A 55,498-nucleotide genomic window follows, 5' to 3' on the forward strand; every position below is an offset into this window, starting at 1 on the left:
TCAAAACATTGAAACACAAAGTGTTGATGTAGTTGATCTATCTAGAAATAACCCATCTAAAGATAATTTATCAAAAATAATAATAATTTATTATGGTGACTTTTCTTACAAAAATAGCGCAACAGATTTCGCAAACTCTTTAAAAAAGGAGTTAAAAAATATTAATCCAAATATACTTCAGATAAATAAAAAGTTTAGAGTGGAGGCTCTTTCAATTAACAATGTTGATGAATTTGATATTTTTTTTAACAAAATAACAAATACTAAATTTCAAAATTATAATATAAGCGTTAAATGATTTTTAGGGTAATTTTATTTCTTTCAGTAATTTTTATTTTATTTTGTAACAATTCATTTTGTCAAGTTTTCATTCCTGACAAAGTAAAATACGGAATTGTGATAGATCATTTTAGTGGCGCAACATTAGCTCAAAAAAATGCAGATACTAAAATTTCACCAGCTTCTTTGACAAAGATTATGACCGCTGTAATAGTTTTTGATCAACTCAAAAATAAAAAAATTAAATTAAAAGATCAGTTTACGGTTTCAAAAAAAGCATGGAACTCAACTAAGTCTGGCGAATCCACAATGTTTTTAGTACCGGGAGATAAAGTTTCTGTTGAAGATTTATTAAGAGGATTGATTATTGTTTCTGGAGTTGACGCCTCCATAGTTTTAGCGGAAGGAATATCTGGTTCTGAAGATCAGTTTGCATTGTTAATGAACGCTAAAGCTAAAGAAATTAATATGAGTAGTACTAATTTTAGCAATTCATCAGGAACTTTTAGTAAAGAAAACTATTCAACTGTAAGAGATATAGCTTTGCTATCGTCTTATTTAATAAATAATTATCAAGAATATTATAAATATTTTAAAGAAAAAGATTTTGCATGGGTTAGAACAGGTGGCAATCCAGTAAAACAAGAAAATCGTAATGTATTATTATTCATGGATGAAAGTGTAGATGGAATAAAAACAGGACATCTTGCTGACAGTAAATACTCTATTGCCGTTACTAAGAAGAAAGATAACAAAAGAATAATAGTTGTAATAAGTGGTTTATCCACAGTGTCATCCCGAGCTGAATCTGCCAAATTGTTATTAAATAGTGCTTTTAATAAAATTGACCTTATAAAAATTCCCTATGACAAAGATAAATTCAGAATAAAAATATGGAATGGAAGCTCTTCTTATTTGGATGTGAGAGGTAGAAACAAGGATGGTATATTTTTTAATCTACCTAAAAATTTAAAAAATACGAAAATTAAAATGGAACTAGAATACGAATATCCATTATCAATACCTATTAAAAAATATGATAAAGTGGCAGTTCTCAGAGTTTATAATAATAAAGAAGTAGTTTATTCAGAAGATCTGTTTGCACAGAAAGATATTGGGGAAAAAAATAGATTTTTTAAAGGAATTCAAAATATTAATTATTATTTATGGCGATAAAAAAAGGTTTTTTTATCTGCTTTGAAGGTGTTGAGGGCTCAGGAAAGTCAACGCAGGCAAAGTTATTGTATAAGTTTATCAAAAAAAACATAAGCAAAAATGTAATACTAACCAGAGAGCCTGGCGGAACATTGTTCTCAGAAAAAATAAGGGATCTGATGCTGGATAACAAAACTAAAGTTAATCCCTTAACAGAGTTTTTTTTATTAATGGCAGCAAGAAATGAACACATTGTTAACAAAATAAATTTTTATCTTAAAAAAAACTTTATTATAGTTTGTGACAGGTTTTTTTATTCGACTTTAGCTTACCAGCATTATTTGGAGGGTATGGATAAAAAATTTATATTTAATATTCAAAAAAAAATTTTTAATAAAGTTCACCCAAATATTACTTTTTTGATTGATTTAAATAAAAAAGAATCAAAATCTAGAATTAAAAAAAGATCAAAAAGAACAAACAGATTCGATAGATTATCAAATTATCATTTTAACAAAATAAGAAATGGTTTTTTAAAAATATCAAAAATTTATAAAAATAAAATAATTTTAATTAATGGTAGTAAATCGATGAATGAAATTAAGAATGAAATTAATAACAAAACTTTAAAACTATTAAATGCAAAACGTTAATTTTTTAAATATTGAGGAATTAAATAAATCTCAGAGGTTATTATATGGTCATGATGATTTATTTAAAAAACTAACAAGTTTATACAAAATAAAAAAGCTACCTAATAAGATTATATTTAGTGGATTCGATGGAGTAGGGAAGGCTACTTTTGTTTATCATTTAATAAATGTTATTTTATCAAGTCAAGAAGAAAATTCTTATAATCTTTCTGAAAAAAAAATTTTAGAAACCAATAAAAGTTATTTAGATTTGATTAATAATGTTAATTTTAATTTAAAGCATTTAAAAGTAGATGATTTTAAAAAAATAATTTCAATAGAAGAAACTAGAGAAATAATAAATTTTTTTAATAAATCATCAATTAATAATAAGCCAAAAATTTTTTTTCTAGAAGGCGCAGAAAATCTTAATAAAAGCTCCTCAAACTCAATCTTAAAAGTTTTAGAAGAATTACCAGAAAATAATTATTTTTTTATTTCACATATTGAAAATAAAAAAATATTGGAAACAATTAAATCCAGATGTTTTAATTACAGACTTTTTGTTAGTTCCAAGGAAAGTAAAATTATAAAAGAAAAGTTAATAGCTCAATTTGACGCTAGTGACACCATTATTCCCAATTTAACGCCTGGAATAAACCTTAAAATAAGTCTTTTGTTTAAAGAACTAGACCTACAAAAAAAAGATTTTTCGAAACAAATACTAGCTATCCAAAGTTATTATTTAGAAGAAAAATATAACAAAGTATTAGATTTAATGCATGTATATATTGAAAATTACTTCGCTAACAATATAGAAAAAAATAATTTTTTTAAAAATTTTAGAATAAGAAGTAAAATTAATAATATTATTCATAATATTAATTCAATTAATAACGAGATTAAAAGTAGTTTTTATGAAATTAATCTTTTACTAGGCATCAAATAATGAAAAACTTTTACCTCACTACACCTATTTATTACCCTTCAGCAAAACCACATATGGGCCATGCTTATTCGAGCATATCAGCTGATGTCATAGCTAGATTTAAAAGAATTGAAGGCTATAAAGTTAATTTTTTAACAGGAACGGACGAGCACGGTCTTAAAATTCAAAGAGCTGCTGAACAACAAAAAAAAAATCCAAAAGATTTTTGCGATGAAATTTCTAAAAACTTTATTGATCTTGCAAAAAAATTAAATCTTACAAATACTGATTTTATAAGAACTACAGAAGTTAGACACAAAAAAACTGTTACTAAACTGTGGAGCATTCTTGAAGAAAAAAAAGAAATTTATATTTCTAAATATTCTGGTTGGTATTCCGTATCTGATGAAGCGTTTTATACAGAGGATGAAATTGAAACTAAATCTGATCCTAAAATTTCTAAGATCTCAGGATCAAAAGTTGAGTGGATGGAAGAAGAATCTTATTTTTTTAGACTTTCAAAATGGCAAGAACCGTTATTAAAATATTACGAAGATAATCCTGATTTTATTTCTCCAACAAGTAGAAAGAATGAAGTTATTAGCTTTGTTAAAAGTGGACTAAAAGATCTTTCAATTAGCAGAACTTCTTTTAAGTGGGGAATACCAGTTCCGAATAATGATAAACATATAATCTATGTTTGGCTTGACGCTCTCACTAACTACATAAGCGCTTTGGATTATTTTGAAAAAGTTAATAAAAATGAATTTTGGCCTGCAGATGTTCATATTATAGGAAAAGATATTATTAGATTCCATTGTGTTTATTGGCCAGCTTTTTTATTGGCGGCTGGGATTACTCCACCAAAAAAAGTTTTTGCTCATGGATGGATTCTCTCTGGAGAGGAAAAAATGTCTAAATCAAAAGGAAATATTCTAGATCCTTTAGAGATTATTGAAAATTACGGCTTAGATGAAATTAGATATTATTTAATGAAAGAAGTTATTTATGGCGAGGACGGAAAGATAACTCCGGAAAATTTAATTAATTGCATTAATAGCGATTTAGCTAACAATATTGGAAATTTATATCAAAGAGTATGTTCAATTCTTCACAGTAAGTTAAATTCTACAATTCCAAAATGTCAACCAACAGAAAATACTGACTTGAAAATATTAAATTTAGTTGAGGAGAATTTAGATTCATTAATTAAGACTTTTAATAAATTTGAAATTCACAATTATTTGAAAAATATTATCCAATTAAGTTCTGAAGTTAATAAATATGTAAATGATTCTGCTCCCTGGTCTATTAAAGAAGACAATCTAGAAAAAAGAAACGTAATAATATATGTGGTTTTAGATTTTATTAGAAAAATATCTATACTACTTCAACCAATCATACCTGAAAAAACTAAAATAATACTAGATTCATTAGATGTTAATGAAAATGATAGATATATAAAAAATATCAATAAGAATTTTGCTCTTAAGCAAGATAATAAAATTAAAAAAATAAATATTTTATTCAAAAAACAATGATTATAGATTCACATTGTCACCTTGATTATGAACCTTTAATTAACAATATAGATCAAGTTTTATTAAACGCAAAAAAAAATAATATTACAAAATTACTGACTATTGGAACAAGTTTTGAAAGTTCTATTAAAGTTTTAAATATAGTCGAAAAATACGAAAATGTTTATGGGGCGTTAGGAATTCATCCTAATTCCACAACTGGCAATTTAGATAAATTAAATAGTATTCTTGAACTTAAAAAAAAAAGTAAAAAAATAATAGCTTTTGGCGAAACGGGATTGGATTATTTTTATAAACATAGTAAAAAAAAAGATCAGATTGTTTCATTTGAAAAACATGTTGATTTTTCAGCTGTTGAGGGTGTGCCTGTGATTGTTCATACTAGAGAAGCAGATAATGATACTATTTCTGTAATTAAAAAAAACTATGACAAGGCTAATTTTTTAATACACTGTTTTACCGGTACACTAGATTTTGCAAAAAAACTATTAGATTTGAATTGTTTATTATCATTCAGCGGAATAATTACTTTTAAAAAATCTGAAGAATTAAGAAAAGTTGTAAAATATGTTCCTTTGGACAGAATGTTAATAGAGACAGATTCGCCATATTTAAGTCCTGATCCATTCAGAGGTAAGAGTAATGAGCCTGCGAATGTAAAAATTGTGGCTGAAACCGTTGCATTAATTAAACAAACAAATTTTGAATTAATTGCAAATTCTACAACAGATAATTTTCAAAATTTTTTTTTTAATGAAAAAAACTGAAGTTATTTTGTTAGGAAGTGGGAGTTCATTAGGTGTTCCAAGAATAGATGGTTATTGGGGCAAAGTTAATAAAAAAAATAAAAAAAATCATAGAATGAGATGCTCTTTATTTATCAAATACAAAGGTATGAATATAATTATAGACACTTCGCCAGATATAAAAAATCAAGTTCTTAAAAATAAAATTAAAAAAATTGATTTCGTTGTTTATACTCATGATCATGCTGATCAAACCCATGGTATTAATGAGCTTAGACCATTTTTTTGGCTTAATAAAAAAAAAATACCTATTTACGCTGACAAAGAAACATCAAGTTATTTAATGCATTCTTTTAAATACCTGTTTGTGAAGCAAAGCAAATATTATAAACCCATATTAAAAATGAATATTATTAAGAATAGTTTTTATTTAAAAAAAAATAAAAGCGTTATCCAGATAAAAAAAATAGAAGTTAAACATGGAGACATAAATGCTAATGGATATTTATTTAATAATATAGCTTACATAAGTGACTGCAGTTCAATATCAAGCAAATCTTTAAAAAAACTTACTAATTTAAAATTATTAATCATAGATTGTTTAAAATTTAAAGCTCACGCTACTCATTTAAATTTTAAAAAATGTTTATCTTATATAAAAATATTAAAACCTAAAAAAACTATACTTACTAATTTACACAGCGACATAGATTATTTGTCATTTAAGAAAAAATTATCAAAAATATCTAAAACAATAATTCCTGGATACGATGGATTAAAGGTTGTTATATAATGAGCAAAAATACAGAAATCGCAATATTATTGCCTAGCAAAGAGGATTATTCAAAAGACTTTGCTGCTGCAGCTTCAATTTGGATAAAAGATTTTAATAGAGGTGCACTAGTTAAAAAAACAACAATTTACGGAAAGGCTAAATCTTTACCTTATTTATCAGAAAATTTTGTTAATTTAAATAATGAATCTTTAATAGATAATAGTTATTTTTATTTAAATAGTTTTATTAAAAGATTACCAAAAAATACAAAAGTAATTGAAATTCATAACAGGCCAAATTATTTTTTTTCTCTTAAAAAAAAAGTTACTAATATAAAATTTATATTAGTATTTCATAATGATCCTAATTTATTAAAAGGATCAAGATCAATTAATGAAAAAATAGCAATTTTAGAAAATTGTGATGAAATTATTTTTGCAAGTTCTTATATAAAAGAAAGATTTTATTATAATATGAATAATTATTTAAAGCAGAAGGGAAGAGTGATCTATCCTTCAAGCAATTACTATAACCATAATTTTAATAAAAAGATTAAAAAGAAAAAAATTATTATTTTTGTTGGAAAACTTAATATATCTAAGGGGTATAATATATTTGGTGATGCAGTTCTTAAAGTTTTAAACAAGTATAAAGATTGGCAAGCTATAGTTGCCGGAAATGAAAAAAGGGAATCTTATAATTTTAACCATGAGAGACTTAAATTCTATAATTGGATTTCTCATGATAAAATTATTAATTTTTATAAAAAGTCCTCTATTTCTATCGTTCCATCTATTTGGGAAGAGCCGTTCGGTCGAACAGCTATGGAATCCTCAGATTTGGGTAATGCTGTAATAACATCGGGCAGGGGTGGATTAAAAGAAACATCCTTTAAACCAATTATTCTTAAAAAATTAGATGCCATTTCTATTGAAAAAGAAATTATAAAATTAATTAAAAGTCCAAAATTATTAAATAGAATACAAAATTTTAACTATAGAAATAAAAAAATTAATTACTTAGATAATCTTAATGTAATAAATTCCATAAAACAGAATCTTCTCTTAAAAAAAAAAAAAAAACTTACTAATTCTAATAATAGAATATTACATATTGCAAATTTTGATGAAAAAACTCATCATAGATTATATAATATTAATATAGCCGATAAAATTAGCAATGGTTTTGCTAAAAATAACATATCGACAATTAATTTTAGTGATAGATCTTATATTAAAAGTAAATTTTTTTTATATGCTTTAGAAAATGAAGTCAAAAATATTGTTAGAAATTATAATCCTAATCTAATTTTATTAGGTCAAACAAATTTATTGTCCTTGTCTTTTTTGCAGGAAATTAAATTTTCTAATCCAGGTTTAAGGATAGCCTTTTGGTATGAAGACTCAGTTAATAAGAATGGACCTGATTTTAATAAAAATATATCATTTTTAGAGAAGTATAAATCAGTTGTGGATCAGTATTTTGTAACAACTAACAAACATCACGTTCATACCTCTATCCCTAAAAATAAATTAAATTACATGCCTGTACCATGTTCAGTATCAGCGGAAAATCTAGATTTATACAAATTAAAAAATCATGAATTTGATATTTTTTTTGCATCTAGTCACGGGGTAAACAGGGGGGGTCTTAAAAAAAATAAAATAGATGAAAGATATAATTTTTTAAAATTGCTTTTAGAAAAATCTAAAAATATTACTTATAATTTATTTGGTTATAATAATATTTCTCCTATATGGGGAGATAAATTTTTTGATGAAATTTCAAAATGCAGATTTGGGCTAAATTTAAGCAGGGGAAATCCTATAAAACATTACTCTAGTAACAGAATCGCAACATTTATTGCAAATGGAATCCCTACTTTATTAGATCAGAATACTAAATTTAATGACTTTTTTTCTAATAAGGAAGTAATTTTTTATAAAAATATTGATGATTTGATTAATAAAATTCATTTTTATAAAAAAAACGAAAAAGCAAGAGTAAAAATAGGATTAAATGGAAAGAAAAAGTACTTCAAAATATTTAACAATCAAATTGTCGCAGATTATATTCTATGTAAAACTTTGAAATTAAAACCAAATTTTAAATATGTGTGGGAGCAATATTAAAGAATAAACGTTAGAAATTATATTATAAATCTATTTTTGATAAAGCGTTATTTTTAAATAAATTAGACTCTTTTATATACCTTCTTACCATTTGAGTAGTTTTGTGACCCGTCATATTCATAATACTTTTTTCATCAGCCCCTGATCCTGCCGCTACTGTTGCAAAACCAGATCTCAAACTATGTCCAGAGTATTTTTTTGAATCAAATCCAGCTGCGGATAAATATTTTTTAATTAAAATTGCTACCATTTTATCTGAGATATCGAAGACAAAACCTTTTTTTAATTCAGAGATTTCAATCCATTTTTTTAAAAAAATAACGGGGCAAAAATTTTCATCTTTAAAATAGGGTATAGCCTTAATCATTCCTTCTCCTGATTGATCAGTTTTAGATCTTTTGATAAAAATTTTTACACCTTCTTTTGTAAACTCCAAGTCTTCATGATCAATATTAACAAGCTCAGATCTTCTAAAGCCACCTGAAAATCCAATTAATATTAAGGCTTTGTCTCTATTCTTTCTTGATTCATCTTTTTCTGATTTTTCAATAATATTAATAATTTCTTTTAACTCGTTAATTAAAATTGGTTTTTTAGATTTCTGAAATACACCCTTTTTTCTTTGTATTCCCATTAAATTTTCAATAATAAGTGGATGTTTAATATCTATATAGAGCCCTTTAACCTTGTGAATTACACTAATAGAAGCCAATCTACGTTTTAATGTACTTACTTTTGAAGTTGATGACAGTTGAGTTATATAGAACGAAACAACCTTAGGCTGAGCTGGTAATGCATTAAAATTGTTTTTTTTGCAAAAATCAAGAAAGTGGTTAAAGTCAGATTTGTAAGCTCTAATTGTATTGGCTGATTTGGACGATTTAATATTGTCCAAAGTCTCTATTTCAATAGAACTCAAATCTTTAACTAAATTTGACATAAATTTCCGATAACCTTTAATTATCGGAAATATTAATACAACCATAAATTGATGTCAATATCTAACAAAACAGTTATTTATCATTATAATGCTACTTAAATTTGATAACTTTTAAATTAAGCTCAATTTAAATAACTCTGAAACAGCAATTAAATTAGCCAAATTAAGCTCATTTAAGGCTCAAATAAACACTTGGGGCGAAGAGATATGCTTCTAGACCACTAATCTAGGAATTAAACCAGATTAAAAAGCTAGAGATATATTCACTTTTGGCGAAGTTGCTCACTGGTATGAAGGTCATTCAATAGCAATTGGCTTTGGAAAAACGCCAGTTTCTATAGAAAACGAAATAAGACTAGTCTCAAAAGTCAATGTTTTCGCTATTTTATCACATCCATAAAAATACTTAATAATCTCAAAAAGCTTAATAAAAATGATAAATTAAGCATCATAATATAAGTATTTATGTTATTTAAAAAAGTGTTATAAAACATATACTTAATTATATAACTTAAAGTATTACATTAGTATATAGTATACATTATAATATAATAAATAATACGCACTTTCTGTTTTTTTTATCCATACTTGAGACTACCTAATTAGTTAATAAAGCACTATTAAGTTAATAATAATGTCGATTTTAAATAGTATTAGCATCGTAATAATTTTTAGCATTACTTGGTCCAGTGCATTTATTGTAGGAAAAATAGGCTTATTTTACATAAATGAATACGCTTTGCTTTCATCACGTTTCTTTATTGCTTCTTTAATTCTCCTGCCGGTCTGGCTTATTAAGAAAAATATTAAAAATAAAAAAGGGATAATAAAAGATGGAATTATATTGGGGTTGTTAAATAACGTGATTTATTTAGGACTTATTTTTTCTTCTTTAAATTACATTTCTCCAGAATTAGTGACTATCATTGCAAGCTGCTCTCCTTTTATAACATGCATTATTGTATGGATTACAAAAGTTGAAAAATTTAGTTACACAGTTTTACTTGGTATAATATTAGGTTTTCTTGGAGTTTTATTAATAACTACTTATCGTCCAGTTGGAAGTATTGAACCTATTGGGATTTTACAAGCATTTGTAGGAACTGTAGGTTTTTCAATTGCAACTATTTATTATAAAAAAAATTCCATATCTCATAATCCTCAGCTAATTAATTTTTGGCAATCGATTACTGCTGCCGTAGTCTTGCTACCGTTTGCCCTATATTTCACAAAGGAAAACACAGTGATAACAAAAGAATTAATTTTATCAATTTTATATTTAGTCATTGTAGTAACTATTGGAAGTATGTGGTTGTGGTTAATTATTATTAAAAACTTAGGAGCGTCCGTAGCTTCCAGCGCTCATCTTTTAAATCCAGCTATTGGGTTAATATTAGCCTATATTTTCTTTCAAAAAGAATTTTTGCTTACCGATTGGATAGGAATTTTAGTAATTACAACAGGTCTTTTTATAGTAACTCGTTTCAAAAAAAATTAAAAGAAATAGACTATTTAAGCTCCCCTATCGCTCCAACGGAAATAATAAACTTCATAGCATTTTCGAAATTCATATTTAAATAAATAATATCTTTTTTTGGAATTAAAACTAAAAAACCACTAGTTGGATTTGGCGTTGTTGGAATAAAAACATTTACTAACGTGTCGTTAATTTTTGAAGATATCGGCTTACTATTCTCATTTGTAGCAAACCCTACAGCCCAAGAACCTGATCTTGGAAACTCGATAAGAACAACTTTTTTATTGTTAGAGCCATCTTCTGCTGACTTAAAACTTTTAGTAAATTGAGTTGCTCCAGAATAAACTGAGCGTAAAACTGGTATTTTTTCTAATAAATGTTCACCCAAAGATAATATTTTTTTTCCAAAATAACTCAATGAAACAAAGCCTATTAACACTGTGATTAAGACAGCTATCAATATTTCTAATCCCGGAATTCTAAAAGTAAGATACTTGTTAGGGTTAATAGCATCAGGAACAATACGAGAAAAAATATCGACAACAAAAAATGTTAGATATATTGTTACAAATATTGGTATTAAGGTTATTATCCCAGCTAAAAAATAATTTCTAAGCTTTGTAATTAAAGATGCATTCATGATAACTTTATAAAAATTAACATTTTATTACCAAGATTCATAATTAAAATATTAAAAGAATGAATAGAAGAGATTTTTTATCCATATCAGGCTGTTGTTGTGGTGGTTTTTTATTAACAAGTTGTGCCACTGCTCCACTTACAGGAAGGCAACAATTAACCATATTGCCTGAGTCTATGATTAATAGTCAAGCAATAGGAGCTTACAAACAAGTAAAAGCTAAAGCAAAATTGATTACTGATAAAGATAAATTGGATCCAATAGTCGCTGTTGGAAATAAAATTGAAAAAGCTATTAAACATTACTTCAAAAGTAAAAATTTAAAAGATCCAACAGAGCATTACGATTGGGAGTATATTTTAATTGATGAGCCAAAAACTTTAAACGCTTGGTGCATGCCTGGAGGAAAAATTGCAGTATACACAGGAATTCTTGAAATTACGAAAGATGACGATGGTCTCGCTATTGTTATGGGTCATGAGATTGGTCATGCTGTCGCTAGACATTCATTAGAAAGAGCAAGCGCAGCCTTGGCTGTGAACGTTGGCGCTATAGCTGCGGATATATTTACCGGTGGAGCGGTAAGTAGAACTATGAATACTATAGGACAAACTGGTTTTGATCCAATAAGTATCGGTATTTTTAATCCTTTTAGTCGTCAACAAGAGTCTGAGGCTGATTATTTAGGAATAATATTTGCAAATCTTTGTGGCTACGATATTTCAGCTTCAATTAAAGTTTGGGAACGTATGCAGGAAAAAATGAAAGGAAAAGAAATTCCTCAATTTTTAAGTACCCACCCTTCTTCTGGAACTAGAATTAATGATTTAAGATTATTAATTCCTAAAGTTAAAATCGAATACCCCAAAATTGAAAATCTGTAGATTACTAATTAAATAGTAATTTTTTATTATCAGATTTATGGTGAGCCCGACAGGATTTGAACCTGTGACCCATTCCTTAAAAGGGAATTGCTCTACCAACTGAGCTACGGGCCCATAAAGAACGGTTTATATAGATTAACCTTGATTTGAAAGCAATATTTTAATCATTCCAATCAAATAATTCATAATATTTTTTGTAAAACTCATCAAATTTATTTTCTTTAATTGAAATACGAATTTTTTTCATCAAATCTTGATAAAAAGCAATGTTATGCCAAGTTAACAACATTGAACCGAGTATCTCATTTGAATTAACCAAATGATTTAGATAATTTCTAGAATAAGAATTGGATGCTGGGCAATCAATTGATTTATCTAATGGATCTTCATCTTTTGCATATTTTGCATTTCTGATATTGATTTTGCCTTGCCATGTAAATGCAAGACCAGTTCTTCCTGATCTAGTGGGCAGTACACAATCAAACATATCTATTCCACGTTTAACTGCCCCTAAAATATCTTGTGGCATCCCTACGCCCATTAAATAATGAGGTTTGTCTTTGGGAAGTATGTCATTAACCGCTTCAACAGATTCAAACATCTCAGATTGATCCTCACCCACAGCTAATCCTCCAAGTGCATATCCGTCAAAATCTATATCTATTAATTTCATTAAACATTCTCTTCTTAAATCTTTAAATATTCCACCCTGAGTAATTCCAAACAACCATTTAGATTCTTGATTACCAAATTTTTTTTTACATCTTTCAGCCCACCTTAATGACAAATTCATAGAATTTTTAATCTTTTCTTTATCGGAGGAATATTTAGGACATTCATCTAAAACCATTACAATGTCTGAATTTAAATTTAATTGTATTTCTATACTTTCCTCAGGTGTTAAAAAAAATTTCTTACCATCTATATGTGAATTAAAAGTTACGCCTTCTTCTGTAACTTTGGAAATTTTAGACAAAGACATAACCTGAAATCCTCCAGAATCTGTAAGAATTGGAAGATCACAATTCATGAATTGGTGCAGACCTCCAGCTTGTTTTATCCTTTCAATTCCAGGCCTTAACATTAAATGATATGTGTTTCCTAAAATTATTTGTGATCCGGTTTTTTTGACTTGATCAACATACATGGCCTTTACAGTGCCTGCCGTACCCACAGGCATAAAAGCTGGCGTGTCTATTTCTCCTCTGGAGGTAATAATTTTTCCAAGGCGAGCACCACTATTTTCATTTAATAAATTAAATGAAATTGATTTCATTATGATTAATTTTTATTTTACAGATCTAAAACTTATTATTATGTCTGGATTACTAACGGCTCCTGATCCCGGGACGCCTCTTTTAATTTTATCAACAAATTCAATTCCAGAAACAACTTTTCCAAACACAGTATAATTTCTGTCTAAGAAAGGATGTGAATCAAAACAAATGAAAAATTGACTATTTGCGCTATCTGGACTTTGTGATCTTGCCATAGATAAGGTTCCTCTTTGATGAGGAATGTTATTAAATTCAGCTTTTAAGTCCGACTGGTCTGACCCACCTGTTCCTACCATCTGAGAATTAAATTCTGCTTTTGTGTTTCCAAATTTTACATCTCCTGTTTGAGCCATAAAACCATCGATCACTCTATGAAAAGCAATACCGTCATATTTTCCAGAGTCAGCTAGTTCTTTAATTCTTTTTACGTGATTTGGAGCGATTTCATCAAAAAGTTCAATTTTAACTTCTCCATATTTTAATTTCATTATCATAAAAGTTTTTTCCTTAGATTGACTGTTGTTTGTAAATAAAAATATAAATAAAGTTAAGGTAAAAATGATTTTTTTAAACATTATTTAAATTTTGATTTTAGAGATTTAATAACAATGTTCGGAACAAATTGCATCAAATCTCCATTTAAAGATGCTATTTCTTTAACAAAATTTGAAGAAATAATTTGATTTTTAATGTCAGCCATCAAAAAAACTGTTTGTAAATTATCATTCAATTTATAATTCATCCCAGCTAACTGGAATTCGTATTCAAAATCAGAAGCAACCCTAAGCCCTCTAAAGATAACATTAGCTGAAATTTTTTTACAATAGTTTGTAGTTAATCCAGAAAAACTAACAACTTTAATTTTATTCTGAATATTCAATGGAAAATCATTTAAAACTTTTTTTATTAAATTTATTCTTTCTAAAGTAGAAAAAATTGTCTTTTTTTTGTTACTCAAGGGAATTCCTATATATAATTGGTCAACTATAGTTATGGCTCTTTTAATAATATCAATATGACCAAAGGTTATTGGATCAAATGTTCCAGGATATAAACCTATTCTTTTCATTTTTATATGGTCGGGGCAGCAAGATTCGAACTTGCGACCCTCTGGTCCCAAACCAGATGCGCTACCAGGCTGCGCTATGCCCCGAAACTGTGTTGTTATACAACTTAATTAATTTATTTAAAAGAAATACTAATCAATAAAAGTTTAGATTAATTGAGTAATACTTTAGTTTTTTATAGAAAAATTTAAGATTAATAATAATATTTTTTATATTACCTTATATGGAAAAAAAACTTTCAAAACACGCTAGTAATCTTAAAAATTACGGTAGATTAAAAAAATTCACACATAAATGTATTTATAAAAATCATACCTGCGGAGATAAAATTAAAATTTATTTGAAAATTAACAAAAATATTATTAAAAAGATTTCTTACGAGACAGAGTCTTGCTTAATATGTAGCGCTTCTTCCAGTATTTTTACTAATTGTATAAAAGATAAAGATATTAAAAAAATATTAGTTTTCTCAAAAAAATTTATTAAATTAATTTTTAGTAAAAATTTTAATTTAAATGGCAAATGGAAAGAATTTAATTTTCTTTTAAAAAAAAATTATTTTAATAGAAAGAACTGTATTTTAGTACCTTTTAATGCTTTAATAAAAATTAAATAACTGATGAAAAAAAATATTATTTACTTTATCATAATTACAATGATTTTTTTTACAAAAAATATTAACGCAGAAAATACAAAAACTTTGCACGATTTTTCATTTAATAGCATTGATGGTAAAAAATATTTACTATCACAGCATAAAAATAAAGTTGTTTTAATTGTAAATGTTGCGAGTCAATGTGGGTTTACTAAGCAATATGCAGATTTACAGATTTTGTGGGATAAATATAAAAATAAAAATTTTATAATTATTGGCGTTCCTTCAAATGATTTTGGGAATCAAGAGCCTGGAACAAATAGTGAAATAAAAAATTTCTGCGAAACGAACTTCAACATAACATTTCCAATAATGGAAAAGACTGTTGTTAAGGGAAAAGATGCTCATCCTTTTTATAAATGGGCTAAAGAAACTTATGGTAGCGCAGCAGAGCCAAAATGGAATTTTCATAAAATTTTAATTGATAAGAGTGGCAAAATTAATGATACTTTTATCTCAACCACTAATCCCCAGAGTGAAAAAGTTATTAAGGCAATAGAAAAAATTCTTAACTAGTAGTTTCGTTATGGCGGTCCCTAGGGGAATCGAACCCCTCTTTCATGGATGAAAACCACGTGTCCTAACCGATAGACGAAGGGACCTTGAGAATAAAGTTATTTAGATTGTTTAATAATAATAATCAACAATTATATGAAAATTGTATTTAACTTGATATTTTTTAATGCGTTAAAGAAATATCTTCAATAATAAATTCGATAACTCTTTGTTTATTCCAATCATTACAACTAAGTTTTCCAGCTATATGAAATTTATGATTTTTAAAATTTTTAAGATAATCAATTACTTTTTCTTTATTATTTTTAAAACAAATTCCATGCAAATAAAGACCACTACTATTTTTAAATAAAACTTTTAATAAAAAAACATTTTCAAAATTAATTTTAATCATAGATAAATCTTCAACAATAAATTTGGGCTCAGAATTTCCCGATCCAAAAGGTCCTAATTTACTTACCTCTTCATAGGTTTTTTCATTAACGGCATTTGCTGATAAAATACCATCTATCTCTATAAAATTATTTTGAACAAAGTTTGGTTTTGATGATTTAAATTTAGATATTAAAAAACTTTTTAGATCGCTAATCTTATTATCTTCAATACTAAAACCAGCAGCCATTTTATGGCCACCTCCTTTTATAACAATTCCATTTTGTTTAGCCGCTAAAATAGCAAGACCAATATCAAATCCAAAAACAGATCTGCATGAACCTTTTGCAATATTATTAGTAGATGAAATAACTATAGTGGGTTTAAGAAATCTTTCTTTAATTCTACTAGCTATAATACCTATCAATCCTTCGTGCCAAAACTTATTTGCTACTAATATTATTTCATTAGCATTTTCTTTTTCAGCTAATAAATAAGCTTCGTTTAAAATATCTTCTTCTATTGATTTTCTTTTTTTATTTAAAGAATCTAATGTTGTTGCTATTTCATAACTTTTCTTTGGGTCATCTGTCGTAAGTAAATTTGCACCAAGATCAGACTGCCCTATTCTTCCACCGGCATTGATCCTAGGACCTAACAAAAAACCAATATGATAAGTATCTGGGCTTTCTTTTATGTCAGAAACATCCATTAGAGTTTTGATACCTAAGTTTTTTCTCTTCTTTAATATTTGTATTCCTTGATAAACAAAGGCTCTGTTTAAATCTATTAAAGGAACAACATCACAAATTGTCCCCAAAGCAACTAAATCTAAATAATCATATAAATCTGGTTCACTAATTTTTTTTTCATTATAAAATTTACTTTCTCTAAGAGAGCGATTTAAAGCGACAATAAATAAAAAAGAAACTCCAGCAGCACATAAGTAACCAAGATTAGATTTATCATCTAATTGATTTGGATTTACTAAAGCTTTACATTTAGGAAGTTTAATTTCTGCTTGATGATGATCAATAACCAAAACGTCAATATTATTTTGATTAGCATAATCAAGAGCTTCGAATGATGAAGTTCCACAATCAACTGTTATTAAGAATTCACCTTTTTTATTAATAATATTTTTTAATGAATTAACTGATGGACCGTAGCCATCAATTTGACGGTCCGGAATATAAATAAAAAAATTTGAGTATATATTTTTTAAAAAATTAACAATAATTGCTGTTGAAGATGCCCCATCAACATCATAGTCACCTAAAATACAAATTCTCTTATTCTCTTTAATAGCTTTAACAAGAGTTTCAACTGCAAGATCCATGTCTTTTAAGACACTTGGATTTGGCATGAATTCTTTAATCTTCGGATTTAAATACGACTGGCAGTTCTCAAGTGTAATTTTTCTTATAGATAAAAGTTTAGATAAAAAATTATCAATTCCTAATTTTTGAGAAATTTCTAATGCTAAATTTTCATTATAATTTGATAAAATCCATTCTTTACCAGTTACCGACTGGTATTTCATATTTTAAATTTATTTATAATTTTTTTATTAAGTTTAGATGCATGGTGCAAAACATAGGTTTCTGATAGATAAAAACCATTATCTAAAATATTAATACCTTGAAGTAAATCTCCTCCTGTAACTCCTGTGGCACAGAATAAAACATCATCTCTAACTATGTCGTTAATAGTGTATTTTTTTTTTAGATCCTTTATTCCCATTTTTTTTGCCTTATCAATTTCATGGTCATTACTTAAAACTAATCTCGCCTGAAATTGACCTCCTAAACATTTAATAGCGGCAGCAGCAAGAACACCTTCTGGTGCTCCTCCTATGCCTAAATATATATCTACATTAAATTCTTCTATGCCTGCATAAATAGCCCCCGCTACATCTCCATCTGAAATAAATTTAATTTTAGTCCCAAGTTTTTTAGCATCATTAACTATATGATCATGCCTTTCTCTTTCTAAAAGACATATTGTTAACTTATCTGGTGTTGTGTTTTTAAAATCAGCCAAATTTTTAAGATTTTTTGTTATTCCAAAATCAAGATCAATAACCCCTTCTTTAATATTTTTTCCAACGGCTATCTTCTCCATATAAGTATCTGGCGCATGTAACAAATTGTCCTTTTTTGATACCGCAAGGACTGACATTGCATTTGGTAAATTTTTTGCAGTTAAATTTGTGCCCTCTAATGGATCAACGGCTATATCTAATTCTTCTCCGAACCCTGTTCCTACTAATTCATTAATATAGAGCATCGGTGCTTCATCCATCTCTCCTTCTCCTATGACAATTTTTCCTTTCATAGGAATATTATTGAGAAACAGTCTCATCTTGTCGACCGCCGCTTGATCAGCTGCAATTTTATCGCCTTTGCCTTTTAATAATGATGATGCGTAAGCAGCTTCACTAGTAGTTTTTACAAATAAATCTACAAATCCATTATTGATAATCATAATTTCTTTTCATTTCTAATTCTGATCATCGTAATTTTTTTGTTAATAAATTTTTCTTTTGAAATTTTCTTCAAAGCTAATTTCATATTCTTCTCTTTAGCGTTATGGGTAATAATAACTAAATTAGCAAATTTAGGATTAGTTAAAGGTTGCTGTAGTATGCTTTGAATTGAAATCTTATATGCAGATAAAATAGAAGTAATTTTAGATAGAACTCCTGGCTTATCGTTAACGACTATTCTTAAATAAAATTTACAAATGTGATTGTCAAAATCAAACATTTTAAACTCTTTTGCATCAGAGTAATTAAAGCCAAAAGGTAAACTTATATTTCCTTTAAGAATTGAATTTAGATCTGAAACAATTGACGAAGTAGTTGGTCCCTTTCCAGCGCCAAGACCTTGATAAACTATTTTACCAACTGGATTTCCTTCAACCATAATTGCATTATTTGCTCCATTGATTTTAGCAAGATCTGAATCTTTTGAGATTAAACAAGGATGAACTCTTTGTTTAATTTTATTATCAATGATTTCGGAAATTCCAAGAAGCTTAATCTTGTATTTAAATTTATGAGCGTATTCTACGTCTTCTAAATCAATCTGTTCAATTCCTTCTGTTAAAAAACTCTTATTAATTATTTTAGTTTTAAAACAAAGAGCACTTAATATTGATATTTTGGATTTAACATCATCTCCATTAAGATCAAGCTTTGGATTAGTTTCAGCATAACCAAGTTTTTGTGCATTTAATAAGATCTCCTTGAAGCTTTTTTTAGTTCTTTCTATTTCAGTTAAAATAAAATTTGTCGTGCCATTTAATATTCCATAAATATGAAATAACTTATTACCTACTAAACTCTCTTTTATTGACTTGATAATAGGTATTCCTCCCCCAACTGAAGCTTCAAATAATAAATTAACTGAATTCTTCTCAGCAATTTTGGCAAGTTCATTACCATGCTTAAATATTAGTGCTTTATTGGCTGTAATAAAATGTTTGTTATTCTTTAATGCAGCAAATGCTAATTTCTTTGCAAATCCATCTGGTCCACCTATTAACTCAATAATAATGTCTACATCGTCTTTTTTAGCTAAAGACAAAGGATTCTTAACCCACATATTTTTTGGAATACTAAATCCTCTTCTCTTATTAATCGTTCTAGCGGAAATATATTTTACTTGATAAGTCGAATTTGTATTTTTTTCGATAATTTTCTTATTCTTAAGTAAATGTCGATAAACTTCTGAACCAATATTTCCAAGACCAACTATTGCAATATTATAATTATCTTTAAAATTCATTATTCTAATCCTACAGTTTCTTTCAAACCTAATCTTATATTCATATTTTGAACTGCCTGCCCTGCAGCTCCCTTAACTAAATTATCAATAGAGCTTACAATAATTAATTGATTTTTATTTCTTCCAGAGAAAACATTAATATTACAATTATTAGTATTATTAACATCGTTTGTATTTACAAATTTTCCATAAGGTAAAACTTTTATAAAATTACTGTTTTTATAAAATTTACTCAAATATTGATGAATTTTTTTCACGCTAATATTCTTTTTAAGATCAGCATATATTGTCGTCACAATACCTCTAAAAGTTGGAATTAAATGAGGAGTAAATTCAACTTTTAAACCACCAGAAACTTTTCCAAACAATTTTAAACCCTGATCAATTTCAGGCATATGTCTATGTTTACCCACTCCATAAGCAGCAATATTTTTATTAATATTAGGATAAAGTTTTTTATCAGCAGTTTTTTTACCAGCTCCAGAATAACCAGATTTAGAATCTATAATTATTTTTGAAGTTTTAATTGTTTTATTTAAAAATAAAGGAATAAGCGCTAACTGAGCTGAAGTTGGATAGCACCCTGGACAGGAAATTATATTACTTTTTTCAATATCATTTCTTGCAAATTCAGAAAGTCCATAAACAGAATGTTTTTGATTATCGACTGCGTAATGTTTTAGTCCGTACCATTTTTCATAAACCTTAACATCTGCAAATCTAAAATCAGCTGATAAATCAATTAAAATATGATGAGGAGAAATAGTATTAGATAATAATTGCGCTTCTCCATGTGGTAAAGCCGAAAAAATTATATCAACATCACTTAAATCGACTTTTTTAATGTCAGATATTAAAGGTAATTTTTTTTTAATCTTATTTTTTAAAAAAGAATTAATAGATTTTCCAATAGATCCTCTCGAACATAAGTATTTAAGATTAATGAATTTATGATTACTTAATATTTTAATAAGTTCTAAGCCAACAAAACCTGAGGCTCCATTAATTAAAACGTTATATTTCCCAGACATGCTCTGTATTTATAAGAAGTTGTAAATGACTTAAAGAATAAAATTAGTCTATGTAGACTATCGTTTAGAGAACTGGAATCTTCTTCTAGCTTTTTTCTGTCCGTATTTTTTTCTTTCAACTTTTCTTGAATCTCTTGTTAATAACTTTTCTTTTTTTAATGTCTTTCTTAACGTTCCATCTAGAACAAACAAGGCTTTAGATATACCTAAAGACACAGCTCCAGCTTGGCCGGTCAATCCGCCACCTTTAACAGTGCAGTTAACATCGTAACCATTATTTTTATTTATAACATTAAATGGTTTCTCAATGCTTAGTTGCAAGACTGGTCTTTTAAAATATTCATTATATTTTTTTCCATTTACAATAATAGCTCCCGATCCAACTTTTAACCAAACTCTAGCTATGGAACTCTTTCTTTTTCCAGTTGCGTAAAATCTATTGTTTGAAACAGCTAAACTCTGAACCATATAATTAATTTAAAGAATTTTTTTTATTTTTAGATTTAAAATCAAAATCTACTGCTTTTTGAGTTTCATGAGGATGTTTATCATCATTATAAACTTTTAAATTTCCAAGTTGTTTTCTGCCGAGCGGTCCTCTTGGTAACATTCTCTTTACAGCTAGTTTAATAATTCTAGAGGGATCTTTTTCAAGAATTTTATTAGGAGTAGTTTCTTTAATACCACCTGGAAAGCCAGTGTGTTTGTAATAAATCTTTTTAGAAAATTTTTTCCCTGTAAATTTTATTTTTTTAGCATTAGTTACAATGACAAAATCACCATCATCCATATTTGGAGTAAAGCTAGTTTTTTTCGTTCCTCTTAAAATCTTAGTTATTTCAGAAGCTAATCTGCCAACAATTAAATTTGTTGCATCAATCTTGTACCAGTTTTTTTTAACTTCTTTCTTTTTAATAAATTCAGTCATAAAGGAACGGAATAAATATATTTTGCCTATAATTATGTCAAATAGATTAAGGTAAATTTTATTATTTTTTAGAGATTGATACTTGGTAAAATAGATAAATTATCGAAAAAAGTAAAAAAATCGAACCCAGCTGATGAAGACTGGCAATATATATTTTATAACCGCTAATTAAAACCAGAATACCAAGAAGTGCTTGAAAAATTATTGCTGATAAGACTATTAACAAATACTTTAGATTAACAATTTTTTTTTTTTGTAAGTAATAAAAAATAAAAATAAATATCAATATTATAAAATAAGCAAAAATCCTGTGTAAAAATTGAACATGGGAAGGACTAGAATAGGATTTTGAATTTGAAAATTCTTTAATCAAAACATCGTCTGGGATAAAATGTCCATTCATTAAGGGCCAGGTTTGATATATTTTTGCAGCATCCAGTCCTGAAACAAAAGCTCCAATCGCGATTTGAAAAAAAACAATAATTAGAAAAGCTAGAATTAAATAAGAATAAAGATTTATTTGAATTTTTTTAATGTTTTTAAATAAAATAGAAAAAAATAATAGAGATAAAATGATTTGAGCACCTAATAAATGTGCCGACAATCTAAAATGACTAACGTCTGTATTTGAGATTAATCCGCTTTTGACCATATACCAACCTAAGAAACCTTGAAAAAAAAATAATAAAGAAATTATTGAATAAAGAATAATTTGTTTAAAATTTAAAATTTTTTTTATAAGAAAATATACGAATGGCAAAACAAATACTAAAGAAGCTAATCTTGCTAATAATCGATGAATATATTCCCACCAAAAAATATATTTAAATTCGGCCAAAGACATTCCAAAATTAATTTCTTTGTATTGAGGAATCTGTTTGTATAAAGAAAAGTAATCCTCCCATTTCTTATCTGTAAGTGGAGGCAAAATCCCACTAAACAATTCCCAATTAGTTATTGAAAGACCAGATTCCGTTAATCGTGTAAGGCCACCAACAAAGATAAGTGATGAAACTAAAAATAAAGAAAAATACAACCAAATAGCAACATAAGTATTATTTTTATTTAGATTATTTGTATTTAACATTATAAATTAATACTTAACTTATCTTTATTTTTAAACAGTTTTAATGTCGCAAAGAAAAATTATAAAAATTCGTTCTACTATTGATGCTATAGATAAGCAAATTATTAGACTGCTTGGTCTAAGAAAGAAGCAAGTCTTAAAAATTGCTAAGTATAAAAACAAAAAAACTATCGTTGATAAAAAAAGAATTAATCAAGTGATGAAAAAAATTAAAGCTGAAGCCAAAAAAAATAAAGTTGATTTTACGTTAGTAAAAGACTTTTGGAATAAATTAATTCAATATTCTATAAAATTAGAAAAAAAAATAGTTAAATAAGAACTACTTGCTATGAGGAGGAAGTTTTTTTTCTACAAACCACTCATGTTTGCGTGTTGAAGGATTGTATTTTTTAACTCTTAATTTTATTTTTGCCTTTTCTCCTGCTGTAGGTTTTTTTACATAATAATTAAAAGCGCTGTTGGGTTTTAATTCAGGAACTAATCTTACTTTTATCGAGGTTTTTTTGGCCATTTAAGAGAGATTTTTTATTTCAGTAATAATTTTTTTAATTCTAATTAGCTTTTCTTTTTTATCAAATAAATTGTTAGTTCTTATATCTTTTCTCTCAAAATCGTCAACTTCAATATCATTTATATTATTTTCTATTATTTTTTTAGCGCCCTTTATGGTTAAGCCTTTATCTTTTAAAAGATAATGAATTTTTTTTAAAAGCTTAATATTTTCTTGTGTATAATATCTTCTGCCTTTAGCTCTTAATTTCGGTTTTAATTGTGGAAACTCTTTCTCCCAAAATCTTAAAATATAAGTCTTCGGCTTACCGGTTTCTAACTCAATAAGGTTTAGTTCTTTGGCTACCTCACCTATCGTTTTTAAAGCTTCAGCTGACTTCTCCGACATTTGTAATTTTATTAATTTTATTTTTTAAAATTTTAGAAGGCTTAAAAGTGACAACAACCCTACTTGATATAACTTTTTTTTCTTTAGTTTTCGGATTTCTACCTATTCTTTCATTTTTATAACGAATATTAAACGAACCAAAATTAGCTATTTTGACTTTATTCTTTTTTTCTAGCTGTAAAGAAATAAACTCAAAAATATCATCAATAAAATTTGAGGCTTCTACTTTTGAAATTCCTAGTTCTTTATAAACTAGATCAGATAAATATTGTCTTGTGATTGCAGTTGTCACAAATTTTTATTTATAAATTTTTTTGTATTTGATCCTGCAAATTACCATTTAAAATATCATAGCACAATTTAATAGAATGATAGAAACCAATATAATCTGTGCCCCCATGACTTTTTACAACCGGTGATGTAAGTCCTAAAAATATTCCACCATTGTATTTTCTTGGATCTAAATCGTTTTTAATGCTGTGAAAAATTTTAAAGGACAATAAATAAATAAATTTTGAATACCAAGATTCAAAAAATTTTTCTTTAACAAGAGCAGCAATATATTTTGCGGTACCTTCTGCTGTTTTTAAAGCTATATTGCCTGAAAATCCATCTGTAACAATTACGTCTGTATTTCCATCTTTAATATGATTACCCTCAATAAAACCATTGAAGGTAAAATTAATATTATTAGCTTGTCTTAACTCATTTAAGGATTTTCTTAACAAGTCACTACCCTTGCTATCTTCGCTACCAATGTTTAGTAGAGCAACAGTTGGTTTGTCTTTTTTAAAAACAGCTCTATACAAAGCAGATCCTAGTTTTGAAAAATCTACTAAATTTTTTACACTACAATCAATATTAGCTCCTAAATCAAGGACTACGCTCAATCCTTTATGTGTTGGCCACATAGACGCTAAAGCAGGCTTGTCTATTCCTTCTATTGTATCCAAAATCAATCTGGACATTACAAGTAATGCTGCTGTATTGCCTGCTGATATTGCTATGTCAGCATTTTTGTTTTTTAAAGCTGTCAAAGCTAACCACATGCTAGAATTTTTTCCATTTTTAACAGCCACTAAGGGAGACTCATTATCTAAAACTTTTTCATTTGTATGAACAATAGTGCTTGAAGTACCAACTGCAGGATATTTTTCTAAAATAGGATTTATTAGATCTCTATTGCCAAATATAAGAAATTTTAAATTTTGATTATTTTGTAAAAATAAATCTAAACCCATTATAACTTTTAATGGAGATCCATCTCCACCCATTGCATCAACTGCAACTGTAAATTTCATTTAAATAATTAAATATTAGCTGACTTAAGCTTTAGGCTTAAAAATTTGTTTACCATTATACATTCCTGTTTTTTCATCTACGTGATGCGGAAGTCTATACTCACCACTTTTTTTATCTTCTATAACATTAGCAAAATTTACAGCGTGATGAGATCTTCTTAAATTTCTTCTAGCTTTTGAGGTTTTGCGCTTAGGAACTGCCATTTAAATAATAATAATATTGTTAAAATAAGGTCACTCAATATCATTTGTAACCAATAAATCAACATTGTTAATAATCATTGATTAGATAGTAAAATTTTATAAATAAATTCTAATTTAGTAAAATTAAGTAATTATGATAGTGTTTTTATGCGATGAAAATTTCATTATATAAATATATTTTAGTATTTTTATTTTTATATTCCTGCAATACAATTGATGAACTTCATGGAATTGATAATTTAAAAATTCAATCAGAATCTCTTAAAATAAACAGCACTAATTCTAATGATGTATTAAACTTAATTGGTCCTCCACAAAGCATAGGACTTAAAAATGAAAATATTTGGTATTATAACGAAGTACATCAAACCAGAAGTAAGCTTGGTGAAAAAATTATCACTGAAAGTAACACACTAAGATTAGAATTTGATGATCTGGGCATCCTAAGAAAGCTTAATTTTTTAGATAAAAATGCTCTAAGCAAAAATACATTCAACGAAGAGCAAACTTTAAGTCTTGGAAAAGACACAAGTTTTTTATCTAGTTTTTTAGCCAGTATGAGACAACGAGCTAAAAACTATGGAAAAGCTAACGAGCAATAATCGCAAGCAATAATAAAGCTACAATATTTGTAATCTTAATCATTGGATTAACTGCTGGACCAGCTGTATCTTTATAAGGATCTCCAACTGTATCTCCTGTTACTGCAGCCTTATGAGCATCAGAACCTTTTCCACCGTAATGTCCGTCTTCAATATATTTCTTTGCATTATCCCATGCACCGCCGCCAGCTGTCATTGATACTGCTAAGAAAAATCCAGTAACAATTACTCCAAGCAACATAGCTCCTAAAGAAGATAATGCTGAAGAAGTTCCTGCAATTTTATAAATTACAAAGTAAAGAACTATAGGAGACAACACTGGTAACAAAGAAGGAATAATCATTTCTTTGATTGCAGCTTTGGTTAAAATATCTACAGCGTTTTTATAGTCTGGCTTTTGTTTATTTTTCATAATTCCAGGCCATTTTTTAAATTGTCTTCTAACTTCAATAACTACAGCTCCGCCTGCTCTACCAACTGCTTGCATACCCATAGAAGCAAACAGATAAGGTAGCAAACCTCCAATTAACAAACCAATAACAACATATGGATTTGATAAATCAAAATTTACAACAATTCCTTTTAATGCTGATCCTGGTGTCTTAGCAAAGTGCTTAATATCTTCTGTGTAAGCAGCAAACAAAACTAAAGCTCCTAATCCTGCAGAACCAATCGCATAACCTTTTGTAATAGCTTTTGTAGTATTACCAACTGCATCAAGTGCATCAGTAACTTTTCTAACGCTAGAAGGTAAATTACTCATTTGTGCTATTCCACCAGCATTGTCTGTAACTGGTCCATAAGCATCTAAAGCAACTACCATTCCTGTTAATGCTAGCATTGTAGTAACTGCAATTGCAATTCCATATAAACCAGCGATCAAATAAGTTGATAAAATACCAGCAACAATAATTAAGGCTGGCAATGCCGTTGCTTCCATGGACACGGCTAAACCTTGAATAACGTTTGTGCCATGACCTGTTGTTGAAGACTTGGCAATAGATTTAACAGGATTATAAGCTGTGCTAGTGTAATATTCTGTAACCCAAATTAACAATCCAGTAATTACAAGACCTATTGCTCCGCAGTAATACAATTTAAGTCCAGTAAAACTAAGAGTTCCTACTTTGTATACTTTAGTTAATCCAATCACATGTTCAGTAACTGGATATAAAACAGCTAAAGATAAAACTGCTGAAACTATAAAGCCTTTATATAAAGCGCCCATAATACTTTTGTTAGCACCTAATCTTACAAAGTAAGTTCCAATAATTGATGTAATCAAACAGCTACCAGCAATTGCTAGCGGGTAAATTAACATGTTTAAATTTCCAGAAAAAAATATTGACGCTAAAACCATAGTAGCAACAATTGTAACAGCATAAGTTTCGAACAAATCTGCAGCCATTCCAGCGCAGTCTCCTACGTTATCACCCACGTTATCTGCTATAACCGCTGGATTTCTAGGATCATCCTCAGGAATTCCCGCCTCAACTTTTCCAACTAAATCGGCACCAACGTCTGCTCCTTTAGTAAAAATTCCACCACCTAATCTTGCAAAAATTGAAATTAATGAAGCACCAAATCCTAATGCAACGAGAGCATTTGAAATTTCTCTTTCATTTATTTTTAATTCTAAAAGTATCCAGTAATAAACTGCGATGGCAAGCAAAGCTAAGCCAGCAACGAGCATTCCTGTTAAGGCGCCTGATTTGAAAGATATTCTTAAACCTTCTGCTAAACTTTTTCTTGAAGCTTCAGCAGTTCTTACGTTTGCTTGTACTGAAATTAACATTCCAGCATAGCCTGCTATTCCTGATAAAAAAGCTCCGATAAAATAACCAAGTCCAACCCAAGCGCTAAATAAATAAATTACAACGACAAGAACTACCGCTCCAACAATTGCTATAGTTGTGTACTGACGATTTAAATATGCTCTGGCTCCTATTTGAATAGCGCCAGCAATTTCTTTCATTCTTGCATTTCCTGAACTTGCTGACAAAATTTGAACGCCAGTTATATAAGCAAAAATAATTGATATAATTCCACTAAGGATTATTAAATTTAGTACGAAACTTGGATTAAGCATAATTATAGACTTTTAGTTGGTTAGGTTAACGAGAACCATGTAATTGCCAAATTACATCAATAAAATCAACCTTTTTTATTCAAAAATCTTTAAATTAAATAGAAAACTTTGCGAAATTAAACGCTTTTTGCAATTTTATCTAGAACTGCATTAATAATGTTCTTTTGTTTGTCATTAAGAAACATTTTAGTAATTTTTAAATACTCATCAATCACAACCTTGAATGGTGTCTTTTTGTAAAAGAAAATTTCATAAATTGCTGATTTTAATATTATAGAAAATATTATTTCAAAGTTTTTAAGATCAAATTTTTTATCTAAAAAATTTATTAATTTTTCTTCTAATAAAGAATTATTTTCTATTACTCCATTGCAAATTTTTTTAATGAATCTTTTATATGGATTTTTAAAATCAAATAATAATTTTTCTTGATTTATGTAATGACTGTATAAAAGTTGTACTATTATTAATCTTGAGTTGTTTTTAAAGTTAGTCATTAATGTTTATAAATACAATTATAAACACTCAACGCTGCAAGCGTAGCTTCGCCACCTTTGTTTTTTAATTTAGGATCACACCTAACTTCTGCTTGTTTTGGAGTATTACAATTTAATACGCCGTTAGAAACTGGAACATTATATTTAATTGAAATTTGTAATAATTTATCTGATACGGACTGACTAATAATATCAAAATGCGGAGTTTCGCCTTTAATAATACATCCAAGAGCTATGCAAAAAGCGTATTTCTTATCTTTTAACAAAATATTTAATAATTGCGGTATCTCATAAGCTCCAGAAACAGAAAAAAATTCAACATCAAATAACTTTTTATTTATTTCTTTTAAAGCACCTAATAAAAGTTTTTTCTCTAAATTTTTATAAAATGATGAACTAATTATTAATATTTTCTTTTTCATTTAATAAATTCTTGTTTAATAATTTTTATACCAAAACCATCTAAGCCTATAATATTTTTTTTGGACTTAGATATTAAAATCATTCTTCTTATATTTAAACTTCTCAAAATTTGAGCACCAATACCGTAATTTCTTAAACTACTTTCTTTCTTATTATTAAGATTATTTTTAACTAACTCATCTCTTATTATAATCAAAATACAATTCTTGTATTTTTTATAATAATTAAGTGTTTTGTTAATAGACAGATTTTCTTTATTTTTTGATAAAAAACTAGTTACAATATTTGAAGAAATAACTCTAACTCTAGGTACGATTTTTTTATCTTGAGATTTAATTAAAGCAATGTGCTCTTTTCCATCTAATTTATTCTCATAAATTTTGACTTGATATGTATCGTTCTTTCCAATTTTTACCTGTTCAATTCCTTTTAGTTTTATTAAACTTTCTTTTTTTAATCTGTAAGCGATTAAATCTTCAATTCTTGCAATATTTAAATTAAATTTTTTAGCATAGTTAAAAAGGTGTCTTCCTTTTGCCATTGAACCGTCTGTGTTCATTATTTCGCAAATTACTCCACTTGAACCACAACCCGAAAGTTTTGCTATATCAACAGATGCCTCTGTATGTCCTGCTCTTTCAAGTACTCCTCCATCTTTTGCAATTAATGGAAAAATATGTCCTGGAGTAGATATGTCTTTCGCTTTAACATTTTTTTTAATTGCTGTTTTAATTGTATGAGCTCTATCTTTTGCAGATATACCAGTTGTGACTCCTTTTCTTGCTTCTATAGAAATGGTAAATGCAGTTTGTAAACGAGAAGAATTTCTAGTGGGCATCAGAGATAAATTAAGTGCTTTAGCTTTATTTTTATCAATTGCTAAACAAATTAAACCTCTGCCATGCGTTGCCATAAAATTTATCTTTTTATGATCAATCTTTGATGCCGGTATAACTAGATCGCCTTCGTTTTCTCTATTTTTATCATCTATTAAAATAAAAATTTTTCCTTTTTTCGCATCCTGGATAATTTTTTTTACTGAAGAAAACATATTTATTTTTTTAATAAAGTTTTGGCAATTAAATCAATCTCAACATTAACGTAATTATTTTTTTTTAATTTTAATAAATTTGTATTTTGAAGTGTATGAGGAATAATCACAACTTTAAATTTATTAGAAAAAATCTTAGCAATAGTTAATGACACCCCATTAATTGCTATTGACCCTTTTTCAATTAGAAATTTTTTGAATTTCTTAGGTATATTAAAAATTATAATCCAACTTTTGCTATTATTAGAATTAATACTTAAAACTTTTATTGTTGTATCTACGTGTCCTTGAACAAAATGCCCTGCAAATTCATCTCCATATTTCAATGATTTTTCTAAATTTATTACATCGCCAGATTTTAAACGCTTAAAAGCAGATGTTATAACTGTATGTTTTGATAAATAAAAAAATAAATGATTTTTTTTTTTATTTTTTATAATTTTTGTTAAAGTTAAACAAACTCCTGAACAAGAAATAGAAGTTCCAATATCTTTTTTAGCAAAACTTAAATCTGAAATAACAGATAAAAAATAACCACTATTATTTTTTTTTAATTCTTTAATAAGGCCAATATTTTTTATTATACCAGTAAACATAAATTTAATTACTTTTGAAATACAGTTAAATTGTTATTTTTTAAATAAATCTGCTGCCTTATTTTTATATTTTTAAATTTCTTTTTTAAAATCAAATAAATATTTTTAAAAGAATGTGATGATTTTTTGTTTACAATTTCATCATTTTTAAAAAAATAAAAAATATCTATTAGATTTAAATCGATAAATTTCTTTATAGTATTATAGCCCCCTTCTATTAAAACATTCTTGTAACCCAATAAACCAATGGTAACTAGGATTTCTTTGCAATCTACTTGTTTGCTTTTATTTAACGGTAAATAAATTAAGTAAATATTTTTATTCTTAAGATAATTAATTTTATTATTATTTTTATTAGAATAAAAAATATAAGTTTTAATTTTTTTAGCAGACAATATTATTTTTGAATTTCTGTTAATTCTAAGATTTGGATCAATTATAAATCGAGAAGGACTAGATTGAGTAAGACCGTTAATACGACAATTTAATAATGGATTATCCTTATTGTGAGTATTAACTCCTATTAAAATAGCATTGATTTCAGAACGCAAAACATGTGTTAATTTATTTGAATAAATATTTGTTATTTGGGGTCTATTTTTAATAAAAGAATAGTAATTTTTTGAAGTTGCGATTTTTGCATAAACTTTTGGTAAAAAAGTTTTATTAAATTCATTGTAAATTTTATAAAAATTACTCTGATAAATATTATTAATTTTATTAATTTTTATTTTATTATTTTGTAAAAATTCAAGACCTTTTCCTTGGACTCTAGGATCGTTATCTGTTTCAGAGTAATATAAATTCTTGACTTTTTTACTTACTATAGACTTTGTGCAGGGTGGATTTTTTCCTTGATGATGACAAGGTTCTAAAGAAACATAACAATCTAAATTATTATTTTTCTTTAAATTAACCAAAGCTGAATATTCAGCGTGTGGGCTACCTCCAAAGCCAGTCACTCCATAAGATAATATTTTATCTTTTTTGCAAATTAGACAACCAACCGAAGGATTGATGCCTGTCATATTATTATGAATATTGGCTAAATTAAAAGCCAAGTTCATAAAATAAGACTTAATAAATTTAGTTTTATTTTTTTGAAGGAACATTAAGTTGGTCTACAAATTGCTCAAAATCTTTTGCCTCTTTAAAATTAGTATATACAGAAGCAAAACGAACATAGGCAACAGGATCTAGTTCTTTGAGACCTTCCATTACATATTTTCCAATCGTGCTAGACAATATTTCAGCCTGACCTAGATCTTCTAAATTTCTGTAAATCTTAGAAATAAATTTTTCTATTGTATCGCTATCTACGGGTCTTTTTCTTAGTGCAATATTAATAGATTTGGCTAGTTTTTCTCTATCGAAAGTGGATTTTCTACCATTTTTTTTAACAACAATTAATTCTCTAAGCTGAACTCTTTCAAAAGTAGTAAATCTTTGCTTACAGCTACACTCTCTTCTTCTTCTAATAACAGTTCCATCCTCTGTAGGCCTTGAGTCAATCACTGAAGTTTCTTTATCTTTGCAAAATGGACAAATCATAAAAATTAAAAGTTATAGATTGGAAAATTAGCACACAATTTTTTTACTTTTTCTTGAACTTCTTTTTCCACTTCATTGCTTTTGTTATTCATTAATCCTTTTAAAACTTGATCTATTAAGTTTCCAACTGTTTTAAATTCATTTGTAGAAAATCCTCTTGTTGTACAAGCTGGAGTTCCAAGTCTTATTCCTGAAGTAATCCAAGGTTTTTGGTCATCGTAAGGAATACCATTCTTATTACATGTTATGTTTGCTCTTCCTAAAGAATCCGAGGCGTCTTTGCCGGTAAGTTTAAATGGTCTTAAATCTATGAGTATTAAATGTGTATCAGTTCCTCCTGAGAAAATTGTATAACCTAAATTTTTTAAAGTTTCTGAAAGTGCTTGAGCATTAGCCACAACTGATTTTGTATAAGATTTAAAATTATCTGATAAAGCTTCTTCAAAACAGACAGCTTTAGCAGCTATCACATGCATTAGTGGTCCTCCTTGTAGACCAGGAAAAACTGCTGAATTCATTTTTTTGGCCAACTCTTCATTATTAGTAAGTATCAATCCTCCTCTTGGTCCTCTCAAAACTTTATGTGTGGTAGAAGTAACTACATCGGCATATTCAATTGGATTTGGATATACTCCTCCAGCAACTAAACCTGAAAAATGAGCCATATCAACTAACAGGTAAGCGCCAACCTCTTTTGCAATATCTTTAAAAATTTTAAAATCAATAATTCTTGAATAAGCACTACCACCTGCAATAATTAATTTTGGTTTATGTTTAATTGCTAGTTCTTTAACTGCATCGTAATCAATTAAACCATTATCTTTTCTAACTCCATACGCAATAGCATTAAACCATTTTCCAGACATTGCTGGTGCAGCACCATGCGTTAGATGGCCTCCTTGATCAATACCCATTCCTAAAATTGTATCCCCTGGCTTAATTAATGCTAAAAATACGGCCGCATTTGCCTGTGCGCCTGAATGGGGCTGAACATTTGCAAAATTACAATTGAATAATTTTTTTACTCTCTCAATAGCTAGGTCTTCAGCAATATCAACAAATTCGCAACCTCCATAATATCTTTTGCCGCTATAACCTTCGGCATATTTGTTTGTTAGTACCGATCCTTGCGCCTCTAAAACTGCTCTTGAAACAATATTCTCAGAAGCAATTAACTCAATATGATTTTGCTGACGTGAAAATTCTTTTTGAATTGAATTATAAATATCTAGATCTGAATTTTTTAAATTAGAATTAAAAAACTCTTCAATATATTTTTTATCAATTTTATTTTCTGAGTTCATATTTATTTGTCTAATTTTTTTACTCTTGCTGTATGTCTGCCACCTTCAAATTTTGTACTAATAAAAGTATTTATAATTTTTTGAGCGTTTTTAAAATGAATTAATCTAGCGCCAAGACATAATACATTAGCATTATTATGCTTTCTAGCCAAAGATGCTGATTTTTGATTATAACAAACAGCTGCTCTTATTTTCTTAAACCTATTTGCCGCAATAGAAACTCCTATACCTGAGCCACAAATTAATATTCCAAAAGAAGTTTTTTTTCTTACCAATAACGCAAGTTTTTTAGCATAGTCTGGGTAATCAACTCTTTCTTCTGAGAAAGTTCCAAGATCTAATGATTTAATTTTAGATTTATTTAAAAAAATTTTAACTCTTTCTTTCATTATAAAACCGGCGTGGTCTGAGGCTATAATGATTGATTTAGTTAAAGATTTAGACACATCAGTTAATTACCAACTTCAAAATAGCTTGTATATTAAAAAGATAATTAATAATTTTTATATATTAAGCCGCTCTTGAAAGTTTCAATTCTCTCCAAATTTGATTGAGTGCATTAACAAGAAATTCTAACTTAGAATCATCATGCAAAGGAGTTGGGGTAAATCTAAGTCTCTCTAGTCCCTTAGGAACAGTTGGATAATTAATTGGCTGAACATATATTGAATAATCGTTAAGCAAAATATCTGAGATTTCCTTACATCTAACAGGGTCCTTTACTAATAAAGGAACTATGTGACTATTATTTTTTATAATTGGTAAATTATGAGCTAACATCAATTTTTTTAATTTGTCCGCTCTTTCATAAAGGGCTTCTCTTAAACTATGATTATTTTTTACGTAACGAATACTTGCGACTGCAGCAGCAGCTAAACTTGGTGGCAAAGAAGTTGTAAAAATAAATCCAGGAGCAAAAGATCTTATTACATCGATAATATTAGATTTAGCCGTAATATATCCCCCCATTAGTCCAAAGCCTTTTGCAAGTGTACCTTCAATAATATCTATCTCAGATGTGAGACCCAGTTGCTCTGATAAACCTCCTCCATTATTTCCATACAGTCCAACTCCATGAACTTCATCTAGATAAGTGAGTGCATTATATTTTTTTGAAACTTCAATTATTTTTTTTATTGGCGCAAAATCACCATCCATCGAATAAACAGATTCAAATGCAACAATTTTTGGATGTTCTTTATTAGAATTTTTTAAAAGATATTCAAGATGATCAACGTCATTATGTCTCCAGATAAATTTATCAGAATTACCTTTTCTAATACCTTCAATCATTGATGCATGATTATTTTCATCTGAGAAAATAATACATTTAGGTAAAAATTTAGCTAACGTACTTAGGGCGCACTCATTTGCAATGTAACCAGAAGTAAAAATTAAAGCTCCATCTTTATTATGAAATCTTGCTAACTCGTTTTCTAATTCAACATGATAATTTGAAGTGCCAGAAATATTTCTTGTTCCTCCAGCACCGGCTCCTACTAAATTTACAGCATTTACAAATGCTTCAACTACCAATGGGTTTTGCCCCATTCCTAAATAATCATTGCTACACCAGATAGTTACATCTGATTTAATGCCGTATTGATTATTATAAACTGCTTTGGGAAACTCACCTTTTTTTCGAGTAATGTTATTAAAAACTCTATAACGACCTTCTTGTCTTAGATCCTTTAATGCGCTGTTAAAAATAAGATCGTAATCTATGCTCATAACTAATATTATCCTATAGAAAATACTTTTTTCAAATATATACTTTTGCTGTATTGTCGCATTAAAAATTAAATTCTCATGAAGTTTCCTAGTACTAGATTAAGAAGAAATAGAAAGTCAGAATGGTCTAGACGACTAATAAATGACACTTACCTTGATAAATCTGACTTTATATTACCTATTTTTGTTTGCGAAGGCAAAAACAAGAAGCAAGAAATTAAATCTATGCCTGGAATTTTTAGATATTCCATAGACAGATTAGATGAAATAATTTCAAGAGCTTCAAAAAATCAAATACCTGCTGTTGCTATTTTTCCATTAATTGAAAGTTCTAAAAAAAATAATAAAGGAACTGAAGCTTTAAATAAAAATAATGTAATTTGTAATGCGATACACCAAGTAAAAAAAATAAATAAGAATATTGGTGTTATGTGTGATGTAGCCTTAGATCCTTACACTTCTCATGGTCACGATGGTCTCATTGTCAATAATGAAGTTGATAATGATGAAACAAACAAAGTTTTAGTTAAACAAGCGATAATACAGGCGCAGGCTGGGTGCGATATTATTGCCCCATCAGACATGATGGATGGGAGAATAGGCTTAATAAGAAATGCTTTAGAAAAAAATAAATTTTTTAATGTCCAAATATTATCTTATGCAGTTAAATACGCTTCTAATTTTTACTCCCCCTTTAGAGAAGCTGTAGGCACATCTTCAACTCTTAAATCTGATAAAAAAACATATCAAATGGATTATAAAAATTCAGATGAAGCTCTATTAGAAGTTAAATTAGATATAGATGAGGGAGCTGATTTTGTAATGGTTAAACCAGCCTTAGCATATCTTGATATTATTTATAAAATTAAACAAAAATTTAATGTACCTGTTTTTGCTTACAATGTTTCTGGAGAATATAGCTTAATTAAAAATGGCATTAAATCATCACTGGCAAAAGAGGATATTATTCTTGAAGTAATTTATAGTTTTAAAAGAGCTGGAGCGAATGCAATTGTTTCATACTTTGCCAACGAAGTAATAGAAAAATACTTATCAAGATAATTTTTTATATTTGCTCGCAAAATAAATTAGAGGTTTTTGTTCTTTTTTTAATTTAAATTTAAGAACTTTTGCAACAAAGAATAAATGATCCCCAATATTTATTTTTTTAATTGTTTTGCAATTAAGCTCTGCAAGATTATATTTTAATAAATTTTTCGCTATAATTGAATTTTTTTTAACTTCATTTTTTGATGAAAAATAATTTGAAACCTCGATTTGTTTTGCTGATAAAATATAAATATTAAAAAATTTTAAATTGTTAAATTTTGTAAAACTAGAAGTTGTTCTGTCTAAACTCCAAGAAATGTAAGTAGGGTTTAAAGATATTGATACGAAAGAATTAACCGTAATACCTGTAACAAAATTATTTTTATCTTGTTTTGCAACAACTGTAATTCCAGTTGCGTATTTTGATAAAACTTTTTTATATTTAGAAATATTCATAGCATTACAAATGACATCTAATATTATTTTCAAAATTTCTATTCATAATCTGATTTTTATAATTCTTAATAACTTTTCCTGACTGAGCTCTTTTTCCGTAGTTATTCTCAATTGTAGATTTATCAAACAAAGTTTTGTCCATTTGATCTTTGATAACTGACTTTGAGTTAAATGCCGTGGCATTAATAACTTTTAGAGATTTGCCTTTTACTAGAATAACACCTCGACCCTTATCTAATTTTGGAAGTTCGTTAATACCAAAAGCTAGCATCTTATTTTTTCCCTCTGAATCACAAATAATTGCAACTGAATCTGAATCTTTAACCACTTTAGAAATTCCAATAACAATGTCTTCTCCTTTGACATTCATTACTTTTTTTCCAGTTTTTTTATTAGTTTCAAGGTTTTTCTCTGAAGCAATAAAACCATATCCACTTTTAGTATAAATAAAAATTTCACTCTCACTATCAAATTTAAAACTATCAATAATTTTTTCATTATCAGCAAGTGACAAATAGGAAGAGATGGGCCTTCCCGTTGAAGATCCTGTTAAAATATTATCTGCATCAATTGTGTAAAATTTACCAAAATTTGATGCAAATATAATTTTATCATTAGAACGAGCGTGAATTAATAACGCGCTATTTTGATTTCTAATTTGATCTTCCAAATTTTTAACAAAAGATTTTTGTGATTTAATGAAACCATTTTTAAGTACAGTAATTGTAAGAGGATCATCAGATTTAATCTCATTATCAAAGTCTTCTTCATTAACACTACCAAATTTATCTAATTTCGTTCTTCTTTTTCCTAGCAAAGGATCGTCTTTAAATTTTTTAATCAAAAAATCTATTTCATTATCTATCTCTTTTTTTTGCAATAATTTAGAAGATAGTAATTTGGTCAAAAAGTTTTTTTCAGATAATAAATCTTTATATTCCTGCTTAATTTCTTTTTCTTCTAACTTCCTAAGATTTCTTAATCGCATATCTAAAATTGCGTTTACTTGATTTTGCGTAAATTTAAACTTTTTTATTAATTGCAATTTTGGATCTTCTGCATTTCTAATAATTTTAATAATTTTATCTAAATTATGGTAGACTTTAATGAACCCGATTAAAATTTCTATTCTATTTTTAATATTCTTTAATCTAAATTCAGATTTTCTTCTTAAAACTTCATAACGATGTGACAAAAAATTTACTAAAACTTCTTTTATAGACATTACTTTTGGCTGAAGTTTTGAATTCAAAACATTCATATTTAAGGAAATTCTTACTTGCAGATCAGTTTGTCTAAACAAACTTTCCATTAACACCTCTGGTTTAACATTTCTATTTTTTGGGCGAATAACAATACGAACTAAATGATCAGATTCATCTATAACATTATCGATTAATTTATTTTTTTTACTTATGATTAGATCTGCTATTTTTTCTATTAAAGTTGATTTACTTACTTGGTAAGGAATTTCATTTATAGAAATTTGATATTGACCTCTGCCTAAATCTTCAATTTTATAAGAAGATCTAAGTTCAAAAAAACCTTTTCCACTTGTGTAAGCTTTTAATATTTCTGACTTATTATTATTTAAAATGCCCCCGGTAGGAAAATCGGGTCCTGGTAGTACTTTTATTAATTCTTTGATTGAAACATTTTTATCATGATTAATGATTTTTAATCCTTCGCAAATTTCGACGATATTATGCGGAGGTATACTTGTTGCCATTCCAACGGCAATTCCTGATGCCCCATTAGCTAATAAGTTTGGAAATTTTGCTGGGAATACAAGTGGCTCCTGTAAATCACCGTCATATGTGCTTTTAAAATCAACTGTCTCCTCATCTATATTTTCAAGTAAAAGCTCTGAAATTTCAGTAAGTTTGGCTTCCGTATATCTCATCGCAGCAGCATTATCTCCGTCGATATTTCCAAAATTTCCTTGACCATTTATTAATGGATAACGAATTGAAAAATCTTGAGCTAGTCTTACTAACGCATCGTAAACAGACTGATCGCCATGGGGATGAAATTTACCAATAACATCTCCTACTACTCTTGCTGATTTTTTGGGCTGTAATTTTGATCCTAAATTTAAAAGATACATTGCATAAAGCAATCTACGATGAACGGGTTTTAGGCCATCTCTAACATCGGGTAATGCTCTATGTGTTATAGTTGATAATGCATAAGCAAGATATTTTTGACTAAACTCAGTTGCTAGCGAAGCATTTAAAATACTATCTTTATTTTTCATTAAAAAAGTTTTCTAATTTTATTCTATAATAAGGAAACTTAACTTTATTTGGTTCAAAAATATAATTTAATAATTGAAACTTATTAATTAATAATCCGTTGTAAATATCCCTATCAGAAAAAAATGATGCATTATCATGAAAATATTGTGGATAACTTATATTCTGATTAAAAACTTTTATTGAATCTTTGTTCTCCAAATCAACATTATAACCTAATTCAGACAACAAGAATCTTTCCCACAAAACATATTTTTTATAAAAATCCTCTGAATTTAAAGATGCAAATAAATCTTCAAAAGAATTATAGACCCGTGGATAAGCATTTCTTTCTGGTAATGTTTTTAAACAAATACTTGCTGAGGATAATATTGCTATTAACTTTTTATTATCATCAAAATATTTTGGAGCGATAGCCTCGATTAATTCAAAATTATAATAACCAATTGCATCTTCAGATTTTGATTTCCAGGTTACTTTAATCTTATTGCCAATATGGATTAATTTTTTTAATTTTGATGAGGTACCACCATAAACTATTCCTTTATGATGACCGTGATTTTTTGAAAGAATACTTAAAATAGAAGAGTTTTCTCCATATAGCCCAATCGACAATATATAGCCCTCATCACTCCAAGTCATTATTTGGAAATCTGAACATCAAGAAACAAACTTACTTTATGTTTTAATATTTTTTCAATTTCTTTCCTAGCTGAAATTCCAATTTTTTTTATAACACTGCCATTTTTTCCTAAAAAAATTTTTTTATGATTATCATTTTTAACATAAATTATTTGGTAGATTTTGTAATTTCTGCTCTCTTTTTCAAACTTATAAGTTTTAACATAAATTTGATACGGCAATTCTTGATTTAGATATTTAAAAACAGCTTCACGTGTCAGTTCTGAAAAAAATATATCTTTTGTTATATTTGTCTCAAAATTAATAGAATTTTCAAAATCACCCTCTGGTAGTTTTGAAGCAATACCATCTAAAAGATTATCTATGTTTTTATTTTTGAGTGCTGAAACGTAATAAATTTCATCAAAATTTTTAACAAAATTAGATTTATTAATTTGTTCTATTGCAAACTTTTGAGAAACTTTATCAATTTTATTGAAAACTAAAATCTTCGGTTTTTTAGTGTTCTTAATAATTTTTTCTAAAATTTCTTCATAAAATAAATGAATAGAAATATCTAGAATAATAACAATTACATCTGATCTTTTAACTTCAACGTTAACGTCATTTAAAAAATTAGTATTATTTTTTTTATTATAAAGTCCCGGAGTATCGATGAAGATTATTTTGCTATTTTTGTGATTTTTTACAACTTCAATTGCAAAATTTGTCGTTTGAACTTTATGAGAAACTATTGATATTTTTTTCTTAAATATTGTATTTAATAAAGTAGATTTACCGGCGTTAGTTGGCCCTATTAAACAAGCATATCCTATTCTTTTTTTACTCATTACCGAGACTCTTTAATAATGACTCTGCTGCTTTTTGTTCGGCATTTCTTTTTGATGATCCTTCTCCAGTAAATGATTTTGATTTTTTGATACTAACAGAAACTTTAAAAACCGGTTTATGGGCAGGTCCTGAAGTTGATAAATCTTTATATTTTGGAAGTTCTTTATAAAGTTTTAAAGATAATTCTTGTAATTTTGTTTTTGCATCAATTTTTATTTCTCCAGATTGATTTAATTGGTCTTTCCATAAGTTAAAAATAAAATTTTCAGCATAGTCAAATCCTCTATCAATATAAATAGCTCCAATTAATGACTCGCATAAATCACCAAAAATTTTTACGTTACCAGTTTTAATTTTTTTTTGCGCTTTGCTTATAGAAATAAACTTTAATAAATCGTATTTTTCTAAAACCTTAGCACATGTTTTTTTGTTTATTAATGAAGCTAGTCTTTTATCTAATTGACCTTCCTTATCATTGGGATACAAATTAATTAATTTTTTTGCTAGGACTAATCCTAAAACTCTGTCACCTAAAAATTCAAGTATCTCATTGTTTGTTAAATTGTCGTTAGAAAAACTTTTGTGGACCAAAGCTTGAGATAAAAGTTTTTTATTTAAAAATTTAATACCAATTATACTTTCTACTTCATTAATCTTGGTATCTGAGATCATTTAATCAGTTTTAAAATTCTATTAAATCTTATTGATTTATGCCATTTCCAAATAGTAAAAAAATTACCTATTTGTTCGTTATTGGAGAAAAATAATATTTGCGCTTTTCCTACCAAATTAATTTTATCTACATAACCAACACTAGTTAAATAACGACTATCCTGAGAGCAGTCTCTATTATCACCCATGAAAAAAAATTTATCCTGGGGAACTATGTAAGAATCTGAATCTTTATAGGAATTTTTCTCAGCATATACAGCCGTATATGATTTGCCATTTGGTAAAGTTTCTAAATAAAAATTAGATTTAATTTTATTACCACCACAAAGAACAAAATCATTTTTAATAAAATCTTTTTTTACGGCTTTGTTATTAATATGCAAAAGTCCATTTATCATTTGAATTTTATCACCAGGAAGTCCAATTAAACGTTTTATATAATCAGTGTCATTGTCTTGGGGTGTTTTAAAAACTATTAGATCACCTCTTATTGGCAATGAATAAAATATTCTGTCGTTAGTTATATTGGGGCTAAATGGCAAAGAATGCTTGCTGTAGCCATAGCTAAATTTTGAAACAAATAATCTATCTCCTACTAGTAAAGTTTCCTCCATTGATGAGGAAGGAATGTAAAATGGCTGGAAAAAAAAAGACCTAATAAATAAAGCAATTAACAAAGCATAAAATAGAGTTTTAAAATTCTCGATTATTTTATTTTTCATTTAGATGTGATTATAGCTGTTGCAACTGCCCATGGTTTATCGTCAGATAAACTCAAAAAAATATTATGTTTCTTAGAAATTTTATTAAGTGCCTCTTTAGCTTTACCATTAATGGTCGCATAAGGTTTTCCATTTTTATCATTAAAGATTTCAATATTTTTAAAATAAATTCCTTTTGCAAATCCGTGGCCTATAGCCTTTGAAATCGCTTCTTTAGCAGCAAATCTTTTAGCAATTATTTCTACTTTACTAAGTTTTGTTTTTTTTTTATTAAAATCTTTTTCTGATTTTGTTAAAATTTTATCTAAAAAATTATTTCCGTATTTTGAATAAATTTTTTTAATTCGATTTATATTTACAATATCTGTTCCTAGGCCAATAATATTCATCTACTTAACATTCGGTTAAATTTTTTTAGAACATTAGCTATACCAAAAAATATTGACTCGGATATAAAAAAATGGCCAATATTTAATTCTACAATTTCATCTATCTGAAATATTTTTTTAGAAGTTTCATAGTTTAATCCATGACCAGCATGAATTCCTAAGCCTAAAATTTTTCCAAGTTTGGCTGAATTTTTAATTTTTAAAAACTCTTTTTTAGTATTTAGACTATTATTTTCTCTATAATATTTACAATATTTTCCAGTATGTAGCTCAATATTATCTGCATCTAATTTTTTAGCTAAACGAACAACTTTTAAATCGGGTTCAATAAATAAAGAAACTATTATATTGTTATTTTTTAAACGATGAATAATTTTTTTTAGATATTTTGTTTTATAATTTAAATTTAGTCCACCTTCAGTAGTTATTTCTTTTCTTTTTTCTGGAACAATACAAATGTATTTTGGTTTAAGTTTTAATGCAATTTTAAGCATCTCATCGGTTGCTGCCATTTCTAAATTTATTGGAATTTTAATTTTTTTTTTTAATTCTATTAAATCACGCTCTTGAATATGTCTTCGATCTTCCCTTAAATGAACTGTTATTGAGTTTGCTCCATTGCTTTGAGCTATAATTGCAGCTCTTACCGGAGATGGGTAATTGTCACCTCTTGCATTTCTTACGGTTGCTACATGATCAATATTAAAACCTAATCTAATTTTTCTTTTCATTAAACTAGATTTCTACTGCCTGGTTTTATTGCTGGAATTGATTTTAATTTATCTGGTAATTGATCCTCTCGATAAGTGGGAATGTTAAATGTAATTTGTGATGCAATTTTTAAATTAATAACGCTTTGATTGTTTGATCTATCTACAATACAGGCAAATCCCACTACTTTACCTTTATGTTTTTTTATAACTTCAGCACACTCCATACTCGATTTTCCAGTTGTTATAACATCTTCAACAATTAAAATTTTTGCACCTGGTTTTATTTCAAAACCACGTCTTAATTGAAATTCTCCCGAGACCCTTTCTGTAAAGATTGAAGGCACTTTTAAATGTCTCGCAACTTCGTAGCCAACAATAATTCCACCCATTGCTGGCGCAACTACTAAATCAATCTTTTTAAAAATTTTTTTAATTTTTTGAGCAAGGGACTTGCAAATTAATTCTGACTGTTTTGGATGCATCAATAATTTTGCGCATTGTAAATACTGACCACTTCTTAAACCTGAAGATAAAATAAAATGCCCCTGTAACAACGCCTTAGTTTTTACAAAAATTTGTTTAGTTTTCTTTTCTGACAACATTTGGTTTTCTGTTTCTAATAATTTTAAAATTTATTCCTTGTTGTTTAATTTCTGAGATTAAATTAGTAAATTCTTTTAGATTTTTAATCTCTAAATCAAATATAAAACTTATAAAATCATCTTTTTTATCAACTAATTCAACATTAGAAATGTTGCACTTATGTCTTCCTATCATTGTACAAACTTCTCCTAAAGTTCCAGCTTTATGACTTAAAAGAACCCATAAACTAGTGTCATAAGTTCTATCTTTTTTATCTGGCTGTCTCAAACTCCAATATCTTCTAACAGCGGCTCTTGCTTTTCCTGTCTTTGCAATTGTAGACCAATACATAGATGGAGAGGGTTTTGAAGATGTTATAATTTTAACTTCATCACCGTTACTAAGTATACTTTGCAGGGGAGATTCTTTTCCATTAATTTCACAACCAATACATTTATCTCCGATTTCTGTGTGAACAGCATATGCAAAATCAATAGGAGTGGCGTTTGCTGGTAAACGGATAAGAGCTCCTTTAGGTGTAAAACAAAAAACCTGATCTTGAAATAACTGAAGCTTTGTATATTCAAAATCATGTTCTGGATTTTCACCACTCTCTAACATTTCAACCAAATCTTTTAGCCAGTTATAATCTTTAAGAGTATTCTCACTAACTTTTTCATTAGCTTTGTAATTCCAATGTGATGCAATACCTCTTTCTGCAAACTCATGCATTTCATTAGTTCTTATTTGGATTTCTATCTTTTGTCTTTTGGGACCAATAACGGAAGTATGAATCGACTTATAGTGATTAGAATTTGGAACAGAAATATAATCTTTAAATCTTCCAGGTACCATTGACCACTCTGTATGAAAAATTCCTAATGCTCTGTAACAAAGGTCAATGTTATCAAGAATAACTCTGAAACCAACGATATCTGTGATTTGCTCTAAAGAAATTCTTTTATTTTGAATTTTTCTCCAAATAGAAAAAGGTTTTTTTTCTCTACCTGTAACCTTAGCTTTTATATTTTTTTCTTCTAATAATTTTATAATCTTCTTTGAAATATCAGCAAAAGTTATACCTAGACTTTCTTTATTCAAGGCTAAACGATCTGTAATTAATTTTCTAGCTTCTGGATTTAAAACATTAAAAGCTAGATCTTCTAGTTCATCACGAAAATTATGCATCCCCATTCTTTCAGCTAATGGCGAATAAATTTCCATTGTCTCTTTAGCAATTCTTAATCTTTTATTCGGATCAGTAATATTATTTATAGTTCTCATATTATGAAGTCTGTCAGCAAGTTTAACTAACAAAACTCTAATATCTTTTGATGTAGCTAAAATTAATTTTCTAAAATTTTCAGCAACAGAATATTCTTTTGATTTATCTTCTAATCTTGAGATTTTTGTAACGCCTTCTACTAGATCTGCTATCTCTTTTCCAAATAATTTATTTACTTCATTATAAGTTGCCTCTGTATCCTCAATAGTGTCGTGCAACAAAGCAGTAGTAATAGTCGCGGTATCTACTTTTAAATCACATAAAATGGCAGCAACTGCAATGGGATGTGTAATATAAGGATCACCTGAATATCTTTTTTGATTTCTATGCGCATCGAAAGCAAAGTTGTAGGCTTTTTTAACAACATTTTCATCTATGTAACTATTGTAAATCTTAACTTTATCTAGAAGTTCTTGCTGATTTAGCATGAACAAAAATATATCAAAAATTTATATGATTGTAATACTCTTCTTAGATTCCAAGTCTAAATCTTCAATTAATTGATCAATTCTTTTTCCAGACAATGGACTTTTCCAATTTTTATCAATCTCACTAATTGGATATAAAACAAAGCTTCTCTGTTCTAGTCGTGGATGAGGAATTTGAAGTGAAATTTTATTATTAGAAATATTTATGATTTCACCATTAAAATCAACAATATCAATATCGCATGTTCTTGGAGCATTTAGCTGTTCACGTTTTCTTTCAAATTTTTTTTCTACTTCAAAAATATACTGCATTAACTTTTCTGCTGAAAAATTAGTTTTGATGGAAATAACGCTATTAATAAATTTAGGATCGGATTTATTTGGAACTGCAATACTTTCATACAAGCTAGATTTTTGTAATATTTGAATGTCAGTATTGTTAAAAAAATCATAACATTTTAATAAAGTCTCTCTACTGTTTCCATACTTAGATGGTAGATTTGATCCAAGAGAAAGAAAAATCATAATTAACCGTTTCTAAAAACTCTTGATTTTTCTCTTTCCCAATCTTTGGTTTTTTTACTATGTCTTTTATCAAACTGTTTTTTTCCTTTAGCCACTGCAATTTGTACTTTTGCAATGCCCTTGTGATTAAAATACATTTTAACAGGAACGACGGTCAAGCCATCCTGATTAATTTTTCCTAAGATTTTATTTATTTGTTTTTTGCTTAATAATAATTTTCTAAGTCTTCTTGGGTCATGATTGTTATAAGAAGACTGACTATATTCTGGAATATAAGAATTTTGCAAAAATAATTCACCACCTGAATCAACGGCATAAGATTCTGCTATATTTCCTTTTCCTAAACGTAAAGATTTTACCTCGGAACCTAGCAAAACAATGCCTGCTTCTATTAATTCTAAAAGAAAATAATTAAAACTAGCTTTTCTATTATTTGCAACTACCTGATAATTGCCATCATCTTTTTTCATTAATTAAATTAATGAAAGTTTTTTTAATAGCGTTTTAATTCTGATTTGGTTTTTTTTAGTAATTGTAACCATTGGCAGGCGTAAATCTTGCGTACATAATTTTAATAAACTCACCGCATATTTAACTGGCGCTGGATTTGTCTCGATAAACATTAAATTATGCAATGGTTGTAAAATTTTATTAATTTCTTTAGCTCTTTGAAGAATAAGTTTGTCAGTTTTGTAATCTAATAAAGTTTGCATTTCAGAACAAAGTCTAGGAGCAACGTTTGCTGTAACAGAAATACACCCTACCCCTCCTCTTAATTTAAACTCAAAAGCATTTGAGTCTTCTCCTGTAAATTGAATAAAATCTTTTCCCATTTTTTTTCTCTGCTGAACAACTCTATTTAAATCTCCTGTTGCATCTTTAACTCCTACAATGTTTTTAAGTTCAAATAAGCGAGCCATTGTGTCTACGCTCATATCAATAACTGAACGACCTGGAATATTGTAAATAAAAATTGGTATACCGCAGTTGTTATTAATAGCTTTGTAATGCTGATAAAGCCCCTCTTGCGTTGGCTTGTTGTAATAAGGAGTAACAACCAAAGCTGCTTGAGCTCCAGCTTTTTCAGCAAACTTAGTAAGTTGGATTGCCTCTTCTGTTGAATTTGATCCTGTGCCTGCCATAACAGGAATTTTTTCTTTAGATTCTCTTACGGCAATTTTAATTATCTCTCTGTGTTCAGCATGACTTAAGGTCGGAGATTCTCCAGTTGTCCCACCGGGTACTATTCCATTAGTACCATTTTCAATCTGGTGATTAATTAATCTGGCAAACGCGTTTTGGTCTAATCGCTTGTTCTTAAATGGAGTAATTAGAGCAGTAAATGATCCTTTAAACATCGTATAAATATCTATAAAAATACGTTTTTATAATACACTATTTTTTAAATAATAAAATTAAATGAAATTTAAATTTGTTATAATTATTAATCTATTCATATTACTGAATACTACATTTTTTGCTTATGCAAAAAATATACCTCCTAAATTAAAGCCACAAAAATTTATTGATATTGCGGCTTACACTGACAAATCCAAAGCATCAAAATTCTTACAAGATCTTGTAAAAGGAAAGAAAAAAGAACAAATAATTGTAAAAGCTAAAGAAGAAGAAACTGCAGAAGAAAGTACAGTTGAAAACCAAGAAGTAAAAAGAGAAACACAAAATAAAAAGTACATTGAAAAGAAAACTGAACCTTCAAAAACTAAGGATGTAAAAGAAAGTCAAAAAAAAGATCTACCTAAAAAAGATACCCAAGCACCTAAAAAAGAGACTCAAGCACCTATAAAAGATACTCAAGCAAAGACTGAGACTAATAAAGAAATTACTCCTAAAATGAAACCACGTGATTTTAAAACGTGGACTCCAGAACAAAAAGGTCCTCTAGAGACTAAAACTTTGAGCGAAAAAGACTTTGAGTTAGCAAAAGTTTCATTTGATTATGTCGATAAAAAACAATGGAAACTTGCCTTATCAGATGCCCAAAAAATACAAGACAAGTCGATATATACACTTGTCAACTGGATGTACTTAATAGAACCACAAAGCGGTGCTAGTTTTAGTGAATACTCATCATTTATAAAAAATCATAAAGATTGGCCAAGAATTAATAGATTAAAATATTTAGCAGAACATAAAATTAACTTTGATAACAATTCTCCTTCGTCAATAATTGAATACTTTTCAAATAACCCGCCTTTAAGTGGATTTGGTAGGCTAAGATTAGCTGAAGCTTTCTTAGAGAATAACCAAGCTGATAGAGCGCGCACTTTAGTAAAAGACGGATTCCGTGATGCTGAATTAAGTAAAAATGATTTAAAATATTTTTCTAAAATATTTAAAAAATTCTTAACTCATTCTGACTATATTTTAAGAGCAGATTATTTTGCGTATGAAACTAAATATAAAGACTTAAAAGATACTATCGACTACCTAAATCCTGATTATCAAAAATTATATAATGCAAGAGCAGCACTTTTTACCAAAAGATCTGCTGACAATTTGATTGCTCAAATTCCTCAAAATTTAAAAGATGATCCTGGGCTAAGCTATGACAGAATAAAATGGAGAAGAAAAAAAGCTAAATTCTCAGAAGCTCTTTCGATGATAAATCAAAGCGCTTCAGATTCTTTAATGAGAAATCAGTATCTTGCAAAAGAGCGTATATCTGTTGCTAGAGACAAGATTCAGGACAAGGAATATAAGTTAGCTTACGAAATTCTGAAAGATCATAGATTAAGTGAAGGCTATGATTATGCTGAAATTGAATGGCATCTTGGTTGGCTTGCTAGTAGTTTTCTTAATCAGCAAGATATTGCGATTAATCATTTCTTAAAAATGAATGCTGCTGTTTCCTATCCCGTCTCTAAAGCAAGAGCGGCTTACTGGCTTGGAAGAACTTATAAAAAATTAGGACAGTCATCCCAAGCTAACAGTTGGTTTAGAGCAGGTTCTCAATATGGAACAACCTTTTATGGTCAGCTTTCACATAGAGAGTTGGGAGATAAAAATTTTTCGATAAATAATAATTTTAGATTTAATGACGGTCGATACGAAGAGTTCAAGAAAAATAATCCAATGGCAAGATCAGTTATTATTTTAAAAGAACTAAATAGAACTAGATACGCAAAAGATATCTTAAAACATCTTGGTGATGTTGAGCAAAATAGAACAGCGGAAGAAATTTCAATGGCAGGAGTATTGGCTCAAGAAATTGAAAGACTAGATTTTGCAATACAAATAGCAAAAAGTGCATCTTATAAAAATTTAAGTTTACTAGAAATTAGTTATCCTAGAATTGAAGTTCCAAAACAAATTAAAAATCAAAAAATTTTAGACAGTTCAGTTATCTTATCTTTGATAAGACAAGAAAGTGAATTTGATACTTCTGCAAATAGTAAAGTTGGGGCTAAAGGATTAATGCAAATCATGCCTGCAACCGCAAGATTATTAAGCAAAGTAACTAGTGTAGATTTTTCTAGAGAAAAATTAACTAGAGACAAAGATTACAATCTGGCACTTGGCTCTTATTTTATTTCTAACCTTGAAAATGATTTTGGTTCTCATTACTTGGCGTTCGCAGCTTACAATGCGGGACCACATCGCGTAGAGAAATGGTTAAAAAAATATGGTGATCCCAGAAAAAAACAAATAGATCCTATAGATTTTATTGAACTTATACCATTTCAAGAGACAAGAAATTATGTTCAGAGAGTAAGTGAAAATATTAATGTCTATGAGTATTTAAATAACCCATCAAATGCCATTAACAGAATAGATCACATATTATTTCGTTAATTTTTAATTTCTTTATAAGAATAAGATAGAGCCGCAAAAACTACAGCATAATTTAAGTAAGAAATAAAAAAAGATATAAAATCAAAAAAAGGTTTAAAAAATTTATAAAATTCTTGAGAACTTTCTAAAAAATATATTTGAATAGAAAGAATAATATAGGTCGGAAGTAAAAATGCTAAAGTAATAATTATAAATACCAAAAATAATTTTGCTGCAACTACATTTGATTTTTTTTTTCCTATTATATTAACAGAACTATTCAAAAATATTTGAGGTAAATTTATAATAACTTTAAATGATAAAAAAACAGTAATTAACAATACTGGTAATAAATATTTAGTATCAACTCCTAGAAGAACAAGAATGTTATTCTTATCTAAATAAATTTTTAATAAAGCAGGACTTAAAGCAAAAGTAGAAATTAAAGTACTATAAAATAAGTATTTAATATTAACTAAATCAAAAATTATAAACAAAGGATTTTTGATGTTTTGATTAAGTAAAATATTTCTATGAACCTTATATGCAATAGTGCTTATTATTAAACCCATTAATGTAAAAAAAATAAAAAAAGTAAATTTAGTTGCAATATTTTCTAAAGATAAAAAATATAGTCCATTAAAAATTAAAGTTAATAAAAATACTGTAAAGAAACTTTCTTTAATTATTTTTGTAAAATCTTGAAAAATATAAGTAAATGATTTTACAATTATTTCATTAATAGTTATGTCGTCCTTCATATATATTGGCGGAGAGGGGGGGATTCGAACCCCCGATACGACTTTTCAATCGTATAACGGTTTAGCAAACCGCCGCCTTCAGCCTCTCGGCCACCTCTCCTTATTGCTTAAAGTCAATTATTTAAGCCATTAATTTTATATTACAAGTTTAACTATGATGAAAAAAGTTGAATAATCATTTGAATAACACTAATAACCACAATTATGAAAAAAATAATAACTCTACTTGCAGTAATACTATTCAGTCAAAACTTAGCTTTTGCTCAGAATGCAGAAATTAAAAAATCAGCTAAATCTGGAATTTGCTATAGCGCAGACTCAAAATCTTACAAAAAATTAAAAGATTTTACTCCATATAAAACTATGGATGAGTGCGTAGCGGCTGGTGGAAAATTACCAAAAGCAGCAGCAAAGAAAAAAGCAGCTTAATCAAAGATTAAAATTTAAGTGAATTCAATTCATTGGATTTATCTTATCGCAGCTGGTTTCTTTGAAATAGGCTGGCCACTAGGTCTTAAATTAGCATCTATTGCTTCTTTTAAAATATTAGGACCAATAATTTCCTTCATCTCAATGGCAATAAGCGGAATATTATTATGGTTATCTTTGAAAGGCATATCTATCGGAACAGCTTATGCTGTGTGGACTGGAATTGGTACTGCCGGAACTTTTATTATTGGCGTTCTATTCTTTGATGACCCCTCTATTTTTCTAAGATGGGCAGGTGTTTCATTAATAATTCTTGGGGTAGTATTTCTTAAAGCTGCCTAATATTGTTTTATTTTGGAGCGTCTATCAACAAAACTTCAGAATCTTCATTGGCTTTGATTTTAAATTCTTTAATAGCTAAAATTTCTGCAGCATCCCCTTTTTCCAATATTTTACCGTCTAAAGTAATGTTTCCATAAGAGCATAATAAATACGCCTGATGTTTAGTGACGTAATTAATTTCATCGCCTTTATTTATTTTTCCACCATAAACATAAGCATCTTGATAAATTCCTAAGGAACCTGCTTTATAATTTTTTCCAAATCCAGAAACTAAAAGGTTAAGTTTATCTTTAACGGGATCTTTCGGAAATTGTTTAGCTTCCCACCTAGGTTTAACTCCAATTTTATTAGGAATAATCCAGATCTGATAAATATTTGTTTCTTTATTTTCTAAATTATATTCTGAATGAATAACTCCTGAGCCTGCGCTCATAACCTGAATATCTCCAGCTTCAGTTCTGCCTTCATTGCCTTGATTATCAGTATGTGTAATAGCACCTGATCTAACATAGGTAATGATTTCCATGTCATTATGTTGATGTAGATCAAAACCTTTTTTAGCTTTTATAATATCGTCATTAATAACTCGGATAGCTCCAAAACCCATTCTTTTAGGATCGTAATAAGAAGCAAAACTAAAATGATGTTTTGCCTTTAACCAACCATGATCTGCCCCACCTAGATCTTTATGCTTAATAACTGAAATCATTATTTCTTATAATGAATTAATATGTTCTTTTATTTTTTCAACCTTTTGAGGATCTTTATTTAATGAATCTGCTGCAACAACTTCTATATTTTTAACTCCTAAAAAACTAAGCACTTGTTTTAACCAAGGAGTACAAAAATCGATTGGGCTATTTACTGGAACACCCCCTGAAACAATTAATAAATAAGCTTTTTTAATATTGGTAACAATTCCAACGGGTCCTTTTTCGGTATATTGAAAGGTCTCTCCATTTCTTGCAACAAGATCAAGCCAAGCTTTAAGAGAAGCCGGAACTCCAAAGTTATAAATAGGCGCTGAAATTACTAAAGTATCGCAATCTTTAAATTCTTTAACTAACTCATCTGATATTTGAAAAAGTTTTTTATCTGCTTCCGTTCTTTCGTTTTCTGGAATAATAAATCCAGCTCCTTTAATACCAGATACAAAGGGAAGTCCTGTTGATACGTCTCTATATTTGATTGTATCACCAGATTTCTTGATTTTATCTACTAATAATTTTGCGAGAGCTTTTGAAACGGATTCAGATTTTCTAGCACTTGAATCAATATGATATATCTTCATTTAACTTTAAGATTTATTCGATCTTTTGCGTTCGTGTTCAAGTAAGAATTTTTTTCTTATACGAATAGACTTTGGTGTCACTTCAACAAGTTCATCGTCATTAATAAACTGAAGTGCATATTCTAAGGTTGTTTTAATTGGAGGAACAATAACTAAAGCTTCGTCAGCAGTAACTGATCTTACGTTGGATACTTTTTTTCCAATTAGTGGATTCACTATTAAATCGTTATCTCTATTATGTATTCCAATTACCTGTCCTCCATAAATCTCATCTCCGTGGGATATAAAGAAACGTCCACGCTCTTGAAGATGAAATATCCCATAAGTAACTGCTTTTCCTTGGTCTTTTGAAATTAGAACGCCATTATTTCTTTCACCTAAAGCTTGGTTAATTTTAGGACCATAATGATCGTAGGAATGATACATCAAACCAGTTCCTGAAGTGCTTGATAAAAAATCTGAACGAAAACCAATCAAGCCACGTGTTGGAATAATATAATCTAAACGAACTCTGCCTCTACCATCAGAGACCATATTTTTTAAGTCCCCTTTTCTCTCACCAAGTTTTTCCATAATTTTTCCTTGGTTTTGCTCCTCAATATCAATTGTTAAAGCTTCAAAAGGTTCCTGGTCTTGACCGTCTACTTTTTTAATAATTACTTCTGGTCTAGAAATTGCAAGTTCGTAACCTTCTCTTCTCATGTTCTCGATAAGAATTGATAAATGTAGTTCTCCTCTTCCTGAGACTCTGTATTTATCTGGGCTTTCAGTCTCTGTAACGCGAAGAGCAACGTTATGAATAAGTTCTTTATCTAATCTATCTTTAATATTTCTTGTTGTAACATATTTTCCTTCTTTGCCAGCAAATGGAGATGTGTTGACTTGAAAAGTCATACTAATTGTAGGCTCATCAACAACTAGTGGTGGGAGTGCTTCTACCTGTCTTGGATCGCAAACTGTGTCCGAAATTTTAACTCCATCAATTCCAGAAAACATAATGATTTCTCCAGCTGATGCTTCTTGCTTTTCAATTCTTGCTAAACCTAAGAAACCTAAAATTTGTAAAATTTTTCCGTTTTTAATTTTTCCTTCTTTATTAATAATCGAAACGTTATCATTTACCTTAATAGTTCCTCTTTGAATTCTTCCAATTCCAATAACTCCAACATAACTTGAATAATCAAGTGAGCTCACTTGCATTCTAAAAGGTCCGTTAAGGTCCACTTTCGGGTGCGGAACATTATCAACGATACATTGAAATAAAACGCTCATATTGTGTTCGGCTTTTTTAGGTTCTTTTGCTGCCCAGCCTTGAATTGCGGAAGTGTAAATAATTGGAAAATCTAACTGCTCAGAAGTTGCTCCTAGTTTGTCAAATAAATCAAAAGTTTGATCTAAAGCCCAATCAGGTCTTGCTCCGTCTCTATCTACTTTGTTAATCACCACAATTGGACGAAGTCCAAGTTTTAAAGCTTTTGATGTTACAAATCTTGTTTGTGGCATTGGTCCATCTACCGCATCCACAAGAAGTAAAACAGAATCTACCATGGAAAGACCACGTTCCACTTCACCACCAAAGTCAGCGTGACCAGGAGTATCAATAATATTTATTTGATAACCATTCCAAGTTAATGAAGTATTTTTTGCAAGAATTGTAATACCTCTTTCTTTTTCAATTTCATTAGAATCCATTATTCGCTCTTCAGCCATCTCGGATGCTTTTAATGTTCCTGAATCTCTTAATAATTTATCTAAAAGTGTAGTCTTACCGTGATCGACGTGTGCAATAATTGCAATGTTACGAATTTTTTTAATATCTGTCGCCATGAAGAGTGTCTATCTAAACTAGAATTGTATTTATTCAACTAAAATCTAGCTATTTTAATCATTATCAGAAAAATTAATTCTTTGATTTAGTTGCTTTCTGGACTTCTCAAATTTTTTCCTATGTTTAGTGGTTTGATTATGAGTTCTCTTTCTCCATAATTTAAAAGAGCTTTGTTTTAGATTTTTTCTCATTATCTTTATAACATCAGACTCAGATTTTCCTGTTTGCTCCTTAATATCTTCAAAAGTTATTCGGTCCGCCCAAGCGGCCCAAATAATCCAAGAATCAGAATTTTTATCATCTGGTTCAGGGTTAGCAGTTCGGGTGATAGGTCGAAAACCCTTTTTCATTTATTTTTGGGATTTTAAATAACTAAGCATAGTATTTGAATCGCTTACATCAAATTTGCCATCTTGTTCGATAAATATTTTATCGATTACTTTATTTTTAACATACATAGAGTATCGTTTCGAACGTTGTCCCATTCCAGTTGCCGATCTGTCTACAATCATATCCATTCCCTTTGTGAATTCTAAATTTGCATCAGGTAACATTTTAACTTTTTTAAGATCTAAACTTTTTGCCCAAGCTTTCATTACAAATGGGTCGTTAACACTTAAGCAGTAAACTTCATCTACACCTAATTTTTTTAATTCATCATAATTTAATTCGTAACCTGGAAGATGATAATCGCTACAAGTAGGAGTAAAAGCACCTGGTAATCCAAATAAAACTACATTTTTATTTTCAAAAATATCATCCGATGAAATCGTCACGAATTCTTTTTCGGGGCGTGTTATAAATTTAACGTTTGGAACTTGTTTAATCATGCTGATGCTCTATGTAATGATCCTGATTTAGATTTACTATTCATTTTTTGGGAAGCTCGCATTCTAAATCTAAATTTTTGTTTTTCAGTTAATTTATCATGACATTTTGGACAACTAACGTCCTTTTCATATTTTGGTGACTGAATGTCTTTTTTGAGCATTGGAGTTCTACAGCCTGCACACATTAAATAATTCCCTTTTTTAGAATTGTGCACAACAGTAATTCTTTCATCAAAGACAAAGCATTCACCATTCCATAAAGATTTTTTTTCAGGAACATTATTTAAATAATTCAAGATTCCACCTTTTAATTGATAAACGTTTTTAAAACCTCTTTTAAATAAATAACTTGCCGCTTTTTCACATCGAATCCCTCCTGTGCAAAACATGGCAATTTTTTTATCTTTATCACCTGAAAGTTTTTCAAAATATTCTGGGAACTTTCTAAAATCATTTACTTTGGGATTAATTGCTTTTTCAAATGTACCAATGTCACTCTCAAATGATTTTCTAACATCTACAACGGTTACATCATTTAATAAAATGAGCTTATTCCAATCTTGGGGATCAAC

General features: G+C 28.2%; 66 protein-coding genes and 4 tRNA genes (2 of these 70 running past the window's edge). 19 read left to right on the forward strand and 51 right to left on the reverse strand.

All coding sequences use genetic code 11. From position 1 onward, the window contains the following. The 8 genes in view from AC8IG9_RS03925 to AC8IG9_RS03960 are tightly spaced (each overlapping or abutting the next) and all read left to right on the forward strand, a layout consistent with a single transcriptional unit that may run on beyond the window. Window positions 1-298: the end of a hypothetical protein gene (locus tag AC8IG9_RS03925; RefSeq protein WP_507425513.1), read on the forward strand. Its footprint begins 407 nt before the window's first position; only the last 298 of its 705 coding nucleotides appear in the window; its start codon lies beyond the left edge, outside the window; the stop codon is at window positions 296-298. Beyond that, a complete protein-coding gene (locus AC8IG9_RS03930; protein ID WP_507425514.1) occupies window positions 295-1,455 on the forward strand; it encodes a D-alanyl-D-alanine carboxypeptidase family protein in 1,161 nt (386 codons plus the stop codon). Before AC8IG9_RS03925 ends, AC8IG9_RS03930 begins: the two co-directional genes overlap by 4 nt. After that, window positions 1,446-2,087 carry a dTMP kinase gene (gene tmk / locus AC8IG9_RS03935; RefSeq protein ID WP_507425515.1) on the forward strand — a complete coding sequence of 214 codons (642 nt, stop codon included), beginning with the start codon at window positions 1,446-1,448 and terminating at the stop codon, window positions 2,085-2,087. The genes AC8IG9_RS03930 and tmk overlap by 10 nt, the downstream gene beginning before the upstream one ends. Next, a complete protein-coding gene (locus AC8IG9_RS03940; protein WP_507425516.1) occupies window positions 2,074-3,015 on the forward strand; it encodes a DNA polymerase III delta subunit-related protein in 942 nt (313 codons plus the stop codon). Before tmk ends, AC8IG9_RS03940 begins: the two co-directional genes overlap by 14 nt. Continuing rightward, entirely contained in the window at window positions 3,015-4,535 is a 1,521-nt protein-coding gene (gene metG / locus AC8IG9_RS03945) for a methionine--tRNA ligase (RefSeq protein WP_507425517.1), read from the forward strand. The genes AC8IG9_RS03940 and metG overlap by 1 nt, the downstream gene beginning before the upstream one ends. Further along, the gene (locus tag AC8IG9_RS03950) at window positions 4,532-5,302 is read left to right on the forward strand and encodes a TatD family hydrolase (protein WP_507425518.1); all 771 of its coding nucleotides are present in this window, start codon (window positions 4,532-4,534) and stop codon (window positions 5,300-5,302) included. Before metG ends, AC8IG9_RS03950 begins: the two co-directional genes overlap by 4 nt. Continuing rightward, entirely contained in the window at window positions 5,289-6,074 is a 786-nt protein-coding gene (locus tag AC8IG9_RS03955; protein WP_507425519.1) for an MBL fold metallo-hydrolase, read from the forward strand. Before AC8IG9_RS03950 ends, AC8IG9_RS03955 begins: the two co-directional genes overlap by 14 nt. Next, window positions 6,074-8,188, forward strand: a complete 2,115-nt coding sequence (locus AC8IG9_RS03960; protein ID WP_507425520.1) for a glycosyltransferase — start codon at window positions 6,074-6,076, stop codon at window positions 8,186-8,188. The genes AC8IG9_RS03955 and AC8IG9_RS03960 overlap by 1 nt, the downstream gene beginning before the upstream one ends. A gap of 22 nt (window positions 8,189-8,210) precedes the next feature. On the opposite strand, the gene AC8IG9_RS03965 is transcribed toward AC8IG9_RS03960, so the two are convergent. Further along, a complete protein-coding gene (locus tag AC8IG9_RS03965; RefSeq protein WP_507425521.1) occupies window positions 8,211-9,128 on the reverse strand; it encodes a site-specific integrase in 918 nt (305 codons plus the stop codon). A 310-nt stretch (window positions 9,129-9,438) separates the two neighbouring features. Here AC8IG9_RS03965 and AC8IG9_RS03970 point away from each other — a divergent pair, with 310 nt between their 5' ends. Both AC8IG9_RS03970 and AC8IG9_RS03975 read left to right on the forward strand, forming a co-directional pair. Beyond that, entirely contained in the window at window positions 9,439-9,528 is a 90-nt protein-coding gene (locus AC8IG9_RS03970; RefSeq protein WP_507425904.1) for a hypothetical protein, read from the forward strand. 234 nt (window positions 9,529-9,762) lie between these two features. Beyond that, complete coding sequence (locus tag AC8IG9_RS03975; RefSeq protein ID WP_507425522.1) at window positions 9,763-10,626, forward strand: DMT family transporter; 864 nt, start codon at window positions 9,763-9,765, stop codon at window positions 10,624-10,626. 10 nt (window positions 10,627-10,636) lie between these two features. Here the strand turns inward: AC8IG9_RS03975 and AC8IG9_RS03980 are convergent, their stop codons facing one another. Next, window positions 10,637-11,245 (reverse strand): DUF502 domain-containing protein, encoded by a 609-nt coding sequence (locus AC8IG9_RS03980; protein ID WP_507425523.1) that lies wholly within the window; start codon window positions 11,243-11,245, stop codon window positions 10,637-10,639. Window positions 11,246-11,304: 59 nt separating this feature from the next. On the opposite strand from AC8IG9_RS03980, the gene AC8IG9_RS03985 reads away from it, so the two are divergent. Further along, entirely contained in the window at window positions 11,305-12,129 is an 825-nt protein-coding gene (locus AC8IG9_RS03985) for a M48 family metallopeptidase (protein ID WP_507425524.1), read from the forward strand. Between the two features lie 38 nt (window positions 12,130-12,167). Here AC8IG9_RS03985 and AC8IG9_RS03990 read toward each other — a convergent pair. The 5 genes from AC8IG9_RS03990 to AC8IG9_RS04010 form a co-directional block, all read right to left on the reverse strand. Beyond that, window positions 12,168-12,243 (reverse strand) — tRNA-Lys (locus AC8IG9_RS03990). A 46-nt stretch (window positions 12,244-12,289) separates the two neighbouring features. Then, complete coding sequence (tgt, locus tag AC8IG9_RS03995; protein WP_507425525.1) at window positions 12,290-13,405, reverse strand: tRNA guanosine(34) transglycosylase Tgt; 1,116 nt, start codon at window positions 13,403-13,405, stop codon at window positions 12,290-12,292. A 12-nt stretch (window positions 13,406-13,417) separates the two neighbouring features. Continuing rightward, on the reverse strand, window positions 13,418-13,981 hold the full coding sequence (locus AC8IG9_RS04000) for a peptidylprolyl isomerase (RefSeq protein ID WP_507425526.1): 564 nt from the start codon (window positions 13,979-13,981) through the stop codon (window positions 13,418-13,420). After that, entirely contained in the window at window positions 13,981-14,475 is a 495-nt protein-coding gene (coaD, locus tag AC8IG9_RS04005) for a pantetheine-phosphate adenylyltransferase (RefSeq protein WP_507425527.1), read from the reverse strand. Before coaD ends, AC8IG9_RS04000 begins: the two co-directional genes overlap by 1 nt. Window positions 14,476-14,482: 7 nt before the next feature. Next, window positions 14,483-14,559: transfer RNA gene (locus tag AC8IG9_RS04010), tRNA-Pro, on the reverse strand. A gap of 137 nt (window positions 14,560-14,696) precedes the next feature. Here AC8IG9_RS04010 and AC8IG9_RS04015 point away from each other — a divergent pair. Together AC8IG9_RS04015 and AC8IG9_RS04020 are read left to right on the forward strand one after the other, a co-directional pair. Next, complete coding sequence (locus AC8IG9_RS04015) at window positions 14,697-15,089, forward strand: iron-sulfur cluster assembly scaffold protein (protein WP_507425528.1); 393 nt, start codon at window positions 14,697-14,699, stop codon at window positions 15,087-15,089. 3 nt (window positions 15,090-15,092) lie between these two features. Continuing rightward, on the forward strand, window positions 15,093-15,644 hold the full coding sequence (locus tag AC8IG9_RS04020) for a glutathione peroxidase (RefSeq protein WP_507425529.1): 552 nt from the start codon (window positions 15,093-15,095) through the stop codon (window positions 15,642-15,644). Window positions 15,645-15,655: 11 nt separating this feature from the next. Here the strand turns inward: AC8IG9_RS04020 and AC8IG9_RS04025 are convergent. The 8 genes from AC8IG9_RS04025 to AC8IG9_RS04060 form a co-directional block, all read right to left on the reverse strand. After that, window positions 15,656-15,730, reverse strand: a tRNA-Glu gene (locus tag AC8IG9_RS04025). A 77-nt stretch (window positions 15,731-15,807) separates the two neighbouring features. Beyond that, window positions 15,808-17,559, reverse strand: coding sequence for a single-stranded-DNA-specific exonuclease RecJ (gene recJ, locus AC8IG9_RS04030; protein WP_507425530.1), 1,752 nt, complete (start codon window positions 17,557-17,559; stop codon window positions 15,808-15,810). Next, entirely contained in the window at window positions 17,556-18,503 is a 948-nt protein-coding gene (gene glpX / locus AC8IG9_RS04035) for a class II fructose-bisphosphatase (protein WP_507425531.1), read from the reverse strand. Before glpX ends, recJ begins: the two co-directional genes overlap by 4 nt. Beyond that, window positions 18,500-19,807, reverse strand: coding sequence for a homoserine dehydrogenase (locus AC8IG9_RS04040; RefSeq protein WP_507425532.1), 1,308 nt, complete (start codon window positions 19,805-19,807; stop codon window positions 18,500-18,502). The genes glpX and AC8IG9_RS04040 overlap by 4 nt, the downstream gene beginning before the upstream one ends. Beyond that, window positions 19,807-20,838 carry an N-acetyl-gamma-glutamyl-phosphate reductase gene (gene argC, locus AC8IG9_RS04045; RefSeq protein ID WP_507425533.1) on the reverse strand — a complete coding sequence of 344 codons (1,032 nt, stop codon included), beginning with the start codon at window positions 20,836-20,838 and terminating at the stop codon, window positions 19,807-19,809. Before argC ends, AC8IG9_RS04040 begins: the two co-directional genes overlap by 1 nt. Window positions 20,839-20,895: 57 nt before the next feature. Further along, window positions 20,896-21,306: a 30S ribosomal protein S9 gene (gene rpsI / locus AC8IG9_RS04050; RefSeq protein WP_507425534.1), complete on the reverse strand. Its 411-nt coding sequence runs from the start codon at window positions 21,304-21,306 to the stop codon at window positions 20,896-20,898. 4 nt (window positions 21,307-21,310) lie between these two features. Continuing rightward, the gene (rplM, locus tag AC8IG9_RS04055) at window positions 21,311-21,766 is read right to left on the reverse strand and encodes a 50S ribosomal protein L13 (RefSeq protein WP_507425535.1); all 456 of its coding nucleotides are present in this window, start codon (window positions 21,764-21,766) and stop codon (window positions 21,311-21,313) included. 61 nt (window positions 21,767-21,827) lie between these two features. Next, window positions 21,828-22,853: a COX15/CtaA family protein gene (locus tag AC8IG9_RS04060; protein ID WP_507425536.1), complete on the reverse strand. Its 1,026-nt coding sequence runs from the start codon at window positions 22,851-22,853 to the stop codon at window positions 21,828-21,830. A gap of 43 nt (window positions 22,854-22,896) precedes the next feature. On the opposite strand from AC8IG9_RS04060, the gene AC8IG9_RS04065 reads away from it, so the two are divergent. After that, window positions 22,897-23,169 carry a chorismate mutase gene (locus tag AC8IG9_RS04065; protein WP_507425537.1) on the forward strand — a complete coding sequence of 91 codons (273 nt, stop codon included), beginning with the start codon at window positions 22,897-22,899 and terminating at the stop codon, window positions 23,167-23,169. Window positions 23,170-23,172: 3 nt separating this feature from the next. Here AC8IG9_RS04065 and AC8IG9_RS04070 read toward each other — a convergent pair whose 3' ends face one another. The 5 genes from AC8IG9_RS04070 to rpmF are packed head-to-tail and all read right to left on the reverse strand — an operon-like array spanning window position 23,173 to window position 25,256. Further along, window positions 23,173-23,364 (reverse strand): 50S ribosomal protein L33, encoded by a 192-nt coding sequence (locus tag AC8IG9_RS04070; protein ID WP_017971812.1) that lies wholly within the window; start codon window positions 23,362-23,364, stop codon window positions 23,173-23,175. Further along, window positions 23,365-23,751 carry a MerR family transcriptional regulator gene (locus AC8IG9_RS04075; protein WP_507425538.1) on the reverse strand — a complete coding sequence of 129 codons (387 nt, stop codon included), beginning with the start codon at window positions 23,749-23,751 and terminating at the stop codon, window positions 23,365-23,367. It lies immediately after the preceding gene. Continuing rightward, window positions 23,732-24,043, reverse strand: coding sequence for an integration host factor subunit alpha (locus tag AC8IG9_RS04080; RefSeq protein ID WP_507425539.1), 312 nt, complete (start codon window positions 24,041-24,043; stop codon window positions 23,732-23,734). The genes AC8IG9_RS04075 and AC8IG9_RS04080 overlap by 20 nt, the downstream gene beginning before the upstream one ends. Before the next feature lie 10 nt (window positions 24,044-24,053). Next, the gene (gene plsX / locus AC8IG9_RS04085) at window positions 24,054-25,052 is read right to left on the reverse strand and encodes a phosphate acyltransferase PlsX (RefSeq protein WP_507425540.1); all 999 of its coding nucleotides are present in this window, start codon (window positions 25,050-25,052) and stop codon (window positions 24,054-24,056) included. A gap of 24 nt (window positions 25,053-25,076) precedes the next feature. Next, a complete protein-coding gene (gene rpmF / locus AC8IG9_RS04090; RefSeq protein ID WP_507425541.1) occupies window positions 25,077-25,256 on the reverse strand; it encodes a 50S ribosomal protein L32 in 180 nt (59 codons plus the stop codon). Window positions 25,257-25,408: 152 nt separating this feature from the next. Here rpmF and AC8IG9_RS04095 point away from each other — a divergent pair, with 152 nt between their 5' ends. After that, window positions 25,409-25,858 (forward strand): hypothetical protein, encoded by a 450-nt coding sequence (locus tag AC8IG9_RS04095; protein WP_507425542.1) that lies wholly within the window; start codon window positions 25,409-25,411, stop codon window positions 25,856-25,858. On the opposite strand, the gene AC8IG9_RS04100 is transcribed toward AC8IG9_RS04095, so the two are convergent. The 10 genes from AC8IG9_RS04100 to hemA form a co-directional block, all read right to left on the reverse strand. Further along, window positions 25,845-27,947: a sodium-translocating pyrophosphatase gene (locus AC8IG9_RS04100; protein ID WP_507425543.1), complete on the reverse strand. Its 2,103-nt coding sequence runs from the start codon at window positions 27,945-27,947 to the stop codon at window positions 25,845-25,847. The genes AC8IG9_RS04095 and AC8IG9_RS04100 overlap by 14 nt on opposite strands. Window positions 27,948-28,063: 116 nt before the next feature. Continuing rightward, on the reverse strand, window positions 28,064-28,444 hold the full coding sequence (locus AC8IG9_RS04105; protein ID WP_507425544.1) for a transcription antitermination protein NusB: 381 nt from the start codon (window positions 28,442-28,444) through the stop codon (window positions 28,064-28,066). Next, window positions 28,444-28,866: a 6,7-dimethyl-8-ribityllumazine synthase gene (ribH, locus tag AC8IG9_RS04110; protein WP_507425545.1), complete on the reverse strand. Its 423-nt coding sequence runs from the start codon at window positions 28,864-28,866 to the stop codon at window positions 28,444-28,446. Before ribH ends, AC8IG9_RS04105 begins: the two co-directional genes overlap by 1 nt. Next, window positions 28,863-29,918 (reverse strand): 3,4-dihydroxy-2-butanone-4-phosphate synthase, encoded by a 1,056-nt coding sequence (ribB, locus tag AC8IG9_RS04115; protein ID WP_507425546.1) that lies wholly within the window; start codon window positions 29,916-29,918, stop codon window positions 28,863-28,865. The genes ribH and ribB overlap by 4 nt, the downstream gene beginning before the upstream one ends. A 2-nt stretch (window positions 29,919-29,920) precedes the next feature. Next, window positions 29,921-30,514 (reverse strand): riboflavin synthase, encoded by a 594-nt coding sequence (locus AC8IG9_RS04120; RefSeq protein ID WP_507425547.1) that lies wholly within the window; start codon window positions 30,512-30,514, stop codon window positions 29,921-29,923. Between the two features lie 8 nt (window positions 30,515-30,522). Further along, on the reverse strand, window positions 30,523-31,626 hold the full coding sequence (ribD, locus tag AC8IG9_RS04125) for a bifunctional diaminohydroxyphosphoribosylaminopyrimidine deaminase/5-amino-6-(5-phosphoribosylamino)uracil reductase RibD (RefSeq protein ID WP_507425548.1): 1,104 nt from the start codon (window positions 31,624-31,626) through the stop codon (window positions 30,523-30,525). Then, on the reverse strand, window positions 31,607-32,065 hold the full coding sequence (nrdR, locus tag AC8IG9_RS04130; RefSeq protein WP_017971824.1) for a transcriptional regulator NrdR: 459 nt from the start codon (window positions 32,063-32,065) through the stop codon (window positions 31,607-31,609). The genes ribD and nrdR overlap by 20 nt, the downstream gene beginning before the upstream one ends. 5 nt (window positions 32,066-32,070) lie before the next feature. Next, window positions 32,071-33,369 carry a serine hydroxymethyltransferase gene (glyA, locus tag AC8IG9_RS04135; protein WP_507425549.1) on the reverse strand — a complete coding sequence of 433 codons (1,299 nt, stop codon included), beginning with the start codon at window positions 33,367-33,369 and terminating at the stop codon, window positions 32,071-32,073. 2 nt (window positions 33,370-33,371) lie between these two features. After that, window positions 33,372-33,815: a ribose 5-phosphate isomerase B gene (rpiB, locus tag AC8IG9_RS04140; protein WP_507425550.1), complete on the reverse strand. Its 444-nt coding sequence runs from the start codon at window positions 33,813-33,815 to the stop codon at window positions 33,372-33,374. 64 nt (window positions 33,816-33,879) lie between these two features. Continuing rightward, window positions 33,880-35,100, reverse strand: coding sequence for a 5-aminolevulinate synthase (hemA, locus tag AC8IG9_RS04145; protein WP_507425551.1), 1,221 nt, complete (start codon window positions 35,098-35,100; stop codon window positions 33,880-33,882). A gap of 78 nt (window positions 35,101-35,178) precedes the next feature. On the opposite strand from hemA, the gene hemB reads away from it, so the two are divergent. Then, window positions 35,179-36,162, forward strand: a complete 984-nt coding sequence (gene hemB, locus AC8IG9_RS04150; RefSeq protein WP_507425552.1) for a porphobilinogen synthase — start codon at window positions 35,179-35,181, stop codon at window positions 36,160-36,162. Here the strand turns inward: hemB and AC8IG9_RS04155 are convergent. The 13 genes from AC8IG9_RS04155 to dapA are packed head-to-tail and all read right to left on the reverse strand — an operon-like array spanning window position 36,154 to window position 47,008. Continuing rightward, window positions 36,154-36,639, reverse strand: a complete 486-nt coding sequence (locus tag AC8IG9_RS04155) for a flavin reductase family protein (RefSeq protein ID WP_507425553.1) — start codon at window positions 36,637-36,639, stop codon at window positions 36,154-36,156. The genes hemB and AC8IG9_RS04155 overlap by 9 nt on opposite strands. Further along, the gene (parC, locus tag AC8IG9_RS04160) at window positions 36,611-38,863 is read right to left on the reverse strand and encodes a DNA topoisomerase IV subunit A (protein ID WP_507425554.1); all 2,253 of its coding nucleotides are present in this window, start codon (window positions 38,861-38,863) and stop codon (window positions 36,611-36,613) included. The genes AC8IG9_RS04155 and parC overlap by 29 nt, the downstream gene beginning before the upstream one ends. Continuing rightward, the gene (recO, locus tag AC8IG9_RS04165) at window positions 38,853-39,503 is read right to left on the reverse strand and encodes a DNA repair protein RecO (protein ID WP_507425555.1); all 651 of its coding nucleotides are present in this window, start codon (window positions 39,501-39,503) and stop codon (window positions 38,853-38,855) included. The genes parC and recO overlap by 11 nt, the downstream gene beginning before the upstream one ends. Next, a complete protein-coding gene (gene era, locus AC8IG9_RS04170) occupies window positions 39,503-40,333 on the reverse strand; it encodes a GTPase Era (RefSeq protein ID WP_507425556.1) in 831 nt (276 codons plus the stop codon). Before era ends, recO begins: the two co-directional genes overlap by 1 nt. Beyond that, the gene (rnc, locus tag AC8IG9_RS04175; protein ID WP_507425557.1) at window positions 40,326-41,006 is read right to left on the reverse strand and encodes a ribonuclease III; all 681 of its coding nucleotides are present in this window, start codon (window positions 41,004-41,006) and stop codon (window positions 40,326-40,328) included. Before rnc ends, era begins: the two co-directional genes overlap by 8 nt. Then, window positions 41,003-41,728, reverse strand: coding sequence for a signal peptidase I (gene lepB / locus AC8IG9_RS04180; protein ID WP_507425558.1), 726 nt, complete (start codon window positions 41,726-41,728; stop codon window positions 41,003-41,005). Before lepB ends, rnc begins: the two co-directional genes overlap by 4 nt. Further along, complete coding sequence (acpS, locus tag AC8IG9_RS04185; RefSeq protein ID WP_507425559.1) at window positions 41,725-42,117, reverse strand: holo-ACP synthase; 393 nt, start codon at window positions 42,115-42,117, stop codon at window positions 41,725-41,727. The genes lepB and acpS overlap by 4 nt, the downstream gene beginning before the upstream one ends. Continuing rightward, entirely contained in the window at window positions 42,114-42,848 is a 735-nt protein-coding gene (locus tag AC8IG9_RS04190) for a pyridoxine 5'-phosphate synthase (RefSeq protein ID WP_507425560.1), read from the reverse strand. Before AC8IG9_RS04190 ends, acpS begins: the two co-directional genes overlap by 4 nt. Further along, window positions 42,848-43,432: an orotate phosphoribosyltransferase gene (gene pyrE / locus AC8IG9_RS04195; RefSeq protein ID WP_507425561.1), complete on the reverse strand. Its 585-nt coding sequence runs from the start codon at window positions 43,430-43,432 to the stop codon at window positions 42,848-42,850. The genes AC8IG9_RS04190 and pyrE overlap by 1 nt, the downstream gene beginning before the upstream one ends. Next, complete coding sequence (locus AC8IG9_RS04200) at window positions 43,410-45,125, reverse strand: bifunctional (p)ppGpp synthetase/guanosine-3',5'-bis(diphosphate) 3'-pyrophosphohydrolase (RefSeq protein ID WP_507425562.1); 1,716 nt, start codon at window positions 45,123-45,125, stop codon at window positions 43,410-43,412. Before AC8IG9_RS04200 ends, pyrE begins: the two co-directional genes overlap by 23 nt. Window positions 45,126-45,146: 21 nt before the next feature. Then, the gene (gene folK, locus AC8IG9_RS04205) at window positions 45,147-45,650 is read right to left on the reverse strand and encodes a 2-amino-4-hydroxy-6-hydroxymethyldihydropteridine diphosphokinase (protein ID WP_507425563.1); all 504 of its coding nucleotides are present in this window, start codon (window positions 45,648-45,650) and stop codon (window positions 45,147-45,149) included. Between the two features lie 2 nt (window positions 45,651-45,652). Further along, window positions 45,653-46,120, reverse strand: coding sequence for an SsrA-binding protein SmpB (gene smpB, locus AC8IG9_RS04210; protein WP_507425564.1), 468 nt, complete (start codon window positions 46,118-46,120; stop codon window positions 45,653-45,655). 3 nt (window positions 46,121-46,123) lie between these two features. After that, window positions 46,124-47,008 carry a 4-hydroxy-tetrahydrodipicolinate synthase gene (dapA, locus tag AC8IG9_RS04215; RefSeq protein ID WP_507425565.1) on the reverse strand — a complete coding sequence of 295 codons (885 nt, stop codon included), beginning with the start codon at window positions 47,006-47,008 and terminating at the stop codon, window positions 46,124-46,126. A 61-nt stretch (window positions 47,009-47,069) separates the two neighbouring features. On the opposite strand from dapA, the gene AC8IG9_RS04220 reads away from it, so the two are divergent. Beyond that, complete coding sequence (locus AC8IG9_RS04220; RefSeq protein ID WP_507425566.1) at window positions 47,070-49,466, forward strand: lytic transglycosylase domain-containing protein; 2,397 nt, start codon at window positions 47,070-47,072, stop codon at window positions 49,464-49,466. Here the strand turns inward: AC8IG9_RS04220 and AC8IG9_RS04225 are convergent. Beyond that, window positions 49,463-50,206 carry a hypothetical protein gene (locus tag AC8IG9_RS04225; protein ID WP_507425567.1) on the reverse strand — a complete coding sequence of 248 codons (744 nt, stop codon included), beginning with the start codon at window positions 50,204-50,206 and terminating at the stop codon, window positions 49,463-49,465. The genes AC8IG9_RS04220 and AC8IG9_RS04225 overlap by 4 nt on opposite strands. 6 nt (window positions 50,207-50,212) lie before the next feature. Beyond that, window positions 50,213-50,306: transfer RNA gene (locus AC8IG9_RS04230), tRNA-Ser, on the reverse strand. 104 nt (window positions 50,307-50,410) lie between these two features. On the opposite strand from AC8IG9_RS04230, the gene AC8IG9_RS04235 reads away from it, so the two are divergent. Further along, window positions 50,411-50,635 carry a hypothetical protein gene (locus AC8IG9_RS04235; RefSeq protein ID WP_507425568.1) on the forward strand — a complete coding sequence of 75 codons (225 nt, stop codon included), beginning with the start codon at window positions 50,411-50,413 and terminating at the stop codon, window positions 50,633-50,635. A 27-nt stretch (window positions 50,636-50,662) separates the two neighbouring features. Then, window positions 50,663-50,977, forward strand: a complete 315-nt coding sequence (locus AC8IG9_RS04240) for a DMT family transporter (protein WP_507425905.1) — start codon at window positions 50,663-50,665, stop codon at window positions 50,975-50,977. Window positions 50,978-50,984: 7 nt separating this feature from the next. Here AC8IG9_RS04240 and AC8IG9_RS04245 read toward each other — a convergent pair whose 3' ends face one another. The 6 genes in view from AC8IG9_RS04245 to trhO are tightly spaced (at most 54 nt apart) and all read right to left on the reverse strand, a layout consistent with a single transcriptional unit that may run on beyond the window. Further along, entirely contained in the window at window positions 50,985-51,686 is a 702-nt protein-coding gene (locus AC8IG9_RS04245; protein ID WP_507425569.1) for a pirin family protein, read from the reverse strand. 6 nt (window positions 51,687-51,692) lie between these two features. Beyond that, on the reverse strand, window positions 51,693-52,268 hold the full coding sequence (locus AC8IG9_RS04250) for an FMN-dependent NADH-azoreductase (RefSeq protein WP_507425570.1): 576 nt from the start codon (window positions 52,266-52,268) through the stop codon (window positions 51,693-51,695). A gap of 6 nt (window positions 52,269-52,274) precedes the next feature. After that, complete coding sequence (gene typA / locus AC8IG9_RS04255; RefSeq protein WP_507425571.1) at window positions 52,275-54,095, reverse strand: translational GTPase TypA; 1,821 nt, start codon at window positions 54,093-54,095, stop codon at window positions 52,275-52,277. A 54-nt stretch (window positions 54,096-54,149) separates the two neighbouring features. Beyond that, window positions 54,150-54,446, reverse strand: coding sequence for a TIGR03643 family protein (locus AC8IG9_RS04260; RefSeq protein ID WP_507425572.1), 297 nt, complete (start codon window positions 54,444-54,446; stop codon window positions 54,150-54,152). Then, complete coding sequence (locus AC8IG9_RS04265) at window positions 54,447-54,926, reverse strand: peroxiredoxin (RefSeq protein ID WP_507425573.1); 480 nt, start codon at window positions 54,924-54,926, stop codon at window positions 54,447-54,449. Continuing rightward, on the reverse strand, window positions 54,923-55,498 hold the 3' portion of the coding sequence (gene trhO, locus AC8IG9_RS04270) for an oxygen-dependent tRNA uridine(34) hydroxylase TrhO (RefSeq protein ID WP_507425574.1). It continues 333 nt past the right edge of the window; 576 of the gene's 909 nt are visible here — the last part of the coding sequence; its start codon lies beyond the right edge, outside the window — the gene reads right to left on this strand; it ends in the stop codon at window positions 54,923-54,925. Before trhO ends, AC8IG9_RS04265 begins: the two co-directional genes overlap by 4 nt.

It is taken from the genome of Candidatus Allofontibacter sp. (genome assembly GCF_040404065.1).
In the GTDB taxonomy this organism is placed as follows: domain Bacteria; phylum Pseudomonadota; class Alphaproteobacteria; order Pelagibacterales; family Pelagibacteraceae; genus Fontibacterium.

Excerpts from the sequence above, each read along its gene's own strand:
- AC8IG9_RS03930 (WP_507425514.1), top strand. The coding sequence starts at position 295 with ATGATTTTTAGGGTAATTTTATTTCTTTCAGTAATTTTTATTTTATTT.
- tmk (WP_507425515.1), top strand. The coding sequence starts at position 1,446 with ATGGCGATAAAAAAAGGTTTTTTTATCTGCTTTGAAGGTGTTGAGGGC.
- AC8IG9_RS03940 (WP_507425516.1), top strand. The coding sequence starts at position 2,074 with ATGCAAAACGTTAATTTTTTAAATATTGAGGAATTAAATAAATCTCAG.
- metG (WP_507425517.1), top strand. The coding sequence starts at position 3,015 with ATGAAAAACTTTTACCTCACTACACCTATTTATTACCCTTCAGCAAAA.
- AC8IG9_RS03950 (WP_507425518.1), top strand. The coding sequence starts at position 4,532 with ATGATTATAGATTCACATTGTCACCTTGATTATGAACCTTTAATTAAC.
- AC8IG9_RS03955 (WP_507425519.1), top strand. The coding sequence starts at position 5,289 with ATGAAAAAAACTGAAGTTATTTTGTTAGGAAGTGGGAGTTCATTAGGT.
- AC8IG9_RS03960 (WP_507425520.1), top strand. The coding sequence starts at position 6,074 with ATGAGCAAAAATACAGAAATCGCAATATTATTGCCTAGCAAAGAGGAT.
- AC8IG9_RS03965 (WP_507425521.1), bottom strand. The coding sequence starts at position 9,128 with ATGTCAAATTTAGTTAAAGATTTGAGTTCTATTGAAATAGAGACTTTG.
- AC8IG9_RS03975 (WP_507425522.1), top strand. The coding sequence starts at position 9,763 with ATGTCGATTTTAAATAGTATTAGCATCGTAATAATTTTTAGCATTACT.
- AC8IG9_RS03980 (WP_507425523.1), bottom strand. The coding sequence starts at position 11,245 with ATGAATGCATCTTTAATTACAAAGCTTAGAAATTATTTTTTAGCTGGG.
- AC8IG9_RS03985 (WP_507425524.1), top strand. The coding sequence starts at position 11,305 with ATGAATAGAAGAGATTTTTTATCCATATCAGGCTGTTGTTGTGGTGGT.
- tgt (WP_507425525.1), bottom strand. The coding sequence starts at position 13,405 with ATGAAATCAATTTCATTTAATTTATTAAATGAAAATAGTGGTGCTCGC.
- AC8IG9_RS04000 (WP_507425526.1), bottom strand. The coding sequence starts at position 13,981 with ATGTTTAAAAAAATCATTTTTACCTTAACTTTATTTATATTTTTATTT.
- coaD (WP_507425527.1), bottom strand. The coding sequence starts at position 14,475 with ATGAAAAGAATAGGTTTATATCCTGGAACATTTGATCCAATAACCTTT.
- AC8IG9_RS04015 (WP_507425528.1), top strand. The coding sequence starts at position 14,697 with ATGGAAAAAAAACTTTCAAAACACGCTAGTAATCTTAAAAATTACGGT.
- AC8IG9_RS04020 (WP_507425529.1), top strand. The coding sequence starts at position 15,093 with ATGAAAAAAAATATTATTTACTTTATCATAATTACAATGATTTTTTTT.
- recJ (WP_507425530.1), bottom strand. The coding sequence starts at position 17,559 with ATGAAATACCAGTCGGTAACTGGTAAAGAATGGATTTTATCAAATTAT.
- glpX (WP_507425531.1), bottom strand. The coding sequence starts at position 18,503 with ATGATTATCAATAATGGATTTGTAGATTTATTTGTAAAAACTACTAGT.
- AC8IG9_RS04040 (WP_507425532.1), bottom strand. The coding sequence starts at position 19,807 with ATGAATTTTAAAGATAATTATAATATTGCAATAGTTGGTCTTGGAAAT.
- argC (WP_507425533.1), bottom strand. The coding sequence starts at position 20,838 with ATGTCTGGGAAATATAACGTTTTAATTAATGGAGCCTCAGGTTTTGTT.
- rpsI (WP_507425534.1), bottom strand. The coding sequence starts at position 21,306 with ATGGTTCAGAGTTTAGCTGTTTCAAACAATAGATTTTACGCAACTGGA.
- rplM (WP_507425535.1), bottom strand. The coding sequence starts at position 21,766 with ATGACTGAATTTATTAAAAAGAAAGAAGTTAAAAAAAACTGGTACAAG.
- AC8IG9_RS04060 (WP_507425536.1), bottom strand. The coding sequence starts at position 22,853 with ATGTTAAATACAAATAATCTAAATAAAAATAATACTTATGTTGCTATT.
- AC8IG9_RS04065 (WP_507425537.1), top strand. The coding sequence starts at position 22,897 with ATGTCGCAAAGAAAAATTATAAAAATTCGTTCTACTATTGATGCTATA.
- AC8IG9_RS04070 (WP_017971812.1), bottom strand. The coding sequence starts at position 23,364 with ATGGCCAAAAAAACCTCGATAAAAGTAAGATTAGTTCCTGAATTAAAA.
- AC8IG9_RS04075 (WP_507425538.1), bottom strand. The coding sequence starts at position 23,751 with ATGTCGGAGAAGTCAGCTGAAGCTTTAAAAACGATAGGTGAGGTAGCC.
- plsX (WP_507425540.1), bottom strand. The coding sequence starts at position 25,052 with ATGAAATTTACAGTTGCAGTTGATGCAATGGGTGGAGATGGATCTCCA.
- rpmF (WP_507425541.1), bottom strand. The coding sequence starts at position 25,256 with ATGGCAGTTCCTAAGCGCAAAACCTCAAAAGCTAGAAGAAATTTAAGA.
- AC8IG9_RS04095 (WP_507425542.1), top strand. The coding sequence starts at position 25,409 with ATGAAAATTTCATTATATAAATATATTTTAGTATTTTTATTTTTATAT.
- AC8IG9_RS04100 (WP_507425543.1), bottom strand. The coding sequence starts at position 27,947 with ATGCTTAATCCAAGTTTCGTACTAAATTTAATAATCCTTAGTGGAATT.
- AC8IG9_RS04105 (WP_507425544.1), bottom strand. The coding sequence starts at position 28,444 with ATGACTAACTTTAAAAACAACTCAAGATTAATAATAGTACAACTTTTA.
- ribH (WP_507425545.1), bottom strand. The coding sequence starts at position 28,866 with ATGAAAAAGAAAATATTAATAATTAGTTCATCATTTTATAAAAATTTA.
- ribB (WP_507425546.1), bottom strand. The coding sequence starts at position 29,918 with ATGTTTTCTTCAGTAAAAAAAATTATCCAGGATGCGAAAAAAGGAAAA.
- AC8IG9_RS04120 (WP_507425547.1), bottom strand. The coding sequence starts at position 30,514 with ATGTTTACTGGTATAATAAAAAATATTGGCCTTATTAAAGAATTAAAA.
- ribD (WP_507425548.1), bottom strand. The coding sequence starts at position 31,626 with ATGTTCCTTCAAAAAAATAAAACTAAATTTATTAAGTCTTATTTTATG.
- nrdR (WP_017971824.1), bottom strand. The coding sequence starts at position 32,065 with ATGATTTGTCCATTTTGCAAAGATAAAGAAACTTCAGTGATTGACTCA.
- glyA (WP_507425549.1), bottom strand. The coding sequence starts at position 33,369 with ATGAACTCAGAAAATAAAATTGATAAAAAATATATTGAAGAGTTTTTT.
- hemA (WP_507425551.1), bottom strand. The coding sequence starts at position 35,100 with ATGAGCATAGATTACGATCTTATTTTTAACAGCGCATTAAAGGATCTA.
- hemB (WP_507425552.1), top strand. The coding sequence starts at position 35,179 with ATGAAGTTTCCTAGTACTAGATTAAGAAGAAATAGAAAGTCAGAATGG.
- parC (WP_507425554.1), bottom strand. The coding sequence starts at position 38,863 with ATGAAAAATAAAGATAGTATTTTAAATGCTTCGCTAGCAACTGAGTTT.
- recO (WP_507425555.1), bottom strand. The coding sequence starts at position 39,503 with ATGACTTGGAGTGATGAGGGCTATATATTGTCGATTGGGCTATATGGA.
- era (WP_507425556.1), bottom strand. The coding sequence starts at position 40,333 with ATGAGTAAAAAAAGAATAGGATATGCTTGTTTAATAGGGCCAACTAAC.
- rnc (WP_507425557.1), bottom strand. The coding sequence starts at position 41,006 with ATGATCTCAGATACCAAGATTAATGAAGTAGAAAGTATAATTGGTATT.
- lepB (WP_507425558.1), bottom strand. The coding sequence starts at position 41,728 with ATGAAAAATAAAATAATCGAGAATTTTAAAACTCTATTTTATGCTTTG.
- acpS (WP_507425559.1), bottom strand. The coding sequence starts at position 42,117 with ATGAATATTATTGGCCTAGGAACAGATATTGTAAATATAAATCGAATT.
- AC8IG9_RS04190 (WP_507425560.1), bottom strand. The coding sequence starts at position 42,848 with ATGAAAAGAAAAATTAGATTAGGTTTTAATATTGATCATGTAGCAACC.
- pyrE (WP_507425561.1), bottom strand. The coding sequence starts at position 43,432 with ATGTTGTCAGAAAAGAAAACTAAACAAATTTTTGTAAAAACTAAGGCG.
- AC8IG9_RS04200 (WP_507425562.1), bottom strand. The coding sequence starts at position 45,125 with ATGCTAAATCAGCAAGAACTTCTAGATAAAGTTAAGATTTACAATAGT.
- folK (WP_507425563.1), bottom strand. The coding sequence starts at position 45,650 with ATGATTTTTCTTTCTCTTGGATCAAATCTACCATCTAAGTATGGAAAC.
- smpB (WP_507425564.1), bottom strand. The coding sequence starts at position 46,120 with ATGAAAAAAGATGATGGCAATTATCAGGTAGTTGCAAATAATAGAAAA.
- dapA (WP_507425565.1), bottom strand. The coding sequence starts at position 47,008 with ATGTTTAAAGGATCATTTACTGCTCTAATTACTCCATTTAAGAACAAG.
- AC8IG9_RS04220 (WP_507425566.1), top strand. The coding sequence starts at position 47,070 with ATGAAATTTAAATTTGTTATAATTATTAATCTATTCATATTACTGAAT.
- AC8IG9_RS04225 (WP_507425567.1), bottom strand. The coding sequence starts at position 50,206 with ATGAAGGACGACATAACTATTAATGAAATAATTGTAAAATCATTTACT.
- AC8IG9_RS04235 (WP_507425568.1), top strand. The coding sequence starts at position 50,411 with ATGAAAAAAATAATAACTCTACTTGCAGTAATACTATTCAGTCAAAAC.
- AC8IG9_RS04245 (WP_507425569.1), bottom strand. The coding sequence starts at position 51,686 with ATGATTTCAGTTATTAAGCATAAAGATCTAGGTGGGGCAGATCATGGT.
- AC8IG9_RS04250 (WP_507425570.1), bottom strand. The coding sequence starts at position 52,268 with ATGAAGATATATCATATTGATTCAAGTGCTAGAAAATCTGAATCCGTT.
- typA (WP_507425571.1), bottom strand. The coding sequence starts at position 54,095 with ATGGCGACAGATATTAAAAAAATTCGTAACATTGCAATTATTGCACAC.
- AC8IG9_RS04260 (WP_507425572.1), bottom strand. The coding sequence starts at position 54,446 with ATGAAAAAGGGTTTTCGACCTATCACCCGAACTGCTAACCCTGAACCA.
- AC8IG9_RS04265 (WP_507425573.1), bottom strand. The coding sequence starts at position 54,926 with ATGATTAAACAAGTTCCAAACGTTAAATTTATAACACGCCCCGAAAAA.